This window comes from Streptomyces sp. NPDC058045, from assembly GCF_042885635.1.
Classification (GTDB): domain Bacteria; phylum Actinomycetota; class Actinomycetes; order Streptomycetales; family Streptomycetaceae; genus Streptomyces.
The window spans coordinates 1-47,231 of record NZ_JBHVRR010000044.1 but is presented as its reverse complement, the minus strand read 5'-3'; the positions used below and the strand labels follow the sequence as shown (position 1 = coordinate 47,231).

The following is a 47,231-nucleotide window of genomic DNA, read 5'->3' as shown; positions in this document are numbered from 1 at the left end:
AGATCTGGTGACGGTCCGCGGCGTGGGCTACATGTTCGAGCCGTAGGCCGCGGCGCACGAGGTGGACCGCGGGTGGGCGCCACCCCGCGAACGGGGTGCCGCCCTCCGGCATGAGTGAAGCGTCCGGTCAGTGGCCCGAGCCGGTCGAGGCGCTCGCGTCCGGGGAGGCGGAATCCTTCGGCTTGCCGGAGGCGCCGGGCTTGGCGGAGGCCGTCGGCTTCGGCAGCTCGCTCGGGCCCCACTCGGTGAAGTAGCTGTTCGCCGGCACGACGAAGCCGGTCATCTTGACCTCGCCGGTCTTGCTGAAGGTGAAGGTGAGCGCCTGGGCGTCGCCCGCCCGCACCGCCTCGTGGCCCTCGGGCAGCACCGCGGAGGCGTTGCCCTTGCCGCCGAACATCACCGACCCGCCGGCCGGCACCACGACCTTCCCGGTGGCCTGGGCGGGCGTCAACTGCGCCGAGGTGCTGGTGCCGGTGAGCGTCACCGAGTCCACGGTCTGGTCGGTGCGTCCGTTGTTGAAGATGCGCGCGGAGACCACCGCGGGGCCGGTGGCCTCGTCGGGCTGGGTGATGACCATGGCGTTCTGGATCTTGACGTCACCGACGGCCGTCTCGGCGTTGTCCGGCTTGACCTCAAGAGTGGCGGCGCTGTTGCCGGCACCACATGCGGTGAGGCCCAGGCTGGAGATAGCGATGGCGGCGGCAAGGACGCCGCGTCGAAGGCTGCTGCTCACGGCGGCGGCAACTCCTTGAACGTGGGCGGTACGGAACCGGGGACGGGCGGCCGGTCGGCCGCCCGAGGGTATGTCAGCGTGCCTAGGCTATCGACCCGCTGTGACGGCGATGCACCCGACCCGCCCCATGCCCCGCGGCCCGCCCGCCCGCTGCCCCGCGGCCGGTCCGCCCGTTGCCCCGCGGCCGGTCCGGCGGCGGTCACGGGGCGCGATAGGAGCGCGATATGAGAGAGGCATATGCGGCCGCCGACGCTAAGCGATCAGCAAGCGATCAGCATCGCGGGGGAGTGGCGCGGGGTTGAGGCGGGGTGGATTTCCCCTCGCCGAATGAACGCGGCTTGAAATTGATCAATTGACGGGAGTGCGAGGAGTGGTGGGTGAGGTCCCCGAGACTTGTGTGATCAATTCCGGATTCGGTTCCCGCAGGTGTCCCGGCCCCGAACGGAGTAGCGAAAGTCACCTATCTGGAATCGGACATATGGGGATGTTCAGTGCTTGCGGTCGCGTGTCGAGTGCACCTAACGTCCGCCTTTCACCCTCCCCGCGCAGCCGCTCCCACCTGCGGATACCTGCCCCGGATGAGGCTTCGAAGCACGTCGCGGTTACCCTTGTCAAGCCCCGAGATATGCCCTGACCTGCGAAAACGCCATTCAGTAAGCGCCGTTCTCGTGTTACCCTGGATAGCCACGGAAGGGGTACCTGTCACATGACGTTCAAGGTTGGCGACACCGTGGTCTATCCCCATCACGGGGCCGCGCTGATCGAGGCAATCGAAACTCGCCAGATCAAAGGCGTGGACAAGACCTACTTGGTGCTGAAGGTCGCCCAGGGCGATCTGACGGTACGTGTGCCAGCGGACAATGCGGAGTTCGTCGGCGTGCGTGATGTGGTCGGTCAGGACGGGCTGGAGCGGGTCTTCGAGGTGCTGCGCGCACCGTATGCGGAAGAACCCACCAACTGGTCCCGTCGTTACAAGGCGAATCTGGAGAAGCTCGCCTCCGGTGATGTCATCAAGGTGGCGGAAGTCGTCCGCGACCTGTGGCGGCGTGAGCGCGAGCGCGGTCTCTCCGCAGGTGAGAAGCGTATGCTCGCCAAGGCCCGCCAGATCCTGGTGAGCGAACTCGCCCTCGCGGAGAACACCAACGAGGACAAGGCCGAGGCCCTGCTCGACGAGGTTCTCGCGTCCTGACACGCAGATGCCGCGGTGCCCGTTGACGCCATTGAGCCGTCGCCGGGCGCTGCGGCATGTCCGCGTATACAACCACCACTGCGCCGTACTGTGTGCCGGGCCCGGACCGTCCGCTCGACCGATGTCACGGAAGGGTCCGGTCGAGGCGTCGTGCCCGGCACTCCCCCGGCTCCCGTCGGGGGCACGCCCAGGCCATACCCACCTCGCCCGAGCGTACAAACCTGAACGGAACCGATGACTGACGATTCCCTGCCCGCGCCGTGCACCGCGGTACGGACGGCCGCGGTGATCCCCGCCGCCGGACGCGGCGTGCGGCTCGGCCCCGGCGCCCCCAAGGCGCTGCGCACTCTGGGCGGCGTCCCGATGCTGGTGCACGCGGTCCGCGCGCTGGCCGCGTCCCGGGCGGTGCGCCTGGTCGTGGTGGTGGCCCCGCCGGACGGCACCACCGAGGTCAAGGCGCTGCTGGCGGCGCACACCCTCGGCGAGCGGACCGACTTCGAGGTGGTGCCCGGCGGCGACACCCGCCAGGAGTCCGTCGCCCTCGGCCTGGCCGCCGTGCCGGAGGGCCACGACATCGTCCTGGTGCACGACGCGGCCCGCCCGCTGGTGCCGGTGGAGACGGTCGACGCGGTGATCGAGGCGGTACGCGGCGGGGCGCCCGCCGTGGTGCCGGCGCTGCCGCTGGCCGACACCGTCAAGGAGGTCGAGCCGGGCCCGGCCGGGGAACCGGAGCCGGTGGTGGCCACCCTGGAGCGGTCCCGGCTGCGCGCCGTGCAGACCCCGCAGGGTTTCGACCGCGCCACCCTGGTCCGCGCCCATGAGACGGTCGCCGTCGACAGCGAGGGCGCGACCGATGACGCGGGCATGGTGGAGCGGCTCGGCGTCCCGGTGGTGCTGGTCCCCGGCCATGAGGAGGCCTTCAAGGTCACCCGCCCCCTGGACCTCGTCCTCGCCGAGGCCGTACTCGCCCGCAGGAGGGCCACCGATGTCCGCTGAGCAGCGCACCTCCGGCGGCTCCGAGGGCGGCTTCCCCGTCCCCCGTACCGGTATCGGCACCGATGTGCACGCCTTCGAGCGCGGGCGGGAGTTGTGGTGCGCCGGGCTGCGGTGGGACGGCGAGGAGTACGGCCTGGCCGGGCACTCCGACGGTGATGTGGCCGCGCACGCCGCCTGCGACGCGCTCTTCTCCGCGGCCGGGATCGGTGACCTCGGCGCGCACTTCGGCACCGGCCGCCCCGAGTGGTCCGGCGCCTCCGGTACGACGCTGCTCGCCGAGGCGGCCCGTATCGTGCGGGCCGCCGGATTCGAGATCGGCAATATCGCGGTGCAGGTCATCGGGGTGCGGCCGAAGATCGGCAAGCGGCGGGCGGAGGCGCAGCAGGCGCTGAGCGAGGCGGCGGGCGCGCCGGTCTCGGTGTCCGGGACCACCACCGACGGCCTGGGTCTGACCGGCCGCGCCGAGGGCCTGGCCGCGATCGCCACCGCCCTCCTGGTCCGCGTCGGCTGACCGCTCCACCGGCCCCGCCCGGCCGAGTTGACCCGTACGACGATGCGAACAATCGCGGTCGGGCAGGGCCCGGGTGCCGGTTGTCCACAGGCGGCCCGGGGCACTGCCCCGCGCCTACTACCCTGGAGGGGTGACTATTCGCCTGCACGACACCAGCGCCCGGCAGATCCGTGACTTCACCCCGCTAGTACCGGGTTGTGTCTCGATCTACCTCTGCGGTGCCACCGTGCAGGCGGCTCCGCACATCGGGCATATCCGCTCCGGCCTCAACTTCGACATCATGCGCCGCTGGTTCGCCTATCGCGGCTACCAGGTCACCTTCGTGCGGAATGTGACCGACATCGACGACAAGATCATCTCCAAGGCCGCCGAGCAGGACCGGCCCTGGTGGTCCATCGGCTACGAGAACGAGCGCGCCTTCAACGACGGTTACGCGGCCCTCGGCTGCCTCCCGCCGAGCTACGAGCCGCGCGCCACCGGCCATGTCCCCGAGATGATCGAGATGATGCGCGGCCTCATCGAGCGCGGCCACGCCTATGAGGCCGAGGGCAACGTCTACTTCGACGTGAAGTCCTTCCCCGACTATCTCTCCCTGTCCAACCAGGAGTTGGACGATCTGCGGCAGCCCTCGGGCGACGCCGAGGCCGGCAAGCGGGACGCGCGGGACTTCGCGCTGTGGAAGTCGGCCAAGCCGGGCGAGCCGAGCTGGGAGACACCCTGGGGCCGCGGCCGTCCCGGCTGGCACCTGGAGTGCTCCGCGATGGCCCACAAGTACCTGGGCAGTGTCTTCGACATCCACGGCGGCGGGATCGACCTGATCTTCCCGCACCACGAGAACGAGATCGCCCAAGCCCGTGCCTACGGCGACGAGTTCGCGCGGTACTGGGTGCACAACGGCTGGGTCACCATGAGCGGCGAGAAGATGTCCAAGTCGCTGGGGAACTCGGTCCTCGTCGCCGAGATGGTCAAGCGCTGGCGCCCCATCGTGCTCCGCTACTACCTGGGCACCCCGCACTACCGCTCCACCATCGAGTACAGCGAAGAGGCCCTGCGGGAGGCCGAGTCGGCGTTCGCACGGATCGAGGGCTTTGTGCAGCGGGTCACCGAGAAGGCCGGGAAGCCGGTGCCGCCCGCCGATTCCGTGCCGCCCGCCTTCGCCGAGGCCATGGACGACGACCTCGGCGTGCCCGGCGCGCTCGCGGTCCTGCACACCACGGTCCGCCAGGGCAACAGCGCGCTCGCCGCGGACGACAAGGACGAGGCGGTGGCGCGCCTGTCCGAGGTGCGGGCCATGCTCGGCGTCCTCGGTCTCGATCCGCTGGACCCGCAGTGGTCCGGCGGGGAGGACCGCGGCGAGGATCTGCACGGCGTCGTCGACACCCTGGTCCGCCTGGTGCTCGACCAGCGCGAGTCCGCCCGAGCGCGCAAGGACTGGGCCACCGCCGACGCCATCCGGGACCAGCTCGGCCAGTCCGGTCTGGTCATCGAGGACAGCCCGCAGGGCCCGCGCTGGAGCCTCGGCCCGCGCTGACCCGCACCGCCCACCCGTACCCAGCAGGTGGCCGGCCTCCGACAGGGCGCCGGTCACCGCGAGACAAGCCACCGGGAACCCCCGGCACCCCGACAGACAGGTAGATCATGGCCGCCAACAACCGCCGTATGTCCGGCAAGAAGGGCGCACAGGTCGGCAGCGGCGGCAAGCGTCGCCGCGGCCTGGAGGGCAAGGGCCCGACCCCGCCCGCCGAGATGCGCAAGGGACACACCAAGAACCGCATCGCCAACGCCAAGGCGAAGCAGACCGCCCGCCGCCCGCAGCAGCGCCGCGGCGGCAAGGCCGCCTCCGAGCTGGTCGTCGGCCGCAATCCGGTGGTGGAGGCGCTCCGCGAGGGAGTGCCCGCCTCCACGCTCTACGTCCAGCAGTTCATCGACAACGACGAGCGGGTCCGCGAGGCCCTGCAACTCGCTGCGGACCGCGGCGGCATCAACCTGATGGAGGCGCCCCGCCCCGAGCTGGACCGGATGACCAACGGCCTCAACCACCAGGGCCTCGTCCTCCAGGTCCCGCCGTACGAGTACGCGCACCCGGAGGATCTGGCCGCGGCCGCCTACGACGAGGGCGCGGACCCGCTGATCGTCGCCCTCGATGGCGTCACCGATCCGCGGAATCTGGGCGCCGTGGTCCGCTCCGTCTCCGCCTTCGGCGGGCACGGGGTGGTGGTGCCGGAGCGGCGTGCCGCGGGGATGACGGCCGGCGCCTGGAAGACCTCCGCCGGTACCGCGGCCCGCACCCCGGTGGCCCGCGCCACCAACCTCACCCGCGCCCTGGAGTCGTACCAGAAGGCCGGGTTGACGGTGGTGGGGCTGGCCGCGGACGGGGAGACGGAGCTGGGGGAGCTGGCCGCGCTGGACGGGCCGGTGGTCATCGTCGTCGGCAGCGAGGGCAAGGGCCTGTCCCGGCTGGTCGGTGAGACCTGCGACATCCGGGTCCGGATCCCGATGCCGGGCGGCGCCGAGTCGCTCAACGCGGGTGTCGCCGCCGGTGTGGTGCTGTACGAGGCGTCCCGCCGCAGAGCCTGACGGGAGGGCGGTGCGGGCCCCGCCGGTCGTTGACGGGGCCCGGACATTCGGCGGGGCCGAGGCAGTGTCCTATGGACAGGTCACTCGGTTAGATGAGTGTGGACACCAGAACTCCCCGCACTCCCACGGGGGACCGCTCGTCGGGATTCGACGATGTTCCCGCGCTGAGCATGGTGAAGGTGCCGAGCGATCCGGCGCAGGTCATCGTCAACCACGCGAGTTTCCGGGTACAGCTCCCCGGCGGACCGCAGACCGCCTCGGCCCGGGTCGCCGGTGCCGCGTACGACCGCGCGCGGGCGGCGCGCGTTCCCGCGGGTGCGGCTCCGGGTGTCGGCGGGCGCAGAGCCCCCGTGGTGTGGAGCGGTCGTTCGGCGCCGGGTGACCCGGGGGCCACCGGGTTGCTGCAGGCGGTCCGCGGTGCCGGGGTGCGCCACCCCGGGGACGAGCGGCCCGCGGGCGAGCAGGGCTCCACCCAGGTCATCCCCCGGGTGGATCTGGACGACGACACGGTGCAGACGCCCGCGGTCGGCGCCCCCCGCGGCCCGGCGGAGCCGCGTACCCCGCTGCTGCCGCAGATGCGCTCGGCGGCCGGTGACCATGACGAACACCCCGGCGACATCGGCGAGTTCACCCTCGGCGCCCCGCCCGCGCGGCCCGACTACGGGGACTACGGCGACCACGCCTCCGACGCCTACGAGCCGAGCGGTGCGGACGGGGAGCGGAGCCGGGCCCGCCACCGCGGCGAGGACGTCCGGCACGCCTACTACCCGGGCCGCCGGCTCAATCTGGGGGTGGTGCTCCTCCCGCTCCGCGTCTTCCTCGGCTTCATCTCCGTCTACGCCGGCATGGGCAAGCTCTGCGACCCGGTCTACTTCGACGGCGGCAAGCGGGGCTCCCTGGTCACCTGGCTCGGCTCGCTGCACCCCTGGGCGCTGGCCGAGCCGCTACGCGACTTCGCACTCCAGCACCCGGTGGGCGCCGGACTCACGGTGGCCTTCCTCCAGGTCCTCGTCGGGGTACTGACCGTGCTCGGGCTGTGGCAGCGGGCCGTCGCGGTGCTCGGCGCGCTGCTGTCCGCGGCGCTGCTGGTCACCGTGAGCTGGCGCACCGTGCCCGTCTACGACGCGCCCGACATCATCTGTCTGGCCGCCTGGTCGCCGCTGATCATCGCCGGTGCGCCGGTGTACTCGGTGGACGGGCGGCTGGCCGCGGAGGCGTGGCGGCGGCTCGGGCCGCGGGCCACCCTGTGGGATCTGCGGCGGCGGGTGCTGCGCCGCGGCGGTCTGATCGGCGCGTTCGCCGTCGGCGTCACTCTGCTCGTCGGCGCCCTCCTCGGCGGCGCGGTACGGGACGCCGACCGGGTCAGCGTGCCCGGCCCGGGCGAGGCCCCCCGCAACAGCCTGCCCGGCCGGACCCTGCCCGGCGAGCCCTCCGCGACCGGCAGCCGCCAGCACCGCAGCCCCGCCGCCACCGGTACGCCGGGCGCGGGTGCCTCCGCGAGCCCTTCGCAGCCTGCCGCCCCGCCGTCCGCGCCGAGTTCGGCGGTGACCGAGGGGGCCGGGCAGCCCGGTGAGACCCAGGGCACCGGTCAGGTTCCGCCGCCTCCGCAGCAACAGGCGCCCGCCCAGCCGCCCGCGACCACTTCCGGCCCCTCCACGGGCGGCGCCGGGGCGGGCCCCACCAGCGACGGCGGCACCAACGGCACCCCCTCCGGGGGGACTTCGACTTCCGGAGGCTCGTCCTCCGGAGGCTCGTCTTCGGGTGGTTCCTCGGGCGGCAGCCTCGTCGGCGGCCTCCTCGGCTGACGTTCCGGCGGCCTCCCGGAGACACCGGCGCCCGCCAACTCCCCGCAAGGACAGGGGTGTTGGCGGGCGCCGCGGTGTGTGTACCGGTCAGGGCTGGAGGGCGGCGAGCTCCCGGGCGGCCTCGGTGAGGTCCTTCGCGGTGTCGATGGCCCGCCAGTACGCGCCGTGCGGGATCGGGTATCCGGCGAGCTGCCGCTTCCGGGCCAGCCCGGGGAAGGTGGTGCGCTCATGGTCGCCGCGGTCCGGCAGCAGCGCGGTGAAGGGCGCCGCGAACACATAGACACCGGCGTTGATGAGATACGGCGAGGGCGGCGCCTCGATGAAGTCCGTGATGTTGCCGAAGGCGTCGGTCTCCACCGCACCCCAGGGGATACGCGGCCGGGCCAGGGCGAGGGTGGCCTGCGCATCGCGCTCGGTGTGGAAGTCGGCCATCTCACGGAGTGAGAAGCGGGTCCAGATGTCGCCGTTGGTGGCGTACCAGGGGCCGTTCGCGTCGGGGAGGTGGCGGGCCGCGTACTTGAGGCCGCCGCCGCGGCCCAGCGGCTCCTTCTCCACCACGGTGGTGACATCGAGCGGCAGTCGCGCCGACTCCAGCCATTCCTGGAGGACTTCGGCGAGATGCCCGCAGGAGACCACGGCGTGGGTGACACCTTCCTCGGCGAGCCAGGCCAGTTGGTGGCCGATGATGGGGGTGCCGGTGCCGGGGATCTCGACCATCGGCTTGGGACGGTCATCGGTGTAGGGCCGCAGCCGGGAGCCCTGACCGCCGGCCAGGACCACGGCCTGGGTGGGACGCAGAGTCATGCCCGCACCCTACGTGGCGGCCGGCCCCGTACCGACGCGGCCCGCCCCCGGCGGTGCGGGGGCGGGGCGGGTCAGGAGGCGGTGATGCCGGCGGCGAAGGAGGTGTCGCAGACGGGGCGGGCGAAGGACTGGGCCTGGTGTGCTCCGTAGGCGCGGACCGCTGCCCGGCCGAGGGCGCGGGCGATCTCGCCGCAGTGCTCGGCGAGCTTGGGCTTGTCGTTGACGGCCTGCTGGAGGTGGGTGAGCGCGACGCCCGGGTCCTTCTCCTGGACTTCGAGCAGCAGGCGGTCGCGCAGGGCCTCTTCCGCGGTGGGCGCCGCGGCGTGCCGGCCGGCGTCCGGGACGGACGCGTCCGACGCGGCCAGTACCGAATCCTTGGCGCCGCCCGACCAGTTGACGCGGGTGACCGCGAGAGTCCCGGAGAGCACCAGGACGACGGGCAGGACGAGGGCGAGGGTGCGGCCGATGCGCTGGGCGGGGCCGCGCCGCGGGAGCGGCTTGTCGAAGTGCGTCACGCGATTGAGCGTAGCGCTCGGTGATGTTTTAGCGACATTTCGTCACCCTGAAGAGGGATGGTGAAGTGTCAGATTCTTCAACGGTGTTGACGAGCGGGGCGAATTGCCCGCTCTGTCGGGGCATTTATCGACAACTCGTCTACTCGACCGGCCCGCCTGGCACGTTTGCCCGCCTACTCGCCTGCGTCCAGGGCCTCTTGACGCAGCAGAAGGAGCCCCGCACACGGGGTGCGGGGCTCCCTACTTTGCGGCTGCCGGTTCGGGCCGCCCGATCGGCCGGCGTCAACTCACCGTCCGCACAAGCCCGTTGGCCCGATCGCCGTGGTCTGCCGATCCTCAGTCGCTGAGGCGCTCGCCGGTGGAGGTGGCGAAGACGTGGGTCTCGCCGGCCCGCGGCACCACATGCAGCTTGGTGCCCTTCTCCGGCACCTGGCGGCCGTTGACCCGGACCACCAGGTCGGTCTCCTTGCCGTCGACCTCCGCGGAGCCGTAGACATAGCCGTCGGCGCCGAGCTCCTCCACCACGTTCACCGAGACGGCGAGGCCCGCCGGCTTGTCCGAGGCGTCCTTGGAGAGGGACTTGGCGGCCTCGCCGTTCAGCTCGACCACATCGAAGTGCTCGGGGCGCACGCCCACGGTGACGGTGCGGTCGCCCTTGTCGGACGCGGCCTTGAGGGCGTCCCGGTTGACCGGCACCACCGAGTTGCCGAACTTCACACCGCCGTCCGTGATCGGCACCTCCACCAGGTTCATCGCGGGGGAGCCGATGAAGCCGGCGACGAAGAGGTTGGCCGGCTTGTCGTACATGTTGCGCGGCGAGTCGACCTGCTGGAGCAGGCCGTCCTTCAGCACCGCCACCCGGTCGCCCATGGTCATGGCCTCGACCTGGTCGTGGGTCACGTAGACGGTGGTGATGCCCAGACGGCGCTGGAGGGAGGCGATCTGGGTGCGGGTGGAGACGCGGAGCTTTGCATCGAGGTTCGACAGCGGCTCGTCCATGAGGAAGACCTGCGGCTCCCGGACGATGGCCCGGCCCATCGCGACGCGCTGCCGCTGACCGCCGGAGAGCGCCTTCGGCTTGCGGTCCAGGTACGCGGTGAGGTCGAGGATCTTCGCGGCCTCCTCGACCTTCTTGCGGATCTCGGCCTTCGGCACCCCGGCGATCTTGAGCGCGAAGCCCATGTTGTCGGCGACCGTCATATGCGGGTAGAGCGCGTAGTTCTGGAACACCATGGCGATGTCCCGGTCCTTGGGCGGCAGGTGCGTGACGTCGCGGTCACCGATCCGGATGGCGCCGCCGTTGACGTCCTCCAGACCTGCCAGCATCCGCAGCGAGGTCGACTTGCCGCAGCCCGAGGGGCCGACGAGGACGAGGAACTCACCGTCCGCGATGTCGATGTCGAGGCCGTCGACGGCGGGCTTGTCGCCACCCGGGTAGATCCGGGTCGCCTTGTCGAACGTGACTGTTGCCATGGCTGTTAAGCCCCCTTCACCGGCAGGAACGTGCCGGACGATCCGAGTAAAGGAAGAGACCGCCGCGGGCGTTTCCCGCAGAGGTGTAGTCCACATCAGCGAACGTGGACAGGACGTTACCCAAGGGCCAGGGATCTGTCAGCACCTGCCGCCCACCGGACTTCCCCCAGCCCCCCGCCCCCACCCCGCCCAGGCCCGTTACACTGCACCCGTCGCCTCCTTAGCTCAGCTGGCCAGAGCACCGCTCTTGTAAAGCGAAGGTCGTCGGTTCGAATCCGACAGGGGGCTCTCTGCTTGACCTGCGCTCGCTCCCCGCCGGTGGTTGATGTGCGGGCGATCGAGGGGCCTGGATGTGATCCGGTACGTCGAGGACATGACCGAGGTCGATGAGGGGATGCTCGGTGGGTTTTTCGTCGGGTGGCCCCGGGGGGCTTCGGTGGCTCAGCATCTGGCCGTGTTGCGGGGGAGTTTTCGGGCGGTGGTCGCCGTCGACGAGGGCACCGGGCGGGTCGTGGGGTTCGTCAATCTGATCAGTGATGGGGTGCTCACCGCGGCCATTCCGTGGCTGGAGGTCCTCCCCGCGTATCAACGGCGGGGGATCGGGGCGGAGTTGGTGCGGCGGGTGTTGGTGGGGACGGAGGGGTTCTACTCGGTGGATCTGCTCTGCGATGGGCCGCTGCTGCCGTACTACGAGCGGTTCGGGATGGTCCCGGTGCAGGGGGCGGCGCTGCGTCGGGGTGCGGCTCTGGAGGGTGGGGACGGTGGGTGAGGGTGAACTCGGGGGTGCGGAGGCGGTGTTGATCGACACGGTGGCGTGGGTGCGGGTCGAGGGCGGGCGGGTGCTGTGTGCGCGGCCGCGGGGCAAGGACGTCTTCTATGTGCCCGGCGGCAAGCGGGAGCCCGGCGAGAGCGATCTGGCGACCCTGGTGCGGGAGATCGAGGAGGAGCTGACGGTACGGCTCGATCCGGCGACGGCGGTCCACCTGGGCACGTACGAGGCGGAGGTGCCGGGGCTGCCGAGCGCGGTGGTGCGGATGAGCTGTTACACCGCGCGGTACGCGGGGACGTTGGCGCCGAGCAGTGAGATCGAGGAGACGGACTGGTTCTCGTACGCGGACCGGCCGCTGGTGCCGCCGGTGGACCAGCTTCTCTTTGACGATCTGCGGGCGGCCGGCGAGCTTCGCTGACCCGCCGGGCGGGCGGGGGCGGTCCCGAGGCCGTGCCCGGGGAGCCTGCCTAGGATCGGGCGGGTGGAGATTCCCGGGGAGTTGGTGGCGGCGCGGATCGCGCACGGTGGGGCGGCGGGGCGGCGGTTCCTGGCCGAACTGCCGGGCCGCGCCGAGTACTTCCTGCGGGAGTGGGGGCTGCGGCCGGACGGTGCCGCGATGGCGGGGGTGTGTGCCCTGGTGCTGCCGGTGGTGCGGGCGGACGGGCTGCCCGCGGTGCTCAAGCTCCAGGACCCGGACGAGGAGACGGCGGGCGAGCCGCGGGCGCTGCGGGCCTGGCGCGGTGACGGTGCCGTACTGCTGCTCGACCACGACGCGGCCACCGGCACCATGCTGCTGGAACGGCTCGACCCGGCCCGCCCGCTGCCCGGTGCGGGGGACTCGCGGGAGGCGGTGCTGGTACTCGCCGGGCTGCTGGCGCGGTTGACGGCCCGGCCCGCACCGGAGGGCCTGCGCCAACTGGACGTGATCGCGAGGGAGTTGCTGGAGCGGGCGGGACGGGAGTTGCCGCGGGTGGCGGATCCGGTGGTGCGCTCGCTGCTGGTGGACTGCGCGGCGGCGCTGCGGGAGGTCGCCGGCGAGTGCGGGGACCGGCTGCTGCACTGGGATCTGCATTTCGGCAATGTGCTGGCCGGGCGGCGGGAGCCGTGGCTGGTGATCGACCCCAAGCCGCTCGCCGGTGACCCCGGTTTCGAGCTGCTGCCCGCGCTGCACAACCGCTATCTGCCGGACGAGGTGCGGTGGCGGTTCGAGGCGATGACCGGCGAGCTGGGCCTGGACCGGGCGCGGGCGCGGGCCTGGACGCTGGCCCGGGTGCTGGAGTTCTGCCTGTGGGAGCTGGCGGAGACGGGCGAGCTGGCGCGGCCGGGGGAGCCGGCCGGCGCCGCCCGCGTCCTGGACATCGCCGCCCGGCTGCGCCACTGACCTGCGGCCGGACCCCTCCCCGCGCCGCCCGTCTCCCCCCTCGGACGGCGCCCGCGCACCGTGCCGCCCCCGGTTAGCCTGCGCGCATGATTCGTACCGCGACGCCCGCCGACGTGCCCGTACTGCATTCCATGATCCGGGAGTTGGCCGACTACGAGAAGGCGTTGCACGAGGTGCGGGGCGGGGAGGAGCAGTTGGCCGAGGCGCTGTTCGGGGAGCGGCCCGCGGCCTTCGCGCATCTCGCGGTGGACGACGCCAGCGGTGAGGCGGTGGGCTTCGCCCTGTGGTTCCTGAACTTCTCCACCTGGCGCGGGGTACACGGCGTCTATCTGGAGGACCTCTATGTACGGCCGGAGCGGCGCGGCGGCGGGCACGGCCGGGCGCTGCTGGCGCACCTGGCCCGGCTCTGCGTCGAGCGCGGCTATGAGCGCCTGGAGTGGTCGGTACTGAACTGGAACGAGCCGTCCATCGGCTTCTACCGCTCGCTGGGCGCCCGCCCGCAGGACGAGTGGACCGTCTTCCGCCTCACCGACGACGCCCTCCACCGCCTCGGCACCCCGTAGAGGGCCTATTCGACCGGTTCCGGGACCGGCTCGTCGGCCGGGACGGGGTGTCTCGGGGCGCGGCCGGTGACCATCAGGCCGGCCACCAGGGCCGCCAGCAGCATCACGCCGACGGCCACCCAGAGGGCCACCGTGTAGCCGTGCACCACTGCGGCGCGTTCCACCTGGGTGCGCTGGGCGGGGTTGGTGAGGTGCCGGGTGATGTAGGCGGTGGCGCTGCTGGTGGCGATGGTGTTGAGCAGTGCGGTGCCGATGGACCCGCCGACCTGCTGGGCGGTGTTGACGGTGGCCGAGGTGACCCCGGAGTCGTGCGGGGCGACCCCGGCCGTGGCGGTGGCCATGACCGGCATGAAGACCAGGCCCATCCCGAGCCCGAGGAGCAGTTCGGCGGGCAGTACGTGCGAGGTGTAGTCGGCGGAGACGCTGAGCTGGGTGAGGATCAGCAGGCCCCCGGCGGCGAGGATCGCACCGGGCACCATCAGGGTGCGGGGCGCGGTGTACTGGAGCAGCCGGGCGGAGATCTGGGTGGAGCCGATGATGATCGCCGCGGTCATCGGCAGGAAGGCGAGCCCGGCCTTGAGGGGCGAGTAGCCGAGGATGGTCTGCAGGTAGTACGTCATGAAGAGGAACAGCCCGAACAGGCCGATGGTGGCCAGCCCCATGGTGATGAAGCTGCCGGCCCGGTTGCGGTCCCGGACGATGTGCAGCGGCAGCAGGGGGTGCGGGGCGCGTTTCTGCCAGGCCACGAAGAGGGTGAGCAGGACGCCGCCGCCGATGAGCAGCGCCAGTACGAACGGGCTGCTCCAGCCGCGGGGCTCGGCCTCGCTGCACCCGTAGACGATGGCGACGAGGCCGCCGCAGCCGAGGAGTACACCGGGGACGTCCAGGCGGGCCTCGGCGTGGCCGGGGCGGTCGTGCAGCAGGCTGAGCGCGCCGAGTACGGCGATGCCGGCGATCGGGATGTTGACGTAGAGGCACCAGCGCCAGCTCAGGTACTCGGTGAGGATGCCGCCCATGATGAAGCCGATGGCGGCGCCCCCGCCCGCGATGGCGCCGTAGATGCCGAAGGCCTTGCCGCGTTCTCTCGGGTCGGTGAACGTCGTGGTGAGCAGGGAGAGCGCGGAGGGCGCGAGGACCGCGGCGAAGCAGCCCTGGAGTGCGCGGGCGCCGAAGAGCATGGCGGAGGACTCGGCCGCGCCGCCGATGCCGGAGGCGAGGGCGAAGCCGATCAGGCCGATCACAAAGGTGCGTTTGCGGCCCACGAAGTCCGCGATCCGGCCGCCGAGCAGCAGCAGTCCGCCGAAGGCGAGGGTGTAGGCGGTGATCACCCACTGCCGGTTGGCGTCGGACATGTGCAGCGCGTGCTGGGCGGAGGGGAGCGCGATGTTCACGATCGTGGCGTCCAGGACGACCATGAGCTGGGCGAGCGCGATGATGACCAGGCCCCACCACCGATGCGGGTCCTGTCCCGGGACGGGCTCACCTTTCCGGGTGAAGGTCACAGGGTCAGAACACCATGAATCGGTACCCACTGCATCCCCGCTGCCGAGGCCGCGGCAGCGGGGATCCGCCCGCCCCGGGCGGCGTTGTCAGTGGGGCAGGGCAGCATGGGGCCATGCCCGATGCCAAGCGCCCCGCCACCTCCCATGCCGACCCGGCCGGTCGGCCCCGACGTCGCGCCGGACCCCGGCGGGCGCGGCGGCCCGAGCTGCGGCTGCCGGTGCTCACGCCCTGGCCCGACGAGCCGCTGTCCCCGGGCGGCGACTACGACGGCCTGGAGCTCTCCGACGCCGATCTCACCGGGCAGGACGGCGGCGGCGCCCGACTGATGGACTGCCTGCTCCGCGGCTGCGCCCTGGACGAGACCCGGCTGGCCCGGGCCCGCGTCCTCGACTCGCGGCTGGACGCGCCCCGCGGTGTCGGCACCGACCTGTCCGGGGCCACTCTGCGGGACGTGGAGCTGGTCGACGCCCGGCTCGGCGGTACGCAGTTGCACGGGGCGGAACTGGAGCGCGTCGTCATCCGCGGCGGCAAGATCGACTACCTGAATCTCCGGGGCGCCCGGCTGCGGGACGTGGTCTTCGAGGGCTGCGTACTGGTGGAGCCGGACTTCGGCGGGGCGCGCCTGGAGCGGGTCGAGTTCCCGGACTGCACCCTGCGCGAGGCCGACCTCAGCGCCGCCACCCTCAGCGAGGTCGACCTGCGGCACACCGCGTCCCTCGGCATCGCCGCCGGGCTGGACCGCCTCTCCGGCGCCGTGATCAGTCCCGCCCAACTCCTCGACCTGGCACCGGCGCTGGCGGCCCAGCTCGGACTACGGGTGGAGGCGACGTAGGGCGGGGCGTCGGTGTTGGGCGGTGGCCGGAGGGGATCGCCTGCACCAGATGCGGCCGCCTCCTGCTGCGCGCCCATCTACGCGAACCCTGGGGAGACCTCTCCCACTCGACCCGGCACTACGCCCTCACGACCCCGGACGGGACCACGGTGCTCCGCCTCTTTCCCACGGACGCCGGCCGGATCGTGCGAGCCCCTGACGGATCCGCACGAGGGTCCGTTCAGCAGCGGGGAAAGCGGGATTGGAGGCCCCAGAGGATCGCGTTGTCGGCGAGGCCCTCGTGCAGGTCGGTCAGGTCGGCGATCAGGTCGTGCAGGAAGTCCCGTGCCTCGCGCCGGAGTTCGGTGTGCTGGAAGGTCAGTGGGGGCTCGTCGCCGGGACGCCATTCGCCCTCGATCTCCACCCGGCCGAAGCGGCGCTCGAAGAGCATCCGGTCGCTGGACTCGGTGAAGTCCAGCTCCGCGTACTGCGGTCGGGCGGCCCTGCTGCCCAGCGGGTCCCGGTCGAGCTGCTCGACGATGTCGCACAGCGCCCAGGCGAAGTCCAGTACGGGCACCCAGCCCCAGGCGGTGGCCAGTTCGCGGTCCTGCTCGGTGTCGGCCAGATAGACGTCGCCGCAGAAGAGGTCATGGCGCAGGGCGCGGGTCTGGGCGGTGCGGTAGTCCGCGTCCGGGGGGTCGGGGAAGCGGGCGGAGAGGGCGTAGCCGATGTCGAGCACCCGCCGATCGTCCCATGCGCCCGGCGGCGGCCGTACGGCAGCGGGAGAGGAGGGAGCGGCAGCGGGAGAGGCGGCGTACCGCGGGACCGGCCGGGGGCGGTGGCACCCGGCCGGTCCCGAACTCCGGTACCGGAGTCAGACGTTGACGCCGAAGTCCTGGGCGATGCCGACCAGGCCGGAGGCGTAGCCCTGGCCGACGGCGCGGAACTTCCACTCCGCGCCGTTCCGGTACAGCTCGCCGAAGACCATGGCGGTCTCGGTCGCCGCGTCCTCGCTCAGGTCGTAGCGGGCGATCTCCGCGCCGCCGGCCTGGTTGATGATGCGGATGTAGGCGTTGCGGACCTGGCCGAAGTTCTGGCCGCGGTTCTCCGCGTCGTAGATGGAGACGGGGAAGACGATCTTGTCGATGTCGGCGGGCAGGCCCGCGAGGTTGACGTTGATCGCCTCGTCGTCGCCGTCGCCCTCGCCGGTGCGGTTGTCGCCGGTGTGGACGATGGTCTGGTCCGGGGTCTGCTTGTTGTTGAAGAAGATGAAGTGGCCGTCGGAGTAGACCTTGCCCTCCGGGTTGACCGCGATCGCGGAGGCGTCCAGGTCGAAGTCCGTGCCGGTGGTGGTGCGGACGTCCCAGCCGAGGCCCACCGTGACGGCGGTCAGACCCGGTGCCTCCTTGGTGAGCGAGACATTGCCGCCTTTGGACAGGCTTACAGCCATATCGGGAAGTCCTTCCTGGTTGGTGTGCGGGCCTCGTACCGATGACGAAGGCACCCGTCACGCATAGGAACGCAGCGCGGTGACCGCCAGGTTCCAGCTCCGGGGGCTTTCTTCACCGCGGGGGAAAAAGGGGTGACGGGGGCGGGGCGGGCGCGGGACCATGGGGGTATGTCTGGTCCTGTCCGGGGGGCCGGGGGCCTTCCCCCGGGCCACCTCCACATCCGTGGCTCCGTCTCGCTGCCCGAGTCCGAGCTGAACTGGCGCTTCTCCCGCTCCTCCGGGCCGGGCGGCCAGCATGTCAACACCAGTGATTCGAAAGCCGAGTTGCGCTTCGATCTGGCGCGCACCAAGGCGCTGCCCCCGGTGTGGAAGGAGCGGGCGCTGGAGCGGCTCGCCGGGCGCCTGGTCGACGGGGTCGTCTCGGTCAGCGCCTCCGAGCACCGTTCCCAGTGGCGCAACCGCGAGGCGGCCGCCGTCCGGCTGGCCGCCCTGCTCGCCGAGGCGACGGCACCTCCACCGAGGGCCCGGCGCGCCACCCGTATCCCCCGCGGTATCAACGAGCGCCGGCTGAAGCAGAAGAAGCAGCGCGGCGAGACCAAACGCGGCCGCTCGGCCCGCGACTGGACCTGACCGCCCAAGTCCCCACCCGCGCCCGGCCGTTCAGCGGTACACCGGCCCCGCTCACCCCAAGTCGCGGTAGCGGCCCCGGTAGTAGAGGAGCGGGGAGTCCTCGGTGTGGGCGAGGTCGGTGGTGAGGACGTCGGCGATGACGAGGGTGTGGTCACCGGCCGGGACGCGGTCCCGGGTGCGGCATTCGAGGGTGGCCAGGGAGCCGTCCACCAGGAGCGCCCCGGAGGCCTCGCCGCGGCGGCAGCGCAGGTCCTGGAAGAGGAGGCGGTCGCTGACCCTGCCCTTCATGGCGAAGCGGCCCGCGATATGCCGCTGCCGCCGGGTCAGCAGGGAGGCGCCCCACAGCGGCTGTTCGGCGAGCAGGTCGTCCATCCGGGAGCCCTCGCGCAGGCTGACCATGACCAGCGGCGGATCGAGCGAGACCGACATGAAGGCGGTGGCGGTCATCCCGGCGTCCTCGCCGGCCGGGCCCTCCGGGTCCAGGGCCGGTTCGTGCGCGGTGACCAGCACCACGCCCGCCGTCAGCCGCGCCATGGCCGCGCGGAACTCCTCGTCGCTCACCCCCACAGCATGGCCCACGGCGGGGGTGAGGGGGTCGGGCGGCGGGGCGGAATCCGTCGTACTGGGGGTATTCGACACGTACTTGACGGTAGCCTCGGCGGTGGCGGCCCGCATCGGACCCGGGGCGGATGTACGGCCTAGGTCCCAGGGCCGAAATCCGGGGGGACGGGAAGGGGCGACTCGCATGTCATCTGCGTTCTGTACGGTTCGGGGAACGGTGCGGTCCGGTGGGTCAAGTCCCGTGAGGATCTTGTGACTTGACTCACAGAGGGCATAATTTGTTGACCCTGTGTACCGAGTGGGAAGCTCACTGTGATTCAGTGACGGGGACACTGCGACAAGTACGCCGAACGATCGCGCCCGACGACCGTGCCGGACGGGCGCGAGCACTGCGAGAGCCGTGCGGACCGCGTGCACCACACGTGGACCGGCGCGGTACGGCACGGACCGGCAGCGCCTGCCCGGCCCGCCGCGGCACCGCCGACGGACCGGGCCGCACTGACCGACACCGAACGGACCCAACCGACGATTGACGAACCTGACGGAACCTGACTGAACCGGAGTTGCTGTCGAGGTCTCGGGGAGAGCGAGCATGGAGACCGAGTCGGAGCCGTACGTCCGTCTTGCGACCCTGCGGCAGCTACACCGGGTGATGGCGGACATGAACACCGCGCGCAGCCTGGCCGACACGATGCAGACCGTCGCCGACGGCGTGGTCAACGGCCTCGGATACGAACTGGCCTGTGTGAACCTGGTCCGCCCCGACGGCGACCTGGTGGTCGCCGCCCTCGCCGGGGACGCCGCCGCGGAGGCCCTGATCACCGGCCGGGTCGGTTCCCGGGTCTCCTGGGAGCGGCGGCTCTCCATGGGCGAGGCCTGGGGAGACCTCCGGTTCATCCCGCACACCGAGGGCTGGGTCCTCGACGAGGACGACGTCCCGCAGTGGTACACGGACGGCCCGGAGCCCCGCTTCGAGGACGAGTGGCACCCCTCCGACCGCCTCTTCGCGCCCCTCTACGCGCCCGGCGCCTCCGGCGGCGACCTCCTCGGCGTGATCTCCGTGGACCGGCCGCGCAACGGCCGCCGCCCCGGCGCCTGGGGCCGGGAAGCGCTCCAGATGTACGCGTTCCAGGCCGCGATCGCGATCAGCAACGCCCGGCTGCGCACCAATATGCAGCGGGCCCTGGTCCGGCTGGAGCGCGAGCAGCAGGCCCTCAGAGCCAGCGAGGAGTCCTTCCGCCAGGCCTTCGAGTACGCGCCGTCCGGGATGGCCATCGCCGAGATGGGCGGGGACCAGCACGGCCGCATCCTGCGCAGCAACGACGCCCTGTGCCGGCTGCTGAACCGCCCGGCCTCCGCGATGCGCCGCTACTCCTTCTCCGACCTGGTGCACCCCGAGGACATCGGCACCCTGCTGCGCACCTCCGCCGAGGGCGGCCGGGCCGAGCTGCGCCTGGCCCGCCGGGACGGCAGCTTCCTCTGGGTCTCCATGCGGAACTCCGTGGTCGCCGACGCCGCCGACGGCCCCCGCTTCCTGCTCACCCACGTCGAGGACATAGAGGAACGCAAGCGCCGCGAGCTGCAGTTGGCGCACCGCGCCTCGCACGACTCGCTCACCGGCCTGCCCAACTCGGCGGAGCTGCGCGCCCGGCTCGGCGCCCGCCTCTGCGGCCGCCCCCAGGCCCTGCCCACCGGCTCGCTGGACGCGGCGTACGGCGGCGAGCACGGCTACGGCGCCGGGCACCCCGCCGCCCACGGCCCCGCCGGGCCCGTCTTCGAGCATGTGCACACGGTGGCGCCGCAGGGGGACACCGACGACGGCACCAAGGGCCTCGCCGTCCTCTTCTGCGACCTGGACGGCTTCAAGTCGATCAACGACCGCTTCGGCCACCACACCGGCGACGCCGTACTGATCGAGGTGGCCCGCCGGCTCACCAGCGGCGTGCGGGACGGGGACACGGTGGCCCGGCTCGGCGGCGACGAGTTCGTGGTGCTCGCGGACGGCCTCGGCCGGGCCGACGCCCAGGACCTCGCGGTGCGGCTGCGGAACGCGATCATCCCGCCGATCCGGGTCGACGGCCGGGCGGTCCGGGTGGGCGCCAGCTTCGGCATCGGCTGGGCGCACTGCGGCATGTCCGCGGACGAGGTGCTGGCCTCGGCCGACCAGCGGATGTACATCGAGAAGCGATCTCGTGCGAAACAGCACAGGCGCGCCGGCTGAAGCCCAGGTCAGCGCAGTGTAGTGGGTTCGGGCCCGAGCGGGGGCGCCCGTCCGGCCCACCCGGAGCGGTAGGCTCGCCGGGTCCGAAGTCTGTAACTGCCAAGGAGTGACCTAGGGATGACGGCCGGCAACAACGGCGCGAGCACGCCCGAGGACGAAGACCCGTTCGGCTATCTGTACGCCGACGGGCAGGCGTCCGGCGCCACCCCGCCCAGCGGGGGCGGCGGTTACGGCTATCCGGGCCCGCGCTCCTCCCACCACCAGGTCCGTGCGGTGGGCGAGCGACAGTACGGGCAGCAGGCGGCGGGGCGCGGCGGTTACGGCTATCCGCCGCCGGCCGGGCAGCAGACCCAGCAGGCCACCGCCTCCTTCGGGCAGGTGCCGCAGCAGACCCAGCAGCAGCCGAACCACCAGCCCAACGCGCACTACCAGGCGCCGGAGACGCTGCCCGGGGGCACGCCGCAGCGCTCGGCTCCGCGCAGGTCCGACGGCGGCCGGGGCCGCGGTCCCAACACCAAGGGCCTGCTGATCGGTGCGATCGCGGTGGTGGCGGCCGTCGTCATAGGAATCGGCGCGGCCATGCTCAGCAGCGGCGACGACAAGGACAAGGGCGACCCGGAGGCCGGTCCCTCCAGCTCGGCCCCCGTCGAGACGGCGCAGCCCAGCAAGGAGCCCACCAAGGAGCCCAGCGCCAAGCCGACGGTGAAGCTGCCCAAGGCCGACGCGAAGGCGCTGAAGCTGGCCGGCGGCACGGTGACGGCCTCCGACATCGACGGCGCCACCGCCGACGGCGGCGTCTATGTCGCCGGCTTCAACAACCCTGGTGCGTCGGTCACTTGGACCATCGACGGCGTCCCGAAGGCGAAGACCTACCGCTTCTACGTGGCGTACGGGGTGCCCGGCAAGGCCGCCGACGCCACGGTCACCGTGAACGGCAAGGCGCAGGACCGTCCGCTGAACATGGGGAACTTCGCCCACGCCAAGAAGGACGACTGGGAGAAGGGCTGGACCCAGACCTGGGCGACCGTGCCGCTCAACAAGGGCACCAACACCATCACGATCTCCTGCGGCGACGGCAACAAGTGCGACGCCAACCTCGACAAGGTATGGCTGGCCACGGCCTAGGTCCTTCCCGCTGTCAGGCCCGGCCTCAGCCGTCCGCCTCGGTGACCTTCACCTGCCGGCGCAGGTCCGCGTAGGCCGCCGCGTCGTACTCGCCGGCGCCGGGGGCGAGGACGGTGGCCGCGGAGAGGGCCACCGCTCGGGTCAGGCGTTCCGGCCAGGGCGCGTCCTCGACCAGCCCGGACAGCAGTCCGGCCACGGCGGAGTCGCCGGCTCCGGTCGGATTGCCGTGCACCCGGGTCGGCGGGGCGGCCCGCCAGCGGCCCTCCGGGGTGGCGGCGAGCAGCCCGTCCGCGCCGAGGGAGGCGACCACGGTGCGCCCGCCGCGGCGCCGCACCTCGCGCACGGCCTGGTCCGGGTCGTGAGATCCGGTCAGTTCGGCGAGTTCGTCCGCGTTGGGCTTGAGGAGGTCGGGGCGGGCGGCGAGGCCGCGGCGCAGCGGCTCCCCGCTGGTGTCCAGCAGTACCGGCACCCCGGCCGCGCGGGCGGTCCGCACCAGCCGGGCGTAGGCGCCGACGGGCACCCCGGGCGGAAGGCTGCCGCAGAGCGCGACGGCCCGTGCGGTGCGCAGCAGTTCCTCGTAGCGGGCGGTGAACTCCTCCCACTCGGCCGGGCCGATGTGCGGTCCCGGCTCGTTGAGCTGGGTGGTGTCCCCGCCGGCCGCGTCCACCACGGCGACCGTACGGCGGGTGGGGCCGGACACTTCCACCAGTGCGTCGGTCAACCCGCTTGTGCCGGCGAGGAGTTGGCGCACCGTCCGCCCGGTGGCGCCGCCCGCCAGACCGGTGGCGGTGACCGGGTGGCCGAGGGCGGCGAGCACCCGGGCCACATTGAGGCCCTTGCCGCCGGGGCGCTCGATGACCTCGGTGACGCGGTGCGAGGCGTACGGACGCAGCGCGGGGACGCGGTAGGTGAGGTCGAGGGCGGTGTTCAGTGTGACCGTGAGGATCACCCGGACCCCTCCTGGGACGTCAGAGGGCAGCTTGCGGTCCTGATCATGCCAAAGACCGGGCGGCCGGCCCAGACCACGGCCGGCCGCTCGGGACGTATCGCCGACGGTCTCAGTCCCCGCGCGGGTCCACGATCCACTCGCCCTTGCGCAGCACGCCCTTGAGGGCGAACTCCGCGTCCAGTACGACCAGATCGGCGTCCTTGCCGGGCTCGATGCTGCCGACGCGGTCGTCGAGGCCGAGGAGCCGCGCCGGGTTGGTGGAGATGGCGCGGACGATGTCCGGCACCGGCAGCCGGTCGACGGTGGCGGCCCGGTGGAAGGCGCGGTCCAGGGTGAGGGTGGAGCCGGCGATGGAGCCGCCCTCGGCGAGCCGGGCCACTCCGTCCCTGACCTCGACCTCCAGCGGCCCCAGGTGGTAGACGCCGTCCCCGAATCCGGCCGCGTCCATCGCGTCGGTGATGAACGCGACCCGGGCGGCGCCCGCGTGGTGGAAGGCGAGGCGCAGGGCGGCCGGGTGCAGATGGGTGCCGTCGTCGATCAGCTCGACGGTGACCCGCTCGTCCTCCAGCAGCGCGGTGATGGGGCCGGGGGCGCGGTGGCCGAGCGGCGGCATCGCGTTGAAGAGGTGGGTGGCGACGGTGGCCCCGGCGTCGATGGCGGCCGCGGTCTGCTCGTAGTCGGCGTCGGTGTGGCCGACGGCGGCGATCACCCCGTGCTCGGTGAGCAGCCGTACCGAGTCCAGGCCGCCGGGGAGTTCGGTGGCGAGGGTGACCATCCGGGCCTGGCCGCGGGCCGCGTCCAGGAGTTTGCGTACCGCGGCGGGGTCCGGGTCCCGCAGCAGGGCCTCGGAGTGGGCGCCCTTGCGGCAGGGCGAGATGAACGGCCCCTCGAAGTGGACACCGGCGATCTCGCCCTGCTCGGCCAGCTCGGAGAGCAGCCCGGCCCGCTGCGCCAGCGCGTCCATCTCACCGGTGACGGTGGAGGCGACGAGGGTGGTGGTGCCGTGGAGCCGGTGGGTGCGCACGCCGTGCAGGACGTCCTCGACGGTGCCGTTGGTGAAGGAGGCGCCGCCGCCGCCGTGGTTGTGCAGGTCCACGAAGCCGGGGACCAGCCAGTGCCCGCTGAGGTCGACGGTGTCCGCGGTACCGGGGTCCGCGCCGGGAGCGCTCCCGCCGGTGTCCGTGATGCGGCTTCCCTCGACGGTGACCCGTCCGTCGGGAACGGTGCCGGTGGGCAGCACCACCTGGGCTCCGGCGAGGACTGTACGAGCGGCCATCAGTCGATTACCTCCGAGGAGTCCGTGGGGGCTGGGGAGTCTGGGGGATCTGTGGGGACGGGGTCGTGCGGGGCGGACGGGCCGGGGTGCCCGGCGCCGAGCAGGTCCCAGGCGAGCAGCCCCGCGCCGAGGCAGCCCGCGGTGTCGCCGAGCGCGGCGGGCACGATCGCGGGCTGCTGCTGGAAGGTGATGCGCCGCGCGACCGCGGCCCGCAGCGGTGTGAACAGGGTTTCCCCCGCCTCGGCGAGACCGCCGCCGATGATCAGGGTCTCCGGGTCCAGCAGGGTGAGCGCGGTGACCAGCCCGTCGGCGAGCGCGTCCACCGCCTCCTGCCACACCTGCCGGGCCCGCGGATCACCGGAGGCGACGGCCTTGGCGCAGTCCGCGGCGTCGGCGTCCGGATCGCCGGTGGCGGCGGCCCAGGCCTGGCTGACGGCGGAGGCGGAGGCCAGCCGCTCCAGGCAGCCGCGCTGCCCGCAGCCGCAGGGCGGCCCGCCTGGCCGGACCACGATGTGGCCGATCTCACCGGCGGACCCATGGGCGCCCGGTTCGATGGCGCCGCCGATGCCGATGGCCCCCGCGATCCCGGTGCCGAGCGGTACGAAGAGGAAGCGTTCCGCGCCGCGTCCGGCACCGATACGGCCCTCGGCGAGGCCGCCGGTGCGCACATCGTGGCCGAGGGCGACGGGCACGTTGCCGAGGCGTTCGGCGAGCAGTCTCCGCAGCGGGACGTCACGCCAGCCCAGGTTGGCCGCGTAGACGGCGATGCCGTGCTCGGCGTCGACGATGCCGGGCACCGCGACCCCGGCGGCCGCGGCGGGCTGCCCGAAGTGGCGCAGGCCGTGGTCGCGCAGGTCGGCGGCGAAGTCGGCGATGGCGGCGACCACGGCCTCCGGGCCCCGTTCGCGGCCGGTGGCCCGCCGGGTCTCGTGGAGCAGCGCGCCGTCCGCCCCGACCAGAGCGGCCTTCATCCCGGTGCCGCCCACATCGAGGGCGATGACATGTCTCACGGGGACAGTGTCCCGCCTTCGTTCCGACAGGTCTAGTCCAGTTCACCCATGGACCTGCGTTTTCGCACCGGAAACACCGTGCAAACGCCGCGGAAGCGACGTCCCGCCCTCCGCGCCTCCCGCTTCCCCCGCCGACTCCCGTTGCCCAAGCGAGACTTCCGTGGTGTAGACCTTGGAAGCGGCCTCGGGGGGAGGCGCGGTCCTCCAGGAGCCACCACGAGCACGGGGGACGATCGGAACGGCTGAAGGGGACAGGGGACGGTTGTGCGGCGTCTGACAGCACTGACCGCGGCGGTGGCCGCACTCGGGATGACCGTGGGACTCACCGCCTGCACCGGCGGCGGTTCCGGCGACACCACCCTCACCCTGGTCGCCGCCGACTACGGCACCTCCGCCTCGGACAGCTCCAAGAAGTACTGGGACAAGCTGGCCGCCCGTTACGAGAAGAGCCACCCCGGTATCCGGATCGACGTCCGCGTCTACCCCTGGAGCGAGGTCGACAGCAAGGTCAAGGGCCTGGTCGCGGCCGGCAAGGCCCCCGACATGGCGCAGATCGGCGCCTACGCCGGCTACGCCGCCCGGCACAAGCTGTACAGCGCCGACGACCTGCTCTCCATATCCACCCAGTCCGGCTTCCTCACCCCCCTCAGCCAGGCCGGACAGGTCAACCGCACCCAGTACGGGATGCCGTTCGTCTCCTCCACCCGCCTGCTCTTCTACAACAAGACCCTCTTCGCGAAGGCCGGCATCACCGCCCCGCCGCAGAGCTGGACCGACCTCCAGCACGACGCCCGGGCGCTCAGGAAGGCCGGGGTGAAGACGCCCTTCGCGCTGCCGCTCGGCCCCGAGGAGGCGCAGGCCGAGACCCTGATGTGGCTGCTCAGCGGTGGCGAGGGCTACACCGACAACGTCGGCTCCTACAGCCTCGATTCCAAGACCAACGTCAACACCTTCGACTGGCTGAAGACCAGCCTCGTCGGCGAGCACCTCACCGGCCCCGTCGCCCCCGGCAAGCTCGACCGCGCCGACGCCTTCGCCGGCTTCACCCGCGGCGAGGTCGGGATGCTCAACGGCCACCCCTCCCTGATGCGGCTCGCCGGCAAGAAGGGCGTCAAGTACGGCATGGTGCCGATGCCCGGCATCAACGGCCGGGCCAAGGCCACCATGGGCGTCGCCGACTGGATGACCGCGTTCAAGCAGAACGGCCACGGCAAGGAGATCGGCCGCTTCCTCGACTACGTCTACAGCGACCGCAACCACCTGGCGTTCTGCGAGGAGTACGGACTGTTGCCGGTCACCGCCTCCGCCTCCGAGAAGATGGCCCGGGACCCGTCCCGGTCCGACCTCGCGCCCTTCCTCCGGGAGCTGCCCAACGCGCAGCTCTACCCCGTCGGCAAGACCTCCTGGGGCGAGGTCAGCGCCGCCATCAAGAAGAACATCGGCAACGCGGTCTCCGACCACGGCAACCCCGAGGCCATCCTCACCCAGCTCCAACGCCAGGCCGCCGGCGCCGAGGGCGCCTCCTAGGCCGACCGGACCCCGGCACCGGGCACCGCGTATCGTCGCCGCCATGTCCGCCCCCGCCGAGCGCCCGCTGTCGTCCCTTGAGGAAGGCATCCTCGCCTTCGAAGGGCGCGACTGGCCCGCGCCCGGCGCCAAGGAGCGCGCCATCCGCGAGCAGTTGGACCTCGCCCCCGTCCGCTACTACCAGCTCCTCAACGCCCTCCTCGACGACCCCCGTGCCCTGGCCCACGCCCCCGTCACCGTCAACCGCCTGCGCCGGGTCCGCGCCGCCCGCCGTACGGAGCGCTGATCCGGCGGCGCGTGGGTAGGGTCAGCCCATGGGCAGCCTTCCGGACTCCTTGCCGACGCCGCGGACCGCAGCCGGGCGCGACGGCCTCGCCGCACTCACCGCCCGGCCCCAACAGGCCGTGATCGCCCTCGACTTCGACGGCACCCTCGCCCCGATCGTGCCCGACCCCGACCAGGCCCGCGCCCACCCCGACGCGGTGCCCGCACTCGCCGCACTGGCCCCCCGGGTGCGCTCGGTCGCCGTACTCACCGGCCGCCCCGCGGCCCTCGCCGTCCGCTACGGCGGCTTCGCCGGGGTGCCGGGCCTGGACCACCTCGTCGTCCTCGGCCACTACGGCACCGAACGCTGGGACGCGGCCGACGGCACCGTACGGGCGCCCGCCGAGCACCCCGGGCTTCCGCCGGTGCGGGCCGAACTGCCCGGGGTGCTGGAGCGGGCCGGGGCGTGGCCCGGCGTCCGGGTCGAGGAGAAGGGCCGCTCGGTCGCCGTGCACACCCGCCGCGCCGACGACCCCGGGGCCGCGTTCGAAGCCCTGCGGCAACCTCTGGCCTCGCTCGCCGCCCGGCACGGCCTGATCGTCGAACCGGGCAAGCTGGTACTGGAGTTGCGCCCACCCGGCATGGACAAGGGCGCCGCCCTCACCTCCTATGTGCGCGAGGTCGGCGCCGGGACGGTCCTCTATGCCGGGGACGACCTGGGGGACCTGCCGGCCTTCGCCGCCGTGGACAAGCTCCGCTCACAGGGCGTACCGGGCCTGCTGGTGTGCAGCGGCAGCACCGAGGCGACCGAACTGGCGGACCGCGCCGACCTGGTGGTCGACGGCCCGTCCGGAGTGGTGTCCCTACTCGCCGCCCTCGCGGCAACGCACTAGTCCAGCGCCTCCAGGGCGTGGAGCTGGTCCAGGAACCAGCGGGCCGGGGGGAGGGCGGTGGCGGCCTCGGCGAGGCGGGCGCTGCGTTCGGCGCGTTCCGTGGGCGGTTGGGACAGTGCCCGGTGCAGCGCGTCCGCGGTGCCGACCACGTCGTACGGGTTGACCGTGAAGGACAGCTCGCCCAGCTCCTCGTGGGCGCCGGCCTCCCGGGACAGCACCAGGGAGCAGCCCTCCTCGGAGACCACCGGGATCTCCTTGGCGACCAGGTTCATCCCGTCCCGGATCGGGTTGACCAGCGCCACGTCGGCCAGCCGGTACGCGGCGAGCGAGCGGGCGAAGTCGTCCTTGAGGTGCAGCACCACCGGCGTCCAATCGCCGCGGCCGAACTCGGAGTTGATCTCGTCCGCGAGCCGGGCCACCTCCGCCGTGTAGTCGCGGTAGACGGCCAGGTCCTGCCGGGACGGGTAGGCGAAGGCGAGGTGCACCACGTGCCCGCGCCACTCGGGCCGCTCGGTCAGCAGATGCCGGAAGGCGAGCAGCCCGCGGACGATGTTCTTGGACAGCTCGGTGCGGTCCACCCGCACCACGGTGCGGCGGGGGCGGCCGTCGGGCGCCAGGCCGATCTGCTCGCGCAGCGCCGTCAGCCGCTCGTCCACGTCGGGTGTGCGGGCCCGGCCGCGCAGGAACTCCCCGTCGGCGCCCAGCCCGTGCACACCGATCGCGGTGCCGCCGGTGCCGCCGGGCAGCCGGTCGGCGCAGCAGTCGGCGAAGGCGCCGGCCCAGCGGTGGGTGAGGAAGCCGAGGCGGTCCGCGCCCAGCATCCCGGTCAGCAGTTGCCCGGCGATGTCGTCGGGCAGCAGCCGGAAGTAGTCGGGCGGCGCCCACGGTGTGTGCGAGAAGTGGCCGATCCGCAGATCGGGCCGGAGCGCCCGGAGCATCCCCGGCACCAGCGCCAGGTGGTAGTCCTGCACCAGCACCGCGGCCCGCGGCGCCGCGTCCTCGGCGAGCGCCTCCGCGAAGGCCCGGTTGTAGGTCTCATAGGCGGCCCAGCGGCGCCGGAACGCGGCGTCGAAGACCGGTTCCAGCGGCGTCTGGTACAGCATGTGGTGCACAAACCAGAGCACCGAGTTGGCGATGCCGTTGTACGCGTCGGCGTGCACCGCCGGGTCGACGGTGAGCATCCGCACCCGCTGCCCCGCGGTGTCCCCCGGGTCGAGCCGCCCGTCGTCGGTGGCGGTCGCGGCCCGCCGGTCGCCCTCGCCGAGCGCGGCGCACACCCACAGGGCGTCCGTCTCGGGGCCGATCGCGGAGAGCCCGGAGACCAGGCCGCCGCCACCGCGGTGGGCGGTCAGGGTGCCGTCGTCCGCGGGGCGGTAGGCGACCGGCCCGCGGTTGGAGGCGACGAGGACCTGCGCAGCCTGAGAATGACCCATACCCGGAACCTAGCCACCGCGCCCGGCCACCAAACCGCCGCGGACCGGGCCTCCGGAGCCCTCTACGCGGCGTCCCGGGAGGTGTACTCCGTGATCGAGGCCATCGGCGGCCGCTCCTCGGTGTCCACCGGGAACGTCCGCGGTTCGAAGCCGTTCTCGCCGCGTACGTACTGGGTGAGCTCCGGCCGCAGCAGATGCCCGCGGGCAAGCCGGACCTGTGCCGTGCGGTAGATCGCCGCGGACATCCGCCCCAGCGCCTGCCCGTCCTGGTGCCGGTGGCGCCGCACCCCCACATCGACCTGGGCCAGCGCGTCCAGGCCCACCGTGTGCAGCGCGTCCACCAGCAGCCCCAGCTCCACGCCGTAGCCCACCGGGAACGGCAGCCGCTCCAGCAGCGAGCGGCGGGCCGCGTACTCGCCGCCGAGGGGCTGGACGAAACCGGCCAGTTGCGGCCAGTGCATATTGAGCAGTGGGCGCGCCACCAGCTCGGTGACCCGGCCGCCCTGCCCGCCGCCGGCCGCGGCCGCCAGTGGCCGGTCGTACATCGCCTTCACCAGGTGGACCTCCGGGTCGGTGAGCAGCGGGCCGACGATGCCGGTGACGAAGTCCGCGGAGAACTCGGTGAGATCGGCGTCCACGAAGCAGACCACGTCCCCGCCGGTGACCAGCAGCGAGCGCCACAGCACCTCGCCCTTGCCGGGCAGGGCGGGTATCCGCGGCAGCACCGAGTCCCGGTGCACCACCCGCGCCCCCGCCGAGGCCGCCACCTGTGCCGTACGGTCCGTGGAGCCCGAGTCCAGTACCACCAGCTCGTCCACCAGCGGGGCGGCCGGCGCCATCAGTTCGCGGCGGATCACGGTGGCGATCCGGCCGACCGTCGCCTCCTCGTCGAGCGCCGGCAGCACCACGCTCACCGTGCTGCCCGCCGCCCGCTTCGCGGTGAGCAACTGCTGCATCCCGCGGTCGCGCACCGACCAGGAGCGCCTGGTCAGCCAGCGCTCGACCTCCTCCAGCACCGTTCTTCTCCCTCTCCCCGCCCGCCCGGCTGTGATCCATCTCGCGCTTCGGACGGCTGTCTCAACCCTCCGGGCCTTCGGTTACAGTCTTGAACAACGCGGATGACCGTCGCATGTCGGGGTCGGTCCGTGCCAAACGCACCGGATCACCCGCTGATCCCGGAGCCATACCGCTCATCCAGAGGGGCAGAGGGATACGGCCCGTTGAAGCCCCGGCAACCCTCCAGCCGGTTCTCGTTCCGACCGCGTCACGGTCCACCGCGGGGCCCCGGCTAGGGCAGGTGCCAATTCCGTCTCGTGGCGAGATGCGCCGCGGGGAAGATGAGGAGAGAGGGCCTCGCCACCATGGCTGTGCAGACAGTGAGCCGTTCCGACGACGCGACTTCCGTGGACCTCGGTCCCGCCTCCGGACTCTCCTGCCGGGAGTGCGGCGAAAGGTTCCCGCTGGGCCCCGACTTCGCCTGTGCGAGCTGTTTCGGCCCTCTGGAGGTCGCCTACGACCTCCCGCTGGGCGACCCGGAGGCACTGCGCCGGAAGATCGAGTCGGGCCCGGACAACCTCTGGCGGTACGCTCCGCTGCTGCCCGTCCCCGCCGACGTCGCCGAGAAGCCGAATCTGAACCCGGGCTGGACCAAGCTGGTCAAGGCCGACAACCTCGCCCGTGAACTGGGCGTCACCGGCGGCCTGTTCATCAAGGACGACTCCGGCAACCCGACGCACTCCTTCAAGGACCGCGTCGTCGCCCAGGCCATCGAGGCCGCCCGCGCCTTCGGCTTCACCACCCTCTCCTGCTCCTCCACCGGCAATCTCGCGGGCGCCGTCGGCGCCGCCGCGGCCCGCGCCGGCTTCCGCTCCTGCGTCTTCATCCCGCACGACCTGGAGCAGGGCAAGGTCGTGATGGCCGCGGTCTACGGCGGCGAACTCGTCGGCATCGAGGGCAACTACGACGACGTCAACCGCTTCTGCTCGGAGCTGATCGGCGACCCGCTCGGCGAGGGCTGGGGCTTCGTCAACGTCAACCTCCGGCCCTACTACGGCGAGGGCTCCAAGACCCTGGCGTACGAGATCTGCGAGCAGCTCGGCTGGGAGCTGCCGGACCAGCTCGTCATCCCGATCGCCTCCGGCTCCCAACTCACCAAGATCGACAAGGGTCTTCAGGAGCTGATCAAGCTGGGCCTGGTCGAGGACAAGCCGTACAAGATCTTCGGTGCGCAGGCCGAGGGCTGCTCCCCGGTGTCCACCGCCTTCAAGGCCGGTCACGACGTGGTCCGCCCGCAGAAGCCGGACACCATCGCCAAGTCCCTCGCCATCGGCAACCCGGCCGACGGCCCCTACGTCCTCGACATCGCGCGCCGCACCGGCGGCACGGTGGAGGACGTCGACGACGAGCAGGTCGTGGACGCGATCAAGCTACTGGCCCGCACCGAGGGCATCTTCGCCGAGACCGCGGGCGGGGTGACGGTCGGTGTGACCAGGAAGCTGATCGAGGCGGGCGCCATCGACCCGGCGCTCACCACGGTCGTCCTGAACACCGGCGACGGCCTGAAGACCCTGGACGCGGTGGCGCCGACCACCGGGCCGACGGCGACGATTCGGCCGAACCTGGAGGCGTTCCGCGCCGCGGGACTGGCCGGCTGACGGGTTCGGATTCATCCCCGCGCCCCGGAACGGTGCCCTGACGGGCAGCCATCAAGGGGCACCCCCACGAGATTTCTGAGGTGAGATGTATGAGCGTGAAGGTCCGTATTCCCACGATTCTTCGTACCTACACCGGCGGACAGTCCGAGGTGGTCGCGGAGGGGGCGACGCTGAGTGAGGTGATCGCCGATCTGGAGAAGAACCACACCGGGATCGCGGCCCGAGTCCTGGACGACCAGGGCAAGTTGCGCCGTTTCGTCAATGTGTATGTGAATGACGACGACGTCCGTTTCGAGCAGGGGCTGGAGACGGTGACGCCGGACGGCGCGGGCGTCTCGATCATCCCGGCCGTGGCCGGCGGCTGCTGATCTGTCAGGGGCCGGATGGTCCCCCGCGGTCACGAATTGCCCCCTCCGCTCTATTACAAGCGGAGGGGGCAATTCTGCATGGTTGAACGCGGTAAGGTTGGGGAACACGCCTTGCCCGCCGCGACGGACGCCTGCCGGAGCCGGGCTGAACTGCGGTAAGAAGCAGTCAAATTGCTCTGTTCTTTTAGGCGTTTCACGGCCTTTGCCCGGCCCGACTTGCCCCGGAACTCCATGAATTCTCCTCATACTTCCGTTCTGGCGCTCCGAGATTTCTCGTTCGGATGACCTGTTGCAGACGGCAGTTGGACAGATACATTCAGCCGCGGTCGAGGCGTTCCGGCGCACACCTCCATTCACTGGGGGGTGAGTTCTGACCCGGGTCCGCGAAGTGCGGTCCTGTGCAAGGGCCAGTAATAGGGGAGTTAGGCATGGCTCAGGGCACCGTCAAGTGGTTCAACGCGGAGAAGGGCTACGGCTTCATCGCGGTCGACGGTGGTGCGGATGTATTCGTCCACTACAGCGCGATTCAGATGGACGGCTACCGCACCCTGGAGGAAGGCCAGCGGGTCGAGTTCGAGATCTCGCAGGGCCAGAAAGGACCGCAGGCGGACATGGTCCGCGTGGCCGGCTGAAGCGCCGACTGAAGAACAGCGATCTTCACAGAGGGTCCGCACCCCGCCCGGGGTGCGGACCCTCTCACGTGTCCGGGGACGGCCCCGCGCCCACCCCTCAACGGCTTCGCTGCGCGAAGTCTCCTTGCGCCCTCCCGTCGCCCGGCCACCGCCCCTCAACGGCTTCGCTGCGCGAAGTCTCCTTGCACTCTCTGGTGCCGAGTGCTAATCATTGGCGTTAGCACTCTGAAGGTGAGAGTGACAGAAGGACCGGGTCGGTGAGGCCCGTCGGCCGGGTGGGGCAAGGAACCACGCAGGCAGGCAGGCCGTCCGTCGCGGGCGCCAGCGCGGTCCGGAGCAATCGCCCCCATGCTCGTGGCAGGGCACGGGGGGACCTGTCCCGGGAGGACCACTTCACATGGCCAAGATCATCGCGTTCGACGAGGAGGCACGGCGCGGCCTTGAGCGCGGCATGAACCAGCTCGCCGACGCCGTCAAGGTGACCCTGGGCCCCAAGGGCCGCAACGTCGTCCTTGAGAAGAAGTGGGGCGCCCCCACGATCACCAACGACGGCGTCTCGATCGCCAAGGAGATCGAGCTGGAGGACCCGTACGAGAAGATCGGCGCCGAGCTGGTCAAGGAGGTCGCCAAGAAGACGGACGACGTCGCCGGCGACGGTACGACCACCGCCACCGTTCTCGCCCAGGCGCTCGTCAAGGAGGGCCTGCGCAACGTCGCCGCGGGTGCCAACCCGATGGCCCTCAAGCGCGGCATCGAGAAGGCCGTCGAGTCCGTCTCCGCCGCCCTGCTTGAGCAGGCCAAGGACGTGGAGACCAAGGAGCAGATCGCTTCCACCGCCTCCATCTCCGCCGCCGACGTCCAGATCGGCGAGCTGATCGCCGAGGCCATGGACAAGGTCGGCAAGGAAGGCGTCATCACCGTCGAGGAGTCCCAGACCTTCGGTCTGGAGCTGGAGCTCACCGAGGGTATGCGCTTCGACAAGGGCTACATCTCGGCGTACTTCGCCACCGACATGGAGCGTATGGAGGCGTCGCTCGACGACCCGTACATCCTGATCGCCAACTCCAAGATCGGCAACGTCAAGGACCTGCTGCCGCTGCTGGAGAAGGTCATGCAGTCGGGTAAGCCGCTGCTGATCATCGCCGAGGACGTCGAGGGCGAGGCCCTGTCGACCCTGGTCGTCAACAAGATCCGCGGCACCTTCAAGTCCGTCGCCGTCAAGGCCCCGGGCTTCGGTGACCGCCGCAAGGCCATGCTCGGCGACATCGCCATCCTCACCGGCGGCGAGGTCATCTCCGAGGAGGTCGGCCTCAAGCTGGAGAACGCCGGTCTGGAGCTGCTGGGCCGCGCCCGCAAGGTCGTCATCACCAAGGACGAGACCACCATCGTGGACGGCTCCGGCTCCGCCGACCAGGTCCAGGGTCGCGTCAACCAGATCCGCGCCGAGATCGAGAACTCGGACTCGGACTACGACCGCGAGAAGCTCCAGGAGCGCCTGGCGAAGCTGGCCGGCGGCGTGGCCGTCATCAAGGCCGGTGCGGCCACCGAGGTGGAGCTCAAGGAGCGCAAGCACCGCATCGAGGACGCCGTGCGCAACGCCAAGGCGGCCGTCGAGGAGGGCATCGTCGCCGGTGGTGGCGTGGCCCTGCTCCAGGCCTCCGCGGTCTTCGAGAAGCTGGAGCTTGAGGGTGACGAGGCGACCGGCGCGCAGGCCGTGAAGCTCGCCCTGGAGGCCCCGCTGAAGCAGATCGCCGTGAACGCCGGCCTTGAGGGCGGCGTCGTGGTGGAGAAGGTCCGCAACCTCACCCCGGGTCACGGCCTCAACGCCGCGACCGGCGAGTACGTGGACCTGGTGGCCGAGGGCATCATCGACCCGGCGAAGGTGACCCGTTCCGCGCTGCAGAACGCCGCCTCCATCGCCGCGCTGTTCCTCACCACCGAGGCCGTCATCGCCGACAAGCCGGAGAAGGCCGCCCCCGCGGGCGCCCCGGGCGGTATGCCGGGCGGTGACATGGACTTCTGATCCGTCCCGACGGATCGGCCGGTCCCGCGCAGAGCGCAACCGAGGGCGGCACCCCTTCCTCACGGAGGGGTGCCGCCCTCGGGCGTTTCCGGCTGCCGCCCGGGGCACCAAGAGGCCGGCCCTTTTGAAGAAAGTACTTGCCAACTCGGAAAGTACTTGCCATGGTGTGGGTATGGCGATGAACGAGATGGATCCGGCCGCCGCGCTCGCGCAGGCGCAACAGCTCAAGACATCGGTGGACCGGCGCTCGCACTGGGTGGTCCGCTATCAACTGGCGTACGGGACGGTCTCGTTCGCCATGGTGCTGACCCTCGGGCTGCTGAGAGGGCCGCTGGGCGTCGGGCTCAGCATGGGCCTCTGGATGTCGGCGATCCTGGTGCTGAGCGTGTACGCGGCACGGCAGCCGGTCGCGCACCGCGGGATGGCCGCGACGCACGGCGTGATGATCGGCGTCTGGGCCGTGCTGTACGGGATCGTGCTCGGCTTCGGTGTCGCGTTCTTCCGCGGCGAGCTGGTCTGGTGGCTGCCGGGCGCGGTCCTGGTGGCGCTGCCCGGATTCGGGGCGGCCTGGGTCACGGCCAGGCGGGTGCGGGCATGAACCATCCCCGGCACGCGCTGGACGAGGTGATCCACTCCCCGGTCCGGTTCTCCATCGTGGCGACGCTGGCGGCAGCCGAGAAGGCGGAGTTCGGCTACGTCCGCGACGCCGTCGAGGTGAGCGACTCGGTGCTGTCCAAACAGGCCGCCACGCTGGAGAAGGCCGGCTACGTCAAGGTCACCAAGGGGTACGTCGGCAAGCGCCCGCGGACCTGGCTCTCGCTCACCCCCCAGGGCCGCGAGGCGTTCACCGCGCATGTCGAGGCCCTGCGAGCGGTGATCGAACGCACCGGAAACCCCGCTCCCACCTGACGTCCCGCCGCCGGTGGGGCCGCGACTACCCGTCGAGGGCCCGGCGGAGGTGGCCCCCCGTGCCGGTGAGGAGGGTGGTCGCGGTGGGGGCGTCCACGTCGGCGAGGATCATCAGGATGGCGGTTTTGACCTCGCCGTCGGCCGCGGTGAGTGCCGTCTCGATGGTCTCGTCGGAGGCGCTGGTGGCGAGGGCGACGATGCGGCGGGAGCGGGCGCGCAGCTTCTCGTTGGAGGCGCGGACGTCCACCATCAGGTTTCCGTAGGTCTTGCCGAGGCGGATCATGGTGATGGTGGACAGCATGTTCAGCACCAGCTTCTGCGCGGTGCCCGCCTTCAACCGGGTGGAGCCGGTGAGGAGTTCGGGGCCGACGACGACCTCGATGCCGTGTTCCGCGGCGGCGGCCAGCGCGCTGTCCGCGTTGCAGGACAGGCCGACGGTGAGCGCGCCGAGCCCCCGGGCGTGCTGCACCGCGCCGATCGCGTACGGGGTGCGGCCGGAGGCGGAGATGCCGACGACCACGTCCCGTTCGGTGAGCCGTAGCGCGTCCAGGTCGGCCGCGGCCAGGTCCCTGGAGTCCTCGGCGCCCTCGACCGAGGTGACCATCGCGCCGGGGCCGCCCGCGATCAGGCCGACCACCTCGGCCGGGTCGGTGTTGAAGGTGGGCGGGCACTCGCTGGCGTCGAGGACGCCGAGGCGGCCCGCGGTGCCGGCGCCCGCGTAGATCAGGCGGCCGCCGCGGGCCATCCGTTCCGCGGTGCCGTCGATGGCGGCGGCGATCCGGGGCAGTTGTTCGGCCACGGCGGCGGGCACGGTGGCGTCCTCGCCGTTCATGATGCGGGCGATCTCGGCGGTGGACAGCCGGTCGATCTCGGCCAGTTCGGGGCGGAACGCCTCGGTGGTGAGGGTCTCCAGCTCGGCTCGCAGCTCGCGGTACTCGCCGCCGTCCCCGGGGTGACCGGAAGTGTCGGCGGGTCCGGAGGTTCCGGCGGCGTCGGGGGTACCGGGGTTTCCGGAGTGCCCGGAGGCGTCGGTGGTGGAGGTCATCTGGTGTGGCTCTTTCCGGTGCATACCGTGGGGTTCGGCGGGGGTGTGGGGGGAGGGGCCCGGGTCAGCGGACGCCGGGAGTGCGGGGGGCGTGCCGGTGCGCCAGGGCCTCGTAGGTGGCGGAGAGCGCGGGGGCGGCCGTCTCGTAGGTGCGCTGTGCCACGCCGACGAACAGGCAGTCCACGACGAGGAGTTGGCTGGTGCGGGAGGACATCGCGGCGGGGCGCAGCTCGCTCTCGCGGGCGGTGGAGGTGGTCAGCACATGGTCCGCGTACTGACTGACCGGGCCGTCCGGGCGGCCGGTGATGGCGATGGTGGTGGCGCCCCGCTCGAAGGCCACCCGCAGCGGCTCGATCACATCGACGGTGGACCCGGAGTGGGTGATGGCGATCGCCACGTCCTTGGTGCGCAACTGCACCGCGTTGGTCACCGCCAGATGCGGGTCGCCGTGCGCGTGCGCGATCAGGCCGATCCGCAGCAGCTTCTGCGCCAGGTCCTGCCCGACCAGGGAGGAGGCGCCGATGCCGTAGATGTCGGTACGGCGGGCCGCGGCGAGACTGGCGACGGCGGCGCCGAGCTGCACCGTGTCCAGGGCGGCGGCCGTGTCGGCGAGGGTCTGCTGCTCGTCGTAGGCGAGCTTGGCCACCACATCGGCGATCGGGTCGTCCACCGCTATGTCCGCGGTGACGGCGGGGGCGCGGCCGGACTGCTGCTGGGCGGCGAGACCGGCCAGCGCGAGACGCAGATCCCGGTATCCGGGATAGCCGAGGAGGCGGGCGGTGCGCACCACGGTGGCCTCGCTGGTGCCGGTCAGCTCGGCGAGACCGGTGACGGTGAGGGCCGCGCAGCCCGCCGGATCACCCGCGACGGCCTCGGCGACGCGCTGCATGGACCGCGTCATCGACGGGCCCAGGGTGCGCACCTTGGCGGCGAGCGCCGCGGACGGCGGACCCTCCCAGGCCCGGGAGGAGGCCCCGGACGCCGGGCTGCCTGCGAAAATTTCCTTCACGTCATGGGTCACATGATGAAAGATATTTTCGCGCGGATTCGCGGTCAAGGGGTGCTCCGGCTCTCGTTACGGTCGGCCACCAAGTGGTCGGGACCTCTGGTGGGGGTGGAGGGTGGCCCGGCGGAACGCGCGGCGGGTGGCGCACAATGGAGGACATGGCTCCCACCGACCCCACCGACCCCGCTGACCGGACCGGCCCCGCTGACCGGACCGCCCCCGCCGGCTCCTCCGGCTCCGCCGCGACGCCCGCGCTGGAGCGGGTGCTGCACGCGGCGCGGGCCCTGGTGATCGCCGATCTCGTCGCCGGTGCCGTCGCCGAGGCGGACGTGGTGTCGATGGTGGAGGACTCGGTGACCCAGCGGCGCTGGTGGGTGGAGCAGTGGCCGGAAGGCGCCCCCTATGTGGCGGGGCTCGTCGCCCAGGATGTCCAGGACGCGCTGCTGGAGCGGTACGGGCGCTGGCCGCTCTGCCCGGTCTGCGGCTCCGGCGACCCCCATGCGCTCGACGTGGAGCCCGAGTTGGGCCCCGACCCGCACTGGGTGTGCGCCAAGGCGGGGGTGAAGGTGGCCGCGGTCGGCGGTCTCGCCCGAGTGCCGGGGCACGGCCCCGCCGCCCCCTGAGCGCCCGCCGCCGATGACGCTCTATATCGACCCGCCGACCTGGCCGGGCCACGGCCGCCTCTGGTCGCACCTGGTCAGCGACGCCTCCTTCGCCGAGCTGCACACCTTCGCCGCCGCCCTCGGCGTACCCGGCCGCGCTTTCGAACGGGACCACTACGACCTGCCCTCGCACCGGTACGCGGACGCGGTACGGGCCGGGGCGGTCGAGGTCAGCAGCCGGGAGGTGGTCCGGCTGCTCACGGAGGCGGGACTGCGCCGCCCCAAGGGCCGCCCCGTCTGAGGCAGTTGGACCGCCGGACCGGGAACGGGCGGACAGCGCCGGGTGGTTGGGGCAGCCGCAGGCCAACTCTCCCCACGCACGGGGCTGTTGTGCCCGGTGCCCTCAGCCCATGAAGCCGTAGACCAGCATCGGGGTGCCGTCCTCGGTGGGGGTGGGGTGGGGGCCGTCCGTGAGGGGGAGGAAACCGGCTCGGGTGACCACCTGCTGGGAGGCCGTGTTCGCCGGGTCGATCACCGCGTGCAGTATGCGCAGGCCGGGCTGGGTGAACGCCCAGGCGCCCAGGGTGCTCAGGGCCTCCGTGGCGTAACCCTGATTGCGGGCGGAGGGGGCCAGGTCGTAGCCGACCTCCGCGCGGCCCTGCTCGTCCGGGGCGCCGTGGAAGCCGATGCCGCCCAGGGCCCGGCCGTCCTCCCGGCGCACGATGGCGTACACCTCCCAGCCCGGGCGCAGCGTCCCGTCCTCGTATTTGCGGCGCAGCATTCCGCTGGCGCCGCGGGTGCCCTCGAAGGGGCCGTCGGCCACCCAGTCGAAGCCGCCGTCGCCGCCGAGGTGGAGATCGGTGGCCGCGGCGACCGTCAGTTCCCGCAACTCGATGCGCTCGCCGGGGATCACCAGGGGGTTGCGCCACCGCCAGTGCCCGGTGCGCGGGCGGTCCGGGAGCTCGCCGCGGCCCGTCGCCCAGAGCAGTGTCGGCCAGGGCGGATGGCCGGGCCGGGCCTCGGGGAAGAGGTGGGTGAGGGCCGCCTCGCAGAGCGCGGCCGGCGGCTCGTACGGGACGCCGAGGCCGGTGGCGAGGTCATGGGTGTGCAGCACGATCTCGGTGACGCCCATCGCGGCGAAGCCCGCGGGGTCCGAGCCGCCCGCGGGGTACGGGTGCGCGGCGCGCGTCCCCCGCGGGGTGGCCCGCAGCGTCAGGGCGAACAGCCTGCCCATCGTGTCCAGTACGTCCAGCACGTCCGCCGGGCCGGAGTCCTCCCGGAAGGACACCTCGAACGGTACATAGCGGTCGGTGCGGCGGGCGGCGAGCTGGCCCGCGTATCGGGCGAGGCCGCCGGCCAGATGCGCCGCGGTGTGCAGGCAGTCCCACTCCAGGCCGCTCGCGCGCACCCTCCAGTCCCGCCCCACCGCCGGCCGCAGCGCGCTCACGGCGCCCGCCATGGCCTCCTCCACCTGGTCCCCACCCATTGCACACATGGGCCCGAGCCTAGCCCGGGGGGCAGCCGTCCCGCGCGGTGATTACCGGGCGGAACGGACAGCGCGACGGGAGGTGAACAGGGGCCGCCGGTAAGGCCGTTGGCGGTGGCGGTGTGCCGATCAGGGGGTGAGGACGGCCAGTTCGGCGCGCATATTGCGGCGGGCCGGCGACTCCCATCGGCCCGCCCCGCCGGGGGTGCGGAACAGCGCGGGCATATCGAGGAGTTGGCGCAGCACCGCGGCCCGCCCGGTACGGAAGTCCGCGTCCGGTACGAAGGAGTACTCCGCGCGCACCGCCGCCACATACGCCGCGTACTGGGCCGGTTCCCCGCCCAGTACCGACAGGTCGGCGTCGCACAGCACCTCGCCGTTGGTGTCGCCGCCGCGCGGATCATGGGTCGTGGTGAGCTGCACCAGGCGGACCACCTCCCGCACCCCGCTGGCGCCGAGCCCCGCCTCCCGCAGTGCCCGCTCGGCCAGGGCCGCGCTGCGCTCCTCGTTCTCGGAGCGGTTCGGGCGGTACACCGCGTCGTGGAACCAGGCGGCCAGCCGCACCAGATCCGGCTGCTCGGCGTGCGCGGCCAGGCTGTCGACCTGGTCGAGCACATTCAGCAGATGGTCCGTCGAGTGGTAGTGCCGCTGCGGCTCCGCCCACCGGGCCAGCAGCCGGTCCGCGTACGGGCCGGGTGGCGGGGCGGTCGCACCGCTCCGGGCCCGGATCAGGGTCTCGCACCAGCGGCGGTGCAACTCCTCGGTGGCGGGGTGGGGTTCGGGTTGGGGGGAAGTGGTGGAACGGTCAACCATGCCGACCATTATCAACTCGCCGGAAGCGGAGGGCGACAATCCGGGCAACCCGCTGACGGGGAGCCGGATGTGAGGTAAGCCGTGTGCCGGGTGGGTCAGGCGTGACGGGCGCCGGCCTGCTCGCCGTACTCGCCGAGGATCGCCACGCCGAAGGCCGCGGCGGCGTAGACGCGCAGTGCGCGCAGTACGTCGCCGGCGGTGTGGCGGTGCTCGCTGCGGGTGGCCGCCGTCGCGCCGCGCACCCGCCCGGGGCCGGACCGGTCCGCGAAGGGACCGGTGGCCGGGGGAGGAGGCGAAGCGTTCATACCTCCAGGATGGAACGCGGGTAGAACAACCACATCGGGCCAGAGATGTAGGAAACCCGCATATCGCCCGGTAGTGGATGCGCTGCGTCGCCTGGTGCGGACCCGCCCGGCTGACGAACGGCCGCCGCACCCGGCCGGATCCCAGCCGGGTGCGGTCACGGGAGGACCTGCCGTCGGACTCCCAGCCGGATTCCCGCCTACAGCCGGATCGACTTCTTGTTCATGAACTCCTCGATGCCGAGGGCGCCGAGTTCGCGGCCGAGGCCGGAGCGCTTGATGCCGCCGAAGGGCAGGTCCGCCGTGGAGCCGCCGGCCTTGTTCAGGTAGACCATGCCCGCGTCGATCTGGTCGGCGACCCGGCGGTTGCGCTCGGGGTCGGTGCCGAAGACGGCGGAGCCCAGGCCGAACGGGGAGTCGTTGGCGATGGCGATCGCCTCCTCCTCGGTCTCGGCGCGGAACACCAGCACCACCGGGCCGAAGATCTCCTCGTGGTAGGCGTTCATCCCGGGCGTCACATCGGTGAGGACGGTGGCCTCCAGGTAGGCGCCGGGGCCGATGCGCTTGCCGCCGGTGCGCAGGGTCGCGCCCTGGTCGACGGCGGTCCGGATCTGGGCGGCCACCTCGTCGGCGGCGGACAGGGAGGCGAGCGGGGGCAGCTTGGTCGCCGGGTCCGTCGGGTCGCCGGGCTGGTAGAAGTCCGCGACGCGCTTGGTGATGCCGTCGACGAACTCGTCGTAGATTTCGGCCAGCACGATCATCCGCTTCGGCGCGTTGCAGGACTGGCCGCAGTTGCGCATCCGGGCTGTGGCGGTGGCCTTGACGGTCGCTTCCATGTCGTCGGTGTCCAGCACGATCAGCGGGTCGGAGCCGCCGAGTTCGAGGACGGCGCGCTTGAGGTTGCGGCCCGCTTCCGCGGCGACGGAGATGCCGGCCGCCTCGCTGCCGGTGAGCGAGACCCCCTTGACGCGGTCGTCCGCGAGCATCGACGGGACCTGCCTGCTGGACGCGAAGATGTTCACGTAAGCGTCCTCGGGCACCCCGGCCTCGTGGAGGATCCGCTCGATGGCGAGGGCCGAACGGGGGCAGATGGAAGCGTGCTTGAGGAGGATCGTGTTGCCGAGCACCAGGTTGGGCGCGACGAACCGGGCGACCTGGTAGCAGGGGAAGTTCCACGGCATGATGCCGAGCAGCGCGCCGATCGGCTCCTTGGCTATGGCGGCCTCGCCGGTCTTCAGCGTCAGCGGCTCGTCCGCCAGCAACTCGGGGCCCTTGGAGCCGTAGTACTCGAAGATGTCGCGGACGATGCCGATCTCGCCGCGGCCCTCGTTGATCCGCTTGCCCATCTCCAGGGCCATGATCTCGGCGAGTTCGTCGGAGCGTTCGGCGAACAGCTCCGCCGCCCGCAGTGCGATGGCGGCACGTTCGGCGACGGGTCGGCGGCGCCAAGAGGTGTAGCCCTTGTCGACGCGGTCGATCGCGGCGAGGACCTCCTCGTCGGTCGCGTTCGGGATTTCCTCGATCAGTTCCCCGGTGGCCGGGTTGGTCACTGAATACATACGGACGCACCTCCAACTTTTTCGCAGAACGGAAAAGCAGATCCAAAAAAGGGTAACCAGTCAAGGGTGTCCGCTGACCCAAGTGACCGTCAAAGCAAAGTCTTCTATCGGAACATAGCGGCCTGCTATGACCGCAGCGTGGCGCCTGGTTGGACCTGGCTCGACACCGGGAAATCGGTGACGCTCCGGCCGTCTCAGTGCTTGAGGCCGATGGAATAGCAGGCCGTGAGATAGGCGGGGACGCAGATCTCGTCGGTCTTGTAGAGGCCGTCCTCGATCACCGTCGACGCGATCGTCTTCCGGGTCAGCGGCCGTACCTGCACCAGCAGGGTGGGGATCTTCTTCTCGGAGGCGTTGGCGGACCGGTCCTGCGCCATCCCGTCGAACTCGATCATGCGGCCCTGGGCCAGCAGCACGGCCATCTGCGCCGCCCCGGCCGCCTCTTCCCGGTACGGCTTGTAGACGCTCATGTACTGCTCGCCGGCGACGATGCGGCGTACCGCGGGCAGTTCCGCGTCCTGGCCGGTGACCGGGGGCAGTTGGGTGCGGCCGGCCTCCTTGAGCGCGGCGATCGCGGCGCCCGCCATGGCGTCGTTGGCGGCGTACACCCCGGCGATCCGGTCCGCGCCGATCGAGTTGATCGCGCTCTTCATACGCGCCCGCGCGTTCTCCGGCTTCCAGTCCTCCACGTCGTACGACTTCACGATGTCGACGTGGTCCCCGAGTTCGGCGAGGGCGCCTTCCTTGAAGAGGGCGGCGTTGGGGTCGGTCCGGGCGCCGTTCAGCATGACGACCTTCGACGACTTGGCGTTCGGGCCGAGTGCCTCGCGCAGGGCCCGCCCCTGGACCTCTCCGACGAGCTCGCTGTCGAAGGTCACATAGCCGTCCACCGGTCCCTCGGCGAGCCGGTCGTAGGCCAGTACCCGGACACCGGCGTCCTTCGCCTTCCGCACCGCGGGGGCGATGGCCTTGGCGTCCACCGCGTCGACCAGGACCACATCCGCCTTCTTGGCGATCATCGCCTCGAACTGGTGGCGCTGACGGGCCGCGTCCTGCCCGGCGTTGGCGTAGAGGACGGTGCCCTTGCCCTTGGTCAGCTTTCTGACCTGCTTCTCGATGTCGGGGCGGTCGTACTTCTCGTAGCGGGCGGCGTCCCGTTCCGGCAGCAGCAGGCCGATCGTGACGTCGTCGCCCTTGTGCGGCGCGGACTCGCCGGAGTCGGTCCCGCCCAGCGCCCCGCAGCCGGCGAGCGCGCAGCTCAGCGCGCACGCGGTGACGGCGACGGCGCCGCGCACAAGAGTCCTCACCGGCCACTCCTCCTGATGTCCTGATGCCCGGGCCGGCCGGCCCTCCCGAGCCCCCTGCTTCCCGAATCCCCTGGTTCGGCCGCTGACGTGCCGAGTTGGCTCCATGTCAACCCGTAGGCCCCTTTGGCGTCAAGGAGTGCCAGTCGAACGAGATGTTCCTGGGACCTGCCGTTCAGAGCGTGAATGCGCGATCCGGTCATGGACTGTCGGGTTCTGGAACCGAATGTCCTTCGCGAGGGCGGGAGTTGGACGGGAGTGGCCGGGGTCCGGTGTGCGGGGCGGGGGCGCCGGAAAACCCGTTGGCTCCCGCGGGGAAAAGCACCTAGCATGTCCGCCCTGCCCGCCTCCCGGGCGTCCCCGCGGAGCGCCACCGACCGGACGGAAACCGGCCGGCATCCCGTCACGCCCGGACCCGGCCGCCTCCCAGGACACGACCTGGTGCGCCCGGGGCGCCGTGCGTCGCCGTACCCGTACCGATGCTCCGGAGGCAGTCCCCGTGTCCAGCACGTCCGCAACACCGCCCGCCGCCACCCAGGACGGGCCGCTGGCCAGGGAACGCGCCCATCTCGCCGCCTCCCGGGACGCCCTGCGCGCCATGCGGGAGGACGTGCGGAACCTTGACATCCGCGATGTCACGGCGAACTGGGTCAACGCGGCCGTCCTCCAGAGCCAGATCGACGACCGCATCAAGGCCCTCGCCGACCTCGCCCACACCCCGCTCTTCTTCGGCCGCCTCGACTACCTGCACGCCCCCGGGGCGGCACGGGCCGAGGGCGCCGACGGGGAACACTTCTACATCGGGCGGCGGCATGTGCACGATGCCGAGGGCGACCCGATGGTGATCGACTGGCGTGCGCCCGTCTCCCAGCCGTTCTACCGGGCCTCCAAGAAGGACCCGATGGACGTCGTACTGCGCCGCCGCTTCGGGTACACCGCGGGTGACCTCACCGCCTACGAGGACGAGCATCTGACGGACCCGGCCGAGGCCGCCCGGGCCAGCAGGCTGCTCCAGCAGGAGATCGAACGGCCCCGCGTCGGCCCCATGCGGGACATCGTCGCCACCATCCAGCCCGAGCAGGACGAGATCGTCCGCTCCGGACTCGGCGGCACCGTCTGCGTCCAGGGCGGCCCCGGCACCGGCAAGACCGCCGTCGGCCTGCACCGTGTCGCCTACCTCCTCTACGCCCACCGGGAACGGCTCGCCCGCACCGGCACCCTGGTCATCGGGCCGAACGCCTCCTTCCTGCACTACATCGAGCAAGTGCTGCCCGCGCTGGGCGAGTTGGAGGTGCGGCAGGCCACCGTGGACGAGCTGGTGGCACAGGTCGAGGTCCGCGGCACCGACGAGGCGGCCACCGCCCTGGTCAAGGGCGACGCCCGGATGGCGCGGGTACTGCGGCGCGCCCTGCGCTCCCATGTGGTCATGCCCACCGAGCCGGTGGTGGTGGTCCGCGGCTCCCGCCGCTGGCGCGTCCCGGCCCACGAGATCGAGGAGATCATCGGCGAGCTGCTGGAGCGTGACATCCGCTACGGCGCCGCTCGCGAAGCCCTCCCGCAGCGCATCGCGCACGCCGTACTGGTGCGGATGGAACGCGCCGGGGAGGCGCCCGACGACCGGGTGCAGGACGCGGTGGCGCGGAACGCGGCGGTGAAGGCGGCCGTCAAGTCCCTCTGGCCGCCGGTCGATCCGGCCCGGCTGGTGCTGCGGCTGCTGTCCGACGCCGCGTTCCTCGCCGAGCACGCGGCGGGGCTGCTGGACGCGGACGAGCAGAAGGCGCTGCTGTGGGCGAAGCCGCCGCGCGGTGTGAAGTCGGCCCACTGGTCCCGGGCGGACGCCGTCCTCATCGACGAGGCGCAGGACCTGGTGGCCCGCACCCACTCCCTCGGCCATGTCGTCCTGGACGAGGCGCAGGACCTCTCACCGATGCAGTACCGGGCTGTCGGCCGCCGCTGCACCACCGGCTCCGCCACCGTCCTCGGCGATCTGGCACAGGGCACCACCCCCTGGGCGACGCGGAGTTGGGCCGAGGCGCTGCACCATCTGGGCAAGGACGACGCCCTGGTGGAGGAGCTGACGGCGGGCTTCCGCGTACCGCGCGAGGTCATCGCCTACGCCTCCCGGCTGCTGCCCGCGATCGCGCCGGGGCTGGCGGAGGTGGCCTCGGTCCGCGAGTCGCCCGGCTCACTCACGGTGCGGTCGGTGGACGCGGAGGGGCGGGACGCGGCGGTGGTCGACGCCTGCCACGCCTGGCTGGAACGTGAGGGGTCCATCGGGCTGATCGCCGCCGACGCCCGGATCCCCGCCCTCGCCGAGGCACTCGCGGCGGCCGGCCTCAGCCACCTCGGGCCGGGCGAGGAGACCACCCGCACCACCCGCCTCACCCTCGTCCCCGCCTCCCTCGCCAAGGGCCTGGAGTACGACTACGTGGTGCTGGACGAGCCGAGCGCGGTGGTCGACGGCGAGCCGGACCAGCGCACCGGGCTGCGGCGCCTCTATGTCGCCCTGACCCGCGCCGTCTCCGGTCTCACGGTGCTGCACACGGCTCCGCTCCCGGCGGAACTGGGCTGAGGCGCCGGGGAGTTGGCGCCCGGGTGTGCTGCTCAGGCTCCCGGGCAGGCCCCGTCGACCGCGGCACGCCAGGTGCGGACCGCGTCCGCGCGGACGGGGCCCTGCCAGCCGCCGGGGCGGGCGGCCCCGCCGATGTGGAAGGCGCGGACCCCGGCCGCGCCCAGCGGCGCCACATGCTCCAGCCGCAGCCCGCCGCCCACCATGATCTGCGGCCGGTAGCCCGGCGCCCCGGTGAGACCGGCCTCCGCGTACAGCGTCCCCAGCCCCTCGCCCACCCCGGCCGGGGAGCCCGCGGTGAGGAAGGTGTCCAGGCCGGGCAGCCCGTCGAGCTGCCTGCGTAGCGCGTCCCGGTCGGCGGCGCGGTCGATGGCCCGGTGGAACGTCCAGTGGCAGCCGTCCAGTTCGGCGATCAGCGCCTGCAACGCCGCCAGGTCCGCCTCGCCGCCCGCGGTCAGAAACCCCAGGACGAACTCCTCCGCGCCCCGGGCCCGCAGCTCCCGGGCCGAGCGGACCAGCGCCGCCACGCCCTGTTCGCCGCCGGTGCCGAAACCGTCGGCGAGGCGCAGCATCACCCGCAGCGGCAGATCCACCGCGGCCCGGATCGCGGCGAAGGTGTCGCCGGGTGGGGTGAGCCCGTCCGCGGCCATGTCGGTGACCAGCTCAAGACGGTCCGCGCCGCCCTCCTGGGCGGCACGCGCGTCATCGGCGTCGAGGGCGATCACCTCCAGGACTGCGCGCTTGCTCATGGGGCCTCTTCGTCGTCAGCGGCCTGCCGGCGAACGAACCCAACAGGTCTAGTCCAATTTCGCGACCAGAATACGTGACGACCGCAACCGCTCCCACCCCACAGGCCGCGTCGGCCTAGGCCGTGTCGTTTGGATCTCCGTGGAGGAAGGAGCGGGGTCTGGTGCGTGCTCTCGGTGCGCCGGCCAAGCGCCCTCGTACTGGACGTACTTGGGCGTTTGGCCGGTGCGGCGAGAGTGCGTG

The 47,231-nt window shown here is 72.1% G+C and carries 47 protein-coding genes, 1 tRNA gene and 1 riboswitch; of the genes, 27 read left to right on the top strand and 21 right to left on the bottom strand.

Going from position 1 to position 47,231, the window contains the following annotated elements; all coding sequences use genetic code 11:
- Positions 1-127: 127 nt before the first annotated feature.
- Positions 128-733, bottom strand: coding sequence for a DUF461 domain-containing protein (locus tag ACFVST_RS23150; protein WP_390155175.1), 606 nt, complete (start codon positions 731-733; stop codon positions 128-130).
- A gap of 706 nt (positions 734-1,439) precedes the next feature.
- On the opposite strand from ACFVST_RS23150, the gene ACFVST_RS23145 reads away from it, so the two are divergent.
- The 6 genes from ACFVST_RS23145 to ACFVST_RS23120 all read left to right on the top strand — a co-directional run bounded on the left by ACFVST_RS23145 (position 1,440) and on the right by ACFVST_RS23120 (position 7,811).
- Entirely contained in the window at positions 1,440-1,922 is a 483-nt protein-coding gene (locus ACFVST_RS23145; protein WP_050374646.1) for a CarD family transcriptional regulator, read from the top strand.
- Positions 1,923-2,156: 234 nt separating this feature from the next.
- Positions 2,157-2,918 carry a 2-C-methyl-D-erythritol 4-phosphate cytidylyltransferase gene (gene ispD / locus ACFVST_RS23140; protein ID WP_390155172.1) on the top strand — a complete coding sequence of 254 codons (762 nt, stop codon included), beginning with the start codon at positions 2,157-2,159 and terminating at the stop codon, positions 2,916-2,918.
- The gene (gene ispF / locus ACFVST_RS23135; protein WP_390155170.1) at positions 2,908-3,429 is read left to right on the top strand and encodes a 2-C-methyl-D-erythritol 2,4-cyclodiphosphate synthase; all 522 of its coding nucleotides are present in this window, start codon (positions 2,908-2,910) and stop codon (positions 3,427-3,429) included. Before ispD ends, ispF begins: the two co-directional genes overlap by 11 nt.
- 130 nt (positions 3,430-3,559) lie before the next feature.
- Positions 3,560-4,960 carry a cysteine--tRNA ligase gene (gene cysS, locus ACFVST_RS23130; protein ID WP_390155168.1) on the top strand — a complete coding sequence of 467 codons (1,401 nt, stop codon included), beginning with the start codon at positions 3,560-3,562 and terminating at the stop codon, positions 4,958-4,960.
- A gap of 107 nt (positions 4,961-5,067) precedes the next feature.
- Positions 5,068-6,006, top strand: coding sequence for a 23S rRNA (guanosine(2251)-2'-O)-methyltransferase RlmB (rlmB, locus tag ACFVST_RS23125; RefSeq protein WP_390155166.1), 939 nt, complete (start codon positions 5,068-5,070; stop codon positions 6,004-6,006).
- 92 nt (positions 6,007-6,098) lie between these two features.
- Positions 6,099-7,811, top strand: coding sequence for a DoxX family membrane protein (locus ACFVST_RS23120; RefSeq protein ID WP_390155164.1), 1,713 nt, complete (start codon positions 6,099-6,101; stop codon positions 7,809-7,811).
- Positions 7,812-7,898: 87 nt separating this feature from the next.
- Here the strand turns inward: ACFVST_RS23120 and ACFVST_RS23115 are convergent, their stop codons facing one another.
- The 3 genes from ACFVST_RS23115 to ACFVST_RS23105 all read right to left on the bottom strand — a co-directional run bounded on the left by ACFVST_RS23115 (position 7,899) and on the right by ACFVST_RS23105 (position 10,603).
- A complete protein-coding gene (locus tag ACFVST_RS23115; protein ID WP_390155162.1) occupies positions 7,899-8,615 on the bottom strand; it encodes an NDP-sugar synthase in 717 nt (238 codons plus the stop codon).
- A 71-nt stretch (positions 8,616-8,686) separates the two neighbouring features.
- Entirely contained in the window at positions 8,687-9,130 is a 444-nt protein-coding gene (locus ACFVST_RS23110) for a hypothetical protein (protein ID WP_390155160.1), read from the bottom strand.
- Between the two features lie 336 nt (positions 9,131-9,466).
- Positions 9,467-10,603: an ABC transporter ATP-binding protein gene (locus ACFVST_RS23105; RefSeq protein WP_390155158.1), complete on the bottom strand. Its 1,137-nt coding sequence runs from the start codon at positions 10,601-10,603 to the stop codon at positions 9,467-9,469.
- A gap of 214 nt (positions 10,604-10,817) precedes the next feature.
- On the opposite strand from ACFVST_RS23105, the gene ACFVST_RS23100 reads away from it, so the two are divergent.
- The 5 genes from ACFVST_RS23100 to ACFVST_RS23080 all read left to right on the top strand — a co-directional run bounded on the left by ACFVST_RS23100 (position 10,818) and on the right by ACFVST_RS23080 (position 13,316).
- A tRNA-Thr gene (locus ACFVST_RS23100) sits at positions 10,818-10,891 on the top strand.
- A 37-nt stretch (positions 10,892-10,928) separates the two neighbouring features.
- Positions 10,929-11,372 (top strand): GNAT family N-acetyltransferase, encoded by a 444-nt coding sequence (locus ACFVST_RS23095; protein ID WP_390155156.1) that lies wholly within the window; start codon positions 10,929-10,931, stop codon positions 11,370-11,372.
- Positions 11,365-11,790 (top strand): NUDIX domain-containing protein, encoded by a 426-nt coding sequence (locus tag ACFVST_RS23090; RefSeq protein WP_390155154.1) that lies wholly within the window; start codon positions 11,365-11,367, stop codon positions 11,788-11,790. The genes ACFVST_RS23095 and ACFVST_RS23090 overlap by 8 nt, the downstream gene beginning before the upstream one ends.
- Before the next feature lie 45 nt (positions 11,791-11,835).
- Positions 11,836-12,753, top strand: coding sequence for an aminoglycoside phosphotransferase family protein (locus ACFVST_RS23085; protein WP_390155181.1), 918 nt, complete (start codon positions 11,836-11,838; stop codon positions 12,751-12,753).
- A gap of 86 nt (positions 12,754-12,839) precedes the next feature.
- Positions 12,840-13,316, top strand: coding sequence for a GNAT family N-acetyltransferase (locus tag ACFVST_RS23080; protein WP_390155152.1), 477 nt, complete (start codon positions 12,840-12,842; stop codon positions 13,314-13,316).
- A 5-nt stretch (positions 13,317-13,321) separates the two neighbouring features.
- On the opposite strand, the gene ACFVST_RS23075 is transcribed toward ACFVST_RS23080, so the two are convergent.
- A complete protein-coding gene (locus ACFVST_RS23075) occupies positions 13,322-14,818 on the bottom strand; it encodes an MFS transporter (protein WP_390155148.1) in 1,497 nt (498 codons plus the stop codon).
- Between the two features lie 113 nt (positions 14,819-14,931).
- Here ACFVST_RS23075 and ACFVST_RS23070 point away from each other — a divergent pair, with 113 nt between their 5' ends.
- The gene (locus ACFVST_RS23070; protein WP_390155145.1) at positions 14,932-15,651 is read left to right on the top strand and encodes a pentapeptide repeat-containing protein; all 720 of its coding nucleotides are present in this window, start codon (positions 14,932-14,934) and stop codon (positions 15,649-15,651) included.
- Between the two features lie 220 nt (positions 15,652-15,871).
- Here ACFVST_RS23070 and ACFVST_RS23065 read toward each other — a convergent pair whose 3' ends face one another.
- Both ACFVST_RS23065 and ACFVST_RS23060 read right to left on the bottom strand, forming a co-directional pair.
- On the bottom strand, positions 15,872-16,369 hold the full coding sequence (locus ACFVST_RS23065; protein ID WP_390155142.1) for a hypothetical protein: 498 nt from the start codon (positions 16,367-16,369) through the stop codon (positions 15,872-15,874).
- Positions 16,370-16,504: 135 nt separating this feature from the next.
- Positions 16,505-17,080, bottom strand: coding sequence for a TerD family protein (locus ACFVST_RS23060; RefSeq protein WP_390155139.1), 576 nt, complete (start codon positions 17,078-17,080; stop codon positions 16,505-16,507).
- Between the two features lie 168 nt (positions 17,081-17,248).
- On the opposite strand from ACFVST_RS23060, the gene arfB reads away from it, so the two are divergent.
- Positions 17,249-17,710: an alternative ribosome rescue aminoacyl-tRNA hydrolase ArfB gene (gene arfB / locus ACFVST_RS23055; RefSeq protein WP_390155136.1), complete on the top strand. Its 462-nt coding sequence runs from the start codon at positions 17,249-17,251 to the stop codon at positions 17,708-17,710.
- 51 nt (positions 17,711-17,761) lie between these two features.
- Here arfB and ACFVST_RS23050 read toward each other — a convergent pair whose 3' ends face one another.
- Positions 17,762-18,349: a flavin reductase family protein gene (locus ACFVST_RS23050; protein WP_390155133.1), complete on the bottom strand. Its 588-nt coding sequence runs from the start codon at positions 18,347-18,349 to the stop codon at positions 17,762-17,764.
- A gap of 514 nt (positions 18,350-18,863) precedes the next feature.
- On the opposite strand from ACFVST_RS23050, the gene cdgB reads away from it, so the two are divergent.
- Both cdgB and ACFVST_RS23040 read left to right on the top strand, forming a co-directional pair.
- A complete protein-coding gene (gene cdgB / locus ACFVST_RS23045; RefSeq protein WP_390155131.1) occupies positions 18,864-20,492 on the top strand; it encodes a diguanylate cyclase CdgB in 1,629 nt (542 codons plus the stop codon).
- A 117-nt stretch (positions 20,493-20,609) separates the two neighbouring features.
- Positions 20,610-21,617, top strand: a complete 1,008-nt coding sequence (locus ACFVST_RS23040) for a carbohydrate-binding protein (protein WP_390155128.1) — start codon at positions 20,610-20,612, stop codon at positions 21,615-21,617.
- A gap of 25 nt (positions 21,618-21,642) precedes the next feature.
- Here the strand turns inward: ACFVST_RS23040 and ACFVST_RS23035 are convergent, their stop codons facing one another.
- The 3 genes from ACFVST_RS23035 to ACFVST_RS23025 all read right to left on the bottom strand — a co-directional run bounded on the left by ACFVST_RS23035 (position 21,643) and on the right by ACFVST_RS23025 (position 24,852).
- Positions 21,643-22,566: a 1-phosphofructokinase family hexose kinase gene (locus ACFVST_RS23035; RefSeq protein WP_390155125.1), complete on the bottom strand. Its 924-nt coding sequence runs from the start codon at positions 22,564-22,566 to the stop codon at positions 21,643-21,645.
- Between the two features lie 109 nt (positions 22,567-22,675).
- A complete protein-coding gene (gene nagA, locus ACFVST_RS23030; RefSeq protein WP_390155122.1) occupies positions 22,676-23,842 on the bottom strand; it encodes an N-acetylglucosamine-6-phosphate deacetylase in 1,167 nt (388 codons plus the stop codon).
- A complete protein-coding gene (locus ACFVST_RS23025) occupies positions 23,842-24,852 on the bottom strand; it encodes an ROK family protein (RefSeq protein WP_390155119.1) in 1,011 nt (336 codons plus the stop codon). Before ACFVST_RS23025 ends, nagA begins: the two co-directional genes overlap by 1 nt.
- Before the next feature lie 309 nt (positions 24,853-25,161).
- Between ACFVST_RS23025 and ACFVST_RS23020 the strand changes: the two genes are divergently transcribed.
- The 3 genes from ACFVST_RS23020 to otsB are packed head-to-tail and all read left to right on the top strand — an operon-like array spanning position 25,162 to position 27,536.
- Complete coding sequence (locus ACFVST_RS23020; RefSeq protein ID WP_390155178.1) at positions 25,162-26,379, top strand: extracellular solute-binding protein; 1,218 nt, start codon at positions 25,162-25,164, stop codon at positions 26,377-26,379.
- Positions 26,380-26,422: 43 nt separating this feature from the next.
- Entirely contained in the window at positions 26,423-26,665 is a 243-nt protein-coding gene (locus ACFVST_RS23015; RefSeq protein WP_390155116.1) for a DUF3263 domain-containing protein, read from the top strand.
- A gap of 28 nt (positions 26,666-26,693) precedes the next feature.
- A complete protein-coding gene (gene otsB / locus ACFVST_RS23010; RefSeq protein WP_390155113.1) occupies positions 26,694-27,536 on the top strand; it encodes a trehalose-phosphatase in 843 nt (280 codons plus the stop codon).
- Here the strand turns inward: otsB and ACFVST_RS23005 are convergent.
- The gene (locus ACFVST_RS23005) at positions 27,533-28,969 is read right to left on the bottom strand and encodes a trehalose-6-phosphate synthase (protein ID WP_390155111.1); all 1,437 of its coding nucleotides are present in this window, start codon (positions 28,967-28,969) and stop codon (positions 27,533-27,535) included. The two genes, otsB and ACFVST_RS23005, sit on opposite strands and share 4 nt — an antisense overlap.
- A gap of 62 nt (positions 28,970-29,031) precedes the next feature.
- Positions 29,032-29,985 (bottom strand): glucosyl-3-phosphoglycerate synthase, encoded by a 954-nt coding sequence (locus ACFVST_RS23000; protein WP_390155108.1) that lies wholly within the window; start codon positions 29,983-29,985, stop codon positions 29,032-29,034.
- 171 nt (positions 29,986-30,156) lie between these two features.
- Positions 30,157-30,313: riboswitch (SAM riboswitch) on the top strand.
- 17 nt (positions 30,314-30,330) lie between these two features.
- On the opposite strand from ACFVST_RS23000, the gene thrC reads away from it, so the two are divergent.
- The 6 genes from thrC (at position 30,331) to ACFVST_RS22970 (ending at position 35,555) form a co-directional block, all read left to right on the top strand.
- Positions 30,331-31,623: a threonine synthase gene (gene thrC, locus ACFVST_RS22995; protein WP_390155105.1), complete on the top strand. Its 1,293-nt coding sequence runs from the start codon at positions 30,331-30,333 to the stop codon at positions 31,621-31,623.
- A gap of 89 nt (positions 31,624-31,712) precedes the next feature.
- Positions 31,713-31,991 (top strand): ubiquitin-like small modifier protein 1, encoded by a 279-nt coding sequence (locus tag ACFVST_RS22990; RefSeq protein WP_390155102.1) that lies wholly within the window; start codon positions 31,713-31,715, stop codon positions 31,989-31,991.
- A gap of 428 nt (positions 31,992-32,419) precedes the next feature.
- Entirely contained in the window at positions 32,420-32,623 is a 204-nt protein-coding gene (locus ACFVST_RS22985; protein ID WP_003986833.1) for a cold-shock protein, read from the top strand.
- 397 nt (positions 32,624-33,020) lie between these two features.
- On the top strand, positions 33,021-34,646 hold the full coding sequence (gene groL / locus ACFVST_RS22980) for a chaperonin GroEL (RefSeq protein WP_390155099.1): 1,626 nt from the start codon (positions 33,021-33,023) through the stop codon (positions 34,644-34,646).
- Positions 34,647-34,818: 172 nt separating this feature from the next.
- Positions 34,819-35,244 carry a hypothetical protein gene (locus tag ACFVST_RS22975; protein ID WP_390155096.1) on the top strand — a complete coding sequence of 142 codons (426 nt, stop codon included), beginning with the start codon at positions 34,819-34,821 and terminating at the stop codon, positions 35,242-35,244.
- Positions 35,241-35,555 carry a winged helix-turn-helix domain-containing protein gene (locus tag ACFVST_RS22970; RefSeq protein WP_390155093.1) on the top strand — a complete coding sequence of 105 codons (315 nt, stop codon included), beginning with the start codon at positions 35,241-35,243 and terminating at the stop codon, positions 35,553-35,555. The genes ACFVST_RS22975 and ACFVST_RS22970 overlap by 4 nt, the downstream gene beginning before the upstream one ends.
- A gap of 25 nt (positions 35,556-35,580) precedes the next feature.
- Here ACFVST_RS22970 and murQ read toward each other — a convergent pair whose 3' ends face one another.
- Both murQ and ACFVST_RS22960 read right to left on the bottom strand, forming a co-directional pair.
- A complete protein-coding gene (gene murQ, locus ACFVST_RS22965; protein ID WP_390155090.1) occupies positions 35,581-36,600 on the bottom strand; it encodes an N-acetylmuramic acid 6-phosphate etherase in 1,020 nt (339 codons plus the stop codon).
- Between the two features lie 64 nt (positions 36,601-36,664).
- Positions 36,665-37,621, bottom strand: coding sequence for a MurR/RpiR family transcriptional regulator (locus tag ACFVST_RS22960; RefSeq protein WP_390155087.1), 957 nt, complete (start codon positions 37,619-37,621; stop codon positions 36,665-36,667).
- 143 nt (positions 37,622-37,764) lie between these two features.
- On the opposite strand from ACFVST_RS22960, the gene ACFVST_RS22955 reads away from it, so the two are divergent.
- On the top strand, positions 37,765-38,229 hold the full coding sequence (locus tag ACFVST_RS22955; protein ID WP_390155084.1) for a hypothetical protein: 465 nt from the start codon (positions 37,765-37,767) through the stop codon (positions 38,227-38,229).
- Positions 38,230-38,242: 13 nt separating this feature from the next.
- A complete protein-coding gene (locus tag ACFVST_RS22950; protein WP_390155081.1) occupies positions 38,243-38,509 on the top strand; it encodes a DUF4031 domain-containing protein in 267 nt (88 codons plus the stop codon).
- A gap of 102 nt (positions 38,510-38,611) precedes the next feature.
- Here ACFVST_RS22950 and ACFVST_RS22945 read toward each other — a convergent pair whose 3' ends face one another.
- The 5 genes from ACFVST_RS22945 to ACFVST_RS22925 form a co-directional block, all read right to left on the bottom strand.
- Complete coding sequence (locus ACFVST_RS22945; protein ID WP_390155078.1) at positions 38,612-39,703, bottom strand: GNAT family N-acetyltransferase; 1,092 nt, start codon at positions 39,701-39,703, stop codon at positions 38,612-38,614.
- A 120-nt stretch (positions 39,704-39,823) separates the two neighbouring features.
- The gene (locus tag ACFVST_RS22940; RefSeq protein ID WP_390155075.1) at positions 39,824-40,507 is read right to left on the bottom strand and encodes a hypothetical protein; all 684 of its coding nucleotides are present in this window, start codon (positions 40,505-40,507) and stop codon (positions 39,824-39,826) included.
- A 95-nt stretch (positions 40,508-40,602) separates the two neighbouring features.
- Positions 40,603-40,812: a hypothetical protein gene (locus ACFVST_RS22935; protein ID WP_390155073.1), complete on the bottom strand. Its 210-nt coding sequence runs from the start codon at positions 40,810-40,812 to the stop codon at positions 40,603-40,605.
- A gap of 197 nt (positions 40,813-41,009) precedes the next feature.
- Positions 41,010-42,368 (bottom strand): NAD-dependent succinate-semialdehyde dehydrogenase, encoded by a 1,359-nt coding sequence (locus ACFVST_RS22930; RefSeq protein WP_390155070.1) that lies wholly within the window; start codon positions 42,366-42,368, stop codon positions 41,010-41,012.
- Between the two features lie 194 nt (positions 42,369-42,562).
- Positions 42,563-43,675 (bottom strand): sugar ABC transporter substrate-binding protein, encoded by a 1,113-nt coding sequence (locus tag ACFVST_RS22925; RefSeq protein ID WP_390155067.1) that lies wholly within the window; start codon positions 43,673-43,675, stop codon positions 42,563-42,565.
- Positions 43,676-44,171: 496 nt separating this feature from the next.
- Between ACFVST_RS22925 and ACFVST_RS22920 the strand changes: the two genes are divergently transcribed.
- The gene (locus tag ACFVST_RS22920) at positions 44,172-46,244 is read left to right on the top strand and encodes a HelD family protein (RefSeq protein WP_390155064.1); all 2,073 of its coding nucleotides are present in this window, start codon (positions 44,172-44,174) and stop codon (positions 46,242-46,244) included.
- 32 nt (positions 46,245-46,276) lie between these two features.
- Here ACFVST_RS22920 and ACFVST_RS22915 read toward each other — a convergent pair whose 3' ends face one another.
- Entirely contained in the window at positions 46,277-46,990 is a 714-nt protein-coding gene (locus ACFVST_RS22915) for a copper homeostasis protein CutC (RefSeq protein ID WP_390155061.1), read from the bottom strand.
- Positions 46,991-47,231 lie beyond the last annotated feature (241 nt).

What these genes read in the sequence shown, in the direction of transcription:
- ACFVST_RS22970 (WP_390155093.1), top strand. Translation starts at nt 35,241, where the DNA reads ATGAACCATCCCCGGCACGCGCTGGACGAGGTGATCCACTCCCCGGTC.
- ispD (WP_390155172.1), top strand. Translation starts at nt 2,157, where the DNA reads ATGACTGACGATTCCCTGCCCGCGCCGTGCACCGCGGTACGGACGGCC.
- nagA (WP_390155122.1), bottom strand. Translation starts at nt 23,842, where the DNA reads ATGGCCGCTCGTACAGTCCTCGCCGGAGCCCAGGTGGTGCTGCCCACC.
- ACFVST_RS23060 (WP_390155139.1), bottom strand. Translation starts at nt 17,080, where the DNA reads ATGGCTGTAAGCCTGTCCAAAGGCGGCAATGTCTCGCTCACCAAGGAG.
- ACFVST_RS23015 (WP_390155116.1), top strand. Translation starts at nt 26,423, where the DNA reads ATGTCCGCCCCCGCCGAGCGCCCGCTGTCGTCCCTTGAGGAAGGCATC.
- murQ (WP_390155090.1), bottom strand. Translation starts at nt 36,600, where the DNA reads ATGACCTCCACCACCGACGCCTCCGGGCACTCCGGAAACCCCGGTACC.
- ACFVST_RS22935 (WP_390155073.1), bottom strand. Translation starts at nt 40,812, where the DNA reads ATGAACGCTTCGCCTCCTCCCCCGGCCACCGGTCCCTTCGCGGACCGG.
- ACFVST_RS22945 (WP_390155078.1), bottom strand. Translation starts at nt 39,703, where the DNA reads ATGTGTGCAATGGGTGGGGACCAGGTGGAGGAGGCCATGGCGGGCGCC.
- ACFVST_RS22950 (WP_390155081.1), top strand. Translation starts at nt 38,243, where the DNA reads ATGACGCTCTATATCGACCCGCCGACCTGGCCGGGCCACGGCCGCCTC.
- ACFVST_RS22985 (WP_003986833.1), top strand. Translation starts at nt 32,420, where the DNA reads ATGGCTCAGGGCACCGTCAAGTGGTTCAACGCGGAGAAGGGCTACGGC.
- groL (WP_390155099.1), top strand. Translation starts at nt 33,021, where the DNA reads ATGGCCAAGATCATCGCGTTCGACGAGGAGGCACGGCGCGGCCTTGAG.
- ACFVST_RS22940 (WP_390155075.1), bottom strand. Translation starts at nt 40,507, where the DNA reads ATGGTTGACCGTTCCACCACTTCCCCCCAACCCGAACCCCACCCCGCC.
- ACFVST_RS22915 (WP_390155061.1), bottom strand. Translation starts at nt 46,990, where the DNA reads ATGAGCAAGCGCGCAGTCCTGGAGGTGATCGCCCTCGACGCCGATGAC.
- otsB (WP_390155113.1), top strand. Translation starts at nt 26,694, where the DNA reads ATGGGCAGCCTTCCGGACTCCTTGCCGACGCCGCGGACCGCAGCCGGG.
- cdgB (WP_390155131.1), top strand. Translation starts at nt 18,864, where the DNA reads ATGGAGACCGAGTCGGAGCCGTACGTCCGTCTTGCGACCCTGCGGCAG.
- ACFVST_RS23080 (WP_390155152.1), top strand. Translation starts at nt 12,840, where the DNA reads ATGATTCGTACCGCGACGCCCGCCGACGTGCCCGTACTGCATTCCATG.
- arfB (WP_390155136.1), top strand. Translation starts at nt 17,249, where the DNA reads ATGTCTGGTCCTGTCCGGGGGGCCGGGGGCCTTCCCCCGGGCCACCTC.
- ACFVST_RS22930 (WP_390155070.1), bottom strand. Translation starts at nt 42,368, where the DNA reads ATGTATTCAGTGACCAACCCGGCCACCGGGGAACTGATCGAGGAAATC.
- thrC (WP_390155105.1), top strand. Translation starts at nt 30,331, where the DNA reads ATGGCTGTGCAGACAGTGAGCCGTTCCGACGACGCGACTTCCGTGGAC.
- ACFVST_RS23095 (WP_390155156.1), top strand. Translation starts at nt 10,929, where the DNA reads ATGTGCGGGCGATCGAGGGGCCTGGATGTGATCCGGTACGTCGAGGAC.
- ACFVST_RS23145 (WP_050374646.1), top strand. Translation starts at nt 1,440, where the DNA reads ATGACGTTCAAGGTTGGCGACACCGTGGTCTATCCCCATCACGGGGCC.
- ACFVST_RS23105 (WP_390155158.1), bottom strand. Translation starts at nt 10,603, where the DNA reads ATGGCAACAGTCACGTTCGACAAGGCGACCCGGATCTACCCGGGTGGC.
- ACFVST_RS22955 (WP_390155084.1), top strand. Translation starts at nt 37,765, where the DNA reads ATGGCTCCCACCGACCCCACCGACCCCGCTGACCGGACCGGCCCCGCT.
- ACFVST_RS23115 (WP_390155162.1), bottom strand. Translation starts at nt 8,615, where the DNA reads ATGACTCTGCGTCCCACCCAGGCCGTGGTCCTGGCCGGCGGTCAGGGC.
- ispF (WP_390155170.1), top strand. Translation starts at nt 2,908, where the DNA reads ATGTCCGCTGAGCAGCGCACCTCCGGCGGCTCCGAGGGCGGCTTCCCC.
- ACFVST_RS23040 (WP_390155128.1), top strand. Translation starts at nt 20,610, where the DNA reads ATGACGGCCGGCAACAACGGCGCGAGCACGCCCGAGGACGAAGACCCG.
- ACFVST_RS22975 (WP_390155096.1), top strand. Translation starts at nt 34,819, where the DNA reads ATGGCGATGAACGAGATGGATCCGGCCGCCGCGCTCGCGCAGGCGCAA.
- ACFVST_RS23005 (WP_390155111.1), bottom strand. Translation starts at nt 28,969, where the DNA reads ATGGGTCATTCTCAGGCTGCGCAGGTCCTCGTCGCCTCCAACCGCGGG.
- rlmB (WP_390155166.1), top strand. Translation starts at nt 5,068, where the DNA reads ATGGCCGCCAACAACCGCCGTATGTCCGGCAAGAAGGGCGCACAGGTC.
- ACFVST_RS23120 (WP_390155164.1), top strand. Translation starts at nt 6,099, where the DNA reads ATGAGTGTGGACACCAGAACTCCCCGCACTCCCACGGGGGACCGCTCG.
- ACFVST_RS22990 (WP_390155102.1), top strand. Translation starts at nt 31,713, where the DNA reads ATGAGCGTGAAGGTCCGTATTCCCACGATTCTTCGTACCTACACCGGC.
- ACFVST_RS23020 (WP_390155178.1), top strand. Translation starts at nt 25,162, where the DNA reads ATGACCGTGGGACTCACCGCCTGCACCGGCGGCGGTTCCGGCGACACC.
- ACFVST_RS23070 (WP_390155145.1), top strand. Translation starts at nt 14,932, where the DNA reads ATGCCCGATGCCAAGCGCCCCGCCACCTCCCATGCCGACCCGGCCGGT.